Here is a 44,919-nt window from a genome sequence, read left to right on the forward strand (position 1 = left end):
GGTGCACGTCGGCGTGCTTCAGAAGGTGCTCCAGTTTCGCCCGCAGCCGCCGGTGCGCCTCCATGTTGTTTTCCGTCACGTCGAGCAGCACGCTGCCGTCGGGCCGCAGGCTGATCCGGTTCTCCGGGCGGGGCAGGTCCTCGCTCGACAGCCAGAAGTCCATCGCATGGTGCGCGAGCATGTCGAACGGCATGTCCGGCAGCCAGTCCAGCCAGCGCGGGAACTCCTCGCCGCGGATCTGCGCCGGATGGGTCTTGGCGCACATCTGGATCAGGCCCATCGGATAGTCCCAGTCGTTCGACGCGTAGTAGAAGTCGCTGACCGCGAGCGTCTTCTGGAAGACGGTATCGTTCGGTTCGCGCGCGACCGCCATCAGCACCGACTGGTTGTGGCGCATGTAATTGCGGCCGACCTGGTCCGAACCGTTGGCCAGGCCCGCGGGATGCCGGTCGTTGGCTGACCGCAGCAGCAGCAGGGCGGTGCTGAGCGCGCCGCAGGCCAGCACCACGATGTCGGCGGTGAGCCGCAGGGTCTCGCCGTCGTGCTCGGCGACCACGCCGGTCACGCTGCGGCCGGTGCCGTCGGTCTCCAGCCGCGTCACCAGGGCGCGGGTGAGCAGCGTGACGTTGGGCCACGCCGCGAGCGTGGGGTCCACGCAGACGACCTGTGCATCGGCCTTGCCGTTGAGCAGGCAGGGAAAGCCGTCGAACGCATCGCAGCGGATGCAGCGGCTGGTCGGCGTGGGGCGGCCGTCGCGCTCGTCGAGCAGGATGCCGAGCGGCAGGTGGAACGGGTGCGCACCCTGGCGCCGGAAACTCTCCGCCAGCGCGGTGATGCGCGGTTCGTGCGCCACGGCGGGGTGCGGATAGGCCGCGCTCGCCCAGGGTTCGAGCGGGTCTTCGCCGCGCTGCCCATGGACGTGGAACAGGCGTTCGGCCTCGGTGTAGTAGGGCTCGAAGTCGGCATACGCCAGCGGCCAGGCGGGCGACAGCCCGTCGACATGCCGCACCTCGCCGAAGTCGCGCTCGCGCATGCGCAGCAGGGCCGCACCGTAGACCTTGGAATTGCCGCCGACGTAGTAGTGCAGCCCTGGCTGGAAATGGCTGCCGTCGGCGCCGTGCCAGGTTTCGCGGGTCTGGTAGGCCCCGTCGACGAAGACCGTCTTCGCATCCCAGTTGGCCTGGCTGCGCGGCAGGTAGTCGCCGCGCTCGATCAGCAGGATGCGCTTGCCGGTCGGCGCCAGCCGGTGGACGAGCGAGGCGCCGCCGGGGCCGGAGCCGACGACGATCAGGTCATAGTGTTCGGACGACATGGGGCGGAAGCAGCAGGCGGCGAAGTTGCGGCAAATCATAGGTTTGCCGTTTCTGCGCCGCGCCCCGGCCGGGAGCAAAGCGGCGCCGTCCGACAGCCGCTTCGGAAAATCGCCCGTCTCCAGGATGTCAGGCGCAAAAAAAGCCGTTGCAGGCGCGGGGCACCTGCAACGGCTTAGGGGCCGGAAGCGTCAGGAACTCAGCCGGCGGCGTCCTGCGCAGCGGCCGCATGCGCGGCGGCCAGTGCGGTCATGTTGACCACGCGGCGCACGGTCGAGGACGGTGTCAGGATGTGCACCGGCGCGGCCGCGCCCAGCAGGATCGGGCCGATCGTCATGCCCTGGCCGCTGGTCGTCTTCAGCACGTTGAACAGGATGTTGGCGGCGTCTAGGTTGGGGCAGATCAGCACGTTGGCCGAGCCGGTCAGGGCGCTGTCGGTGAGGCCGGCATGCGCGCGCACGGCGGCCGACAGGGCCGCATCGCCGTGCAGTTCGCCATCGGACTCGATGTCGGGCGCCAGTGCACGGAAACGTTCGTGCGCCGCCCGCATCTTCAGCGCCGACGGTCGCGTCGAAGTGCCGTAATTCGAATGCGACAGGAACGCCACCTTCGGCGGCAGGCCGAAGCGCCGTACCTCTTCCGCCGCCGCCAGCGCGATGTGCGCGAGTTCTTCGGCGTCGGGCGATTCGTTGATGTACGTGTCGGCGATGAACAGGGTGTGCTCCGGCAGCATCAGCGCATTGAGCGCTGCGAAGCCATGGGCGCCGTCCTTCAGGCCGATCACCCCGCGGACATGCTCCAGGTGGTGGTCGTACCGACCGACCAGGCCGCACAGCAGCGCATCGGCATCGCCCAGCTTGACCATCAGCGAACCGATCAACGTGTTGGAGCGGCGCACCGCTGCCTTCGCCGCCTCGGGGCTGATGCCGTTGCGGCCCATGCCGGCGTGGTAGGCCTCCCAGTACTGGCGGAAGCGCGGATCGTCCTCGGGGTTCACGCATTCGGCGTTCTGGCCGAGCTTGATGCGCAGGCCGGCCTTCTGCACCCTCGCCTCGATCACCGCCGGCCGGCCGATCAGGATCGGCTTTGCCAGCTTCTCGTCGATCACCACCTGCACGGCGCGCAGCACCCGTTCGTCCTCGCCCTCGGCAAAGGCGACCCGCTGCAGCTTCGCCTTGGCGGCATTGAAGACCGGGCGCATGAACATGCCGGTCTGGTAGACGAAGCGGGTCAGGCTTTCGCGGTAGGCGTCGAAGTCGTCGATCGGCCGGGTCGCCACGCCCGAGGCCTGCGCGGCCTTGGCGACGGCGGGGGCGATCTTCAGGATCAGGCGGGAATCGAACGGCGTCGGGATCAGGTAGTCCGGGCCGAACACCAGTTCCACGCCGGGGTAGGCGGCGGCCACCTCGTCGCTGGTCTCGGCCTTGGCCAGGTCGGCGATCTCGCGCACGCAGGCGAGCTTTATGGCTTCGGTGATCTTGGTCGCTCCGCAGTCGAGCGCGCCGCGGAAGATGTACGGGAAGCACAGGACGTTGTTGACCTGATTCGGGTAGTCCGAGCGGCCGGTCGCGATGATGCAATCCGGACGGATCGCCTTGGCCAGTTCGGGGCGGATCTCCGGCTCGGGGTTGGCGAGCGCCAGGATGATCGGCTTGTCGGCCATCGTCTTGACCATCTCGGCGGTCAGCACGCCGGGGGCCGAGCATCCGAGGAAGACGTCGGCGCCGTCGACCACGTCCGCCAGGGTGCGGGCCTCGGTCGCCTGCGCATAGCGCTGCTTGGAGGCATCGAGGTTGCTGCGACCGTTGTGGATCACGCCCTTCGAGTCGACCACGAAGATGTTCTCGCGCTTCACGCCCAGCCCGACCATCACGTCCAGGCAGGCGATGGCGGCCGCGCCGGCGCCCGACACCGCCACCTTCACTGCGCCGATGTCCTTGCCGACCAGTTCCAGGCCGTTGAGCAGTGCGGCCGACGAGATGATCGCCGTGCCGTGCTGGTCGTCGTGGAACACGGGGATGTTCAGCCGGGCGCTCAGCTGCTGCTCGATATAGAAGCACTCGGGCGCCTTGATGTCCTCGAGGTTGATGCCGCCGAGCGTCGGCTCCATCGCCGCGATGATCTCGACCAGCTTGTCCGGATCGCGTTCGGCCAGCTCGATGTCGAACACGTCCACGCCGGCGAACTTCTTGAACAGGCAGCCCTTGCCTTCCATCACCGGCTTGCCGGCCAGCGGTCCGATGTCGCCCAGGCCCAGCACCGCGGTGCCGTTGGTGATCACGCCCACCAGATTGCCGCGCGAGGTGTAGTCGTAGGCGGCCAGCGGGTCGGCCTGGATGTCCAGGCACGGATAGGCGACGCCCGGCGAATACGCGAGCGACAAATCGCGCTGGTTCGACAGCGGCTTGGTCGGCTGGACGGCGATCTTGCCGCGAGTCGGCGTGCGATGGTATTCACGCGCGGCGTCGCGCAGGGCCTGTTCGGCGGCGGAGAGGTTGGAAGCCATGGGCAGGGCGGTCTTGCAGGACCGAGGACAGAGAGACGTAGAAAGGATCTTGAAAGGCAGATCGGCTATAGCATGCCGCGGGTCGCGGGGGCGACAGCTTACCCGCGCCGGCGCCCCGTGCAAGCTGCGGCGCAGCAGACGGGCGATGTGTGGCGGCGTAACCGCGCTAGCCGGCGCGGTCGGCGGCCCGCCCAATCGCGTGGTATTCGATGCCTTCGGCCTGCATGCGGTGGGGTGCGTACAGGTTCCGTCCGTCGAACACCAGTGGCTGGCGCAGGGCCGCGCGCAGCTTACCGAAATGCGGTGTGCGGAACACCTTCCATTCCGTCACGATCACCAGTGCGTCGGCCCAGGCGAGGGCTGCATCGGCGCTGTCGGCATAGCCGAGGCGGTCGAGCAGGGCGGGCCGGTCGGCCAGGTCGTGCGCGAACGCATGGCGCGCCTCGTCCATCGCTGCCGGGTCGTACGCCGTCACGGTCGCGCCGCGCTCCAGCAATGCCCGGACGATGTCGCGGCTGGGGGCGTCCCGCATGTCGTCGGTGTTCGGCTTGAACGCCAGACCCCAGAGCGCGAAGTGCCGCCCGTCCAGATCCTCCCCCAGGCGGGCGACGATCTTGCGGGTCAGCACCGTCTTCTGGCGGGCGTTGGCGTCTTCCACGGCCGCCACCACGTCGAGCGTCACGCCATATTGGCGGCCGGTATCGCGCAATGCACGGATGTCCTTTGGAAAGCAGGAGCCGCCGTAGCCGGTGCCGGCATACAGGAAGTCGTAGCCGATCCGGGAGTCGGACCCGATGCCCTGGCGGACCGCTTCGATATCCGCACCAACGGCGTCGGCGAGGTTGGCCAGCTCGTTCATGAAGCTGATGCGCGTCGCCAGCATCGCGTTGGCGGCGTACTTAGTGAGTTCGGCCGAGCGCACGTCCATGTAGAGCGTGCGGTGGTGGTTGCGGGTGAGGGGGGCGTACAGCTCGTCGAGCAGCGCGCGGGCGCGCTGGCCGTCCGGGCCGGCAGGCAGGCCAAGCACCACCCGATCGGGCCGCATGAAGTCGGCGATGGCGGCGCCTTCCTTCAGGAACTCCGGGTTGGACACCACCGCGAAGCCGGGATTGGCGCCACGTACCGCCAGTGCTGATCGGATGGCGTCGCCGACGTGGTCGGCCGTGCCGACCGGCACTGTGCTCTTATCGACCACCACCGTGAAGTCGTCCATCGCGGCGCCGATGCTGCGAGCAGCCGACAGCACATAGCCCAGGTCGGCCGATCCGTCTTCCGCCGGCGGCGTGCCGACCGCGATGAAGACGATGCTGCGGCCTGCGATCGCCTCTGCCGCGTCGTCGGTGAAGTGCAGCCGCTCGTTCGCGAGGGCCTGCTGTACCAGGAGATCGAGCCCGGGCTCGTAGATCGGAATTTGGCCCTTGCGCAGCCGTGCCACCTTCGCGGCGTCGGTGTCCACGCAGGCCACGTCCACACCGAGGTCCGCGAAGCAGGCCGCGGTCACCAGTCCGACGTAGCCCGCGCCCATGACGGCAATCTTCATCGCTTCATCCTTGTCCGGACCTGCCTGCGGCGGTCGAGTTGGTACACTGAAACCTCCGACTAGTTTAGTAACAACTGCGCCCCTTCCATGCCGAAACGTCGGGCCCTCACTCCTGCGCTGTCTGGACGATTCGCCGGGCGCACCTTCTTATTGGCGGCCTGGCTCGCGACGAGCCTGCTGGCTGTATCCGCACCGGTCTCCGCGCAAACGCCGACCGATCCCGGGCGTGCGAATACCCTGCTGCCGGCCGCACCTGGCGTGCTGGCGACCCAGGCGTTGCCGACCTCAACGATCACCAACACCCGTGTCGGTGCGGGCGACGTGCTGCGGGTCACGGTGTTCGGTCAGCCGGATCTGTCGGCGGAGGTGGGCGTCAACGAGAAAGGCACGATCGCCGTCGCGCTTGTCGGCAATGTGCCGGTGGCGGGCCTGACCGTCGGCGAAGTTGCGACGCGGATCGCCGATGCCTTGCGAAACGGGGGCTATCTGCTGCGCCCGGAGGTCTCGGTCGAGGCGATCCAGGTGCGCAGCCAGATGGTGTCGGTGCTCGGCGAGGTGCGCCAGCCCGGCCGTTACCCAATTCCCGGGCGGCTGACGGTCCTGGAACTGCTGGCGACTGCCGGCGGATTGACTGAGCAGGCCGACGCTTCGGTCACCCTGCTGCGACGGCCCGACCGGGCAGAGGGCGCTGCTGGTGGCGACGGCGAGCGCATCCCGGTGCGGTTGGGCGACAGCACGGGGCTGCCGGAGCGCACGCCGCTCGACGTCGAACTGCGGACCGGCGACGTCGTCTACGTGGATCGCAAGAAACTTTTCTACATCCACGGCGAAGTCAATCGTCCCGGCGCCTATCCGATGGAACCGGGCATGACCGTCATGCGGGCGATTGCCATCGGTGGCGGCATGAACCTGCGGGCGTCGGCCCGTCGGATCGACATCAACCGCACCGTCGACGGCGTGCCCCAGCCTCCGGTACGGTCGGGCCTCGCCGCGCCGGTGCAACCCGGCGATGTCGTGTTCGTCAACGAGAGCCTGTTCTGACGTGACGCCTGCTGTTCCCGTATCCGGCGGCGCTGGCCTGTCGTCCAGCCAATTGGGGGCCATGCTCGGCGCGCGCCGGCGCCTGATACTCGTCGTGACCGGCACCACGGTGGCGCTGACCGCCGCAGTGCTGATGGTGGTGCCGCGCACCTGGACCGCCTCGTCTGACATCTACATCGACTACAAGGCTTCCGATCCGATCGGCGGGCGCCAGTTCTCCGCAGTGCTCGACGAGAGCTATCTGCAGACACAACTCGACATCCTCACCAGCCAGGCGGTGACCGAGCGGGTGATCGACCGGTTGGGCCTGCGCCAGACGGCCGACTACCGTGCCAGCGTGGCCAGTCTGGGCGAGGAGCGCGCCCATGCCCAGCTGGTCCGCCGCATCGGCGAGAGCACCCAGGCGGCAAACAAGCGCTTCAGCCGGGTGATCGAAGTCTCGTATTCGGCCGAGCAGCCCGAGCAGGCCCGCGATTTCGTCAACGAAATCGTGCGTTCGTACATGGAACTGAGCGCACAGATCGCATCGAACGCTGCGCGCTCCCGGAGCGAACAGTACAACGCGCAGCTGGAAAAACTGCGCAAGGATGCGAACCGCATCCAGGACGAACAGACCCGCTACCAGCAGCAGGTCGGCATCGTGACGCTCAACGAACGGGATGAGGCCCTCACCAACGAACTGTCCGGCCTCACCAATACGCTCGCGACGGTCCAGAACCAGCGCCAGGAGGCGCAAAGCCGCCAGCAGGCGACCGACACACTGTTGCGCAGCAGCCGGCCCGAGCAGCTGCCCGACATCTCCAGTCAGCCGGCGATCACCGACCTGAAGTCCAAGCTGAGCGATGCGGAGCGCAGGCTATCGGAAGCCCGCACGGTGCTCGGGCCGAACCATCCGCGCACGGTGGCGCTGGTGTCCGAACGCGATGCGTTGCAGGCCCGCCTCGCGGGCGAAGCGCGGGCCGCCGTCGAAGCCCGGCGGCTCGACGCGAGCCGACTGGCGGGGCAGGAGCGCGAACTTCGGCAGCGGATCGCCGCGCTGCGCCAGACGATCCTCGACCAGAAGCAGCACCGCGACCGGCTGGTCGCTTACCAGCGCGAACTCGAAGGCGCGGAACGCGTCTACAACGCGGCCACGCAAAAATACGACGAACTGCTGATGGCTGGCAACATCAGCGCCGTGAACCTTGCTGTCCTCCGGCCTGCGGAGACGCCCACCACGCCCTCCAAGCCTAAACGTGCGGCAAGCCTCGCGGCCAGCGTGCCGGTCGGACTGGCGCTCGGACTGGCGCTGGCGCTGCTGCTGGAGTTCGGCACGCGCCGCCTGCGCAGCCGCGACGATCTCGACCGCCGTTTCGCGTTGCCGGTGCTCGGCCAGATCGGCACGCACGTCGTCCGACCATGAACACGCCCCAGGAATCCAGCGTCGCCGAGCCATCGCCGGACAAGATCGGCGACCGTTTCGTTCACGCGGGGCTGCTTACCCCGGACCAGGTCGCTCGCATCGTCGCCCATCAGCAATCGCACGGCGTCCGTTTCGGCGAAGCGGCGGTTCAGCTGCGGATGCTGACCGACGCCGATGTGCAGTCGGTCCTGTCGCAGCAGTTCCGCTATGCCACCGCGCTCCAGCCGCCCGCAGGCATCGATCCGTCGCTCGCGATCGCGCTGTCGCCGTTTTCCGGCGAGGCGGAGGCGGTGCGCCGTGTGCGGGCCGAGTTGTCGATCCGGCTCAGCGCCTTGCCGAAGCTGGCGGTGGCGGTCGTCAGTCCGGGTGCCGGAGAAGGCAAGAGCTACCTGGCGGCGAGTCTGGCTGTGGCCTACGCGCAGTCGGGCCAGCGCACCCTGCTCGTCAACGCCAACCTGCGGGCATCGGGCCAGCGCGATCTGTTCGGTACCGGCTTGGGCGAAGGGCTCTCGACCATGTTGGCCGGCAGAACCGCCGTCCTGCCCGGCTCGCCGGCACCGGGCTTCCCGCTGTTGCACGTGCTGGGCCCGGGCCCGCAGCCGCCGAACCCGCTGGAGATCCTCGCCGAGCCTGCGCTGGAGCGGCTGCTGGCGCGGTTTTCCGAGGATTTCGACGTGTTCATCGTCGATACGCCGGCTGCTGGCCAATCCTCCGACGCGCAGGTCATCGCGCGCCAGGTCGGCCAGTGCGTGCTGGTCGGCCGGCAGCATGTCACCCGTCTGCAGGATCTCGCCCGTGCCGAGGAGCAGATGGCGACGGCAGGTGCCCTGACGGTGGGAGTCGTCTACAACACGTTCGATGGCGGCGAGCCGGGGCCGCGCCGCGGCGGTCCGCTGCGGCGGCTGCGGTCATGGGTACGCCGGGGCTGACGCTGCCCCGGGGCCGGCGGCTGATCGCCGATTCGGTGGCGTCCCTGCTGGACCAGGGCATGCTGAGCCTGCTCAATCTGGCGGTCGGCTTGCTGCTCATCCGGCTGACCACCAAAGACAGCTACGGGCTCTACGCCCAGTTGTACGTCGGGGGCGTCTTTGCGGCGACCGTGCTCGACGCGGTCGTGACCGGTCCGCTTACGACCGTCGCATCGGGCCTGCCGCTGCAGGAGCGGCATGCCATGGTGTTGCGGCTCGCGCACTACCAGCGCCGGCTGGCGGCAGCACTCGCGCTCCTGTGCGGCACGGTCGCGGCAGCGGTCGTCGCCTGGGTCGGTGCCGATGTGCATCCTCTGCTGCTCGGCCTGACGTTCGCGGCCTATGTCTATGGCGCTGCGCTGAGGGAGTACGCGCGCAGCGTGTCGTTCATGGAAGGCCGGCCGCTCGCGGTGCTGCGGATGGACGGCTGGTACACGCTCGCGGTAGCTGCCGGCCTGGGCGCGCTCGCCAGGTTCCATGCGCTGACGCTCCCGGCCGTGATGCTGATGCTCGCGGTCGCCAACCTGGTGGCGCTCCGGCGCCAGGACCTGTGGCCGGCGGCGCCCCAAGACCGCGCAGCCTACCGCGCGGCGGTCTCCGAGGTCTGGCGGCGCGGCCGCTGGTCGCTGCCGGGCGCCATGGTCGCCTGGGCCACCAATTACAGCTACCTGTACCTGGCTGCCCTGTGGCTGGGCGCGGCGGCCTCGGCCGATCTCAATGCCTCGCGTCTGCTGCTGATGCCGATCTCCCTATGCGTGCTCGCCTGGTCGCGGGTGGCGCGTCCGCACGCGGTGCGGCTGCTCGCCGAGCAGCGGCATGCCGAACTCGGGCGCTACACGATCGCGTCGGTGATCGGGGTGGAGCTGCTGACTTTCGGTTATGTGGGTGTACTCTGGCTGGCGCTGCCCTGGCTGGAGGCCCATGTGCTGGGCGCCAAATACGCCGGTCTCGAGACGCTGGTACTGGCATGGGGCGGGTATTTCGCACTGAATGCCGCGCGCTGGATCGGTTCTGCGCTGCTCAGCAGCGGCAATCGATACCGCATGCTGCTAGTCAGCGGCGTCCTGTGCTTGGTGGCGATGCTCGCCGCGTCGGCCTATGCGATCCCGCGTTGGGGCGTGTGGGGCGCCGTGCTGGCCCTGGCGGTGGTGGAGGTTTTGGACCTGCTGCTGATCTGGTGCATCCTCCTGCCCCGCGCTCGCCGCGATCTGCGGCCGGAGGGCGCGTCGTGAACCGCGCAAACGCAGCGGATGCCGCTGTGCAGGTGAGCGTGTGCATCTGCACGTTCCGCCGGCCGGAATTGCTCGACGGGCTGCTCGCGTCGCTGGCCGCGCAATTGCCGCCCGGCGGCAGCGCCGAGGTCGTGGTGGTGGACAACGATCCCGACGCCTCCGCAGCGCCGGTGCTCGCCCGCTGGTCCGCGCGTCTGCCCCTGCACGCGCTGCATGTGCCGGTGCCCAACATCGCCGTGGCGCGGAATGCGGCGATTGCGGCGGCGCGGGGCGCATGGGTTGCCTTCATCGACGACGACGAAACGCCGGACTCCGGCTGGCTCGACACCTTGCGCGCGGCCCAGCAGGCCCACGGTGCCGACGCCGTCTTCGGCCCGGTGCTACCCCGACATGTCGCCACGACGCCGGCGTGGCTGCGCGATGGCGGATTCTTCGACCGGCCCCGCTTTCCAACCGGGACGCCGATCACGACCCGCGACGCCCGCACCGGGAATGTGCTGATCCGGCGGTCGCTGCTCGACCGGGTGCACGCCGCCGGCGAAGGTCCGTTCGACCCTGCCTTCGGCCGCACCGGTGCCGAGGACACGATGTTGTTCCATGGACTGCTGGCACTCGGCGCCCGCCTGGTCTGGTGCGACGAGGCGACGGTGCAGGAAGAGGTCCCGCCGGCGCGTGCCACCGTCGGCTGGCTGCTGCGCCGCTCCTACCGGCTGGGCCAGACCTACATGCGCTCCGAGATCGCCCGCCGGCACGGGCTGGCGCGCTGGGTGCGTGCCGGCTGGCTGGGCCTGCGCGCCCTGGTCCAGGCCGTGGTCGCTGCCGCGCTGGCGGCGGTACTGGGGCCGTTCTCGCGCATCCGTGGATTGCGCTGGCTGCGCGCCGCCGTCGCGCAGGTCGGCAAACTGAGTGCCCTGACGGGCCATCGTTACCATGAATACGGCGGTTGACGGCACGTTGCGCCTGCCGGCGCAGGGCGATACCCCTTCGTTCGACACCTGGGTGGTCCGGTTGCTGGTGGCCCTGAGCTTCTGCTTTTCGCTGCTGCCCCCGGGCCTGGATTTCAGCCGGTTCGAGGACGCCGGCGAGGTGAGCCTGGCGACCGGGTCGCTGGCGATGCAGGTGCAGTTCGGCAGCCTCTACCTGCTCGGTGCCTGGATGGTCTGGCGCCACCGCGGCTGGTCGCTGCCGCGGCTGCAGGGCATGAATCCGCTGCCGCTCGCCTTGCTCGCCTACTGCGCGGTGACGCTGCTCTGGTCGCCCTATCCGGTGGTCACGCTGAAGAAGGTCATCCAGTTCGCGGGCTTCATGATCGTCGGCATGGCGATCGCGCCGCCGGTCGGGGGTGCACACCAGTTGCTGCGGACGCTCGCCGGCACGCTGACGGCGCTGCTCGTGCTGTCGGCGGTGGTGGTGGTGGTCAATCCGACGCTGGGCATCGACCGCGAACTCGGCAACGCCTGGCGCGGCGCCATGTCGCAGAAGAACACGCTCGGCATGATCGCGGCGATCAGCCTGCTGCTCTGGTTGCGCGAAGCCCTGGTCGGCGGCTGGCTGCCCCGCGGCGCCTGCGTCGCGGCGGCGGTGCTGAGCCTCGGGATGCTGCTGATGGCCAAGAGCAGCACCTCCATCCTGGTAACCGTCCTGGGCGCCACGGTGTACCTGATGCTGCGCCGTCGATACCTGACGGTCCGGCGGCCGTGGTGGGTTCTGATTTTCGCGACGGCGGTCCTGCTCGGGCTGGGCGTGCACCTGTTCCACACGGTCACCGGCCGCCTGCCGACCTGGGACGACATCGCGGGATCGATCGGCCTCATCTTCAACAAGCAGTCGGACCTGACCGGGCGGACCGCGATCTGGGAACTGGTGATGCTCGAAGTCCAGCGGCATCCGTTCTTCGGCATCGGCTACGGATCGTTCTGGCTGGGCGAGGGCAGTCCGTCGCAGTACATCATCGACGCGCTCTACTGGATCCCGCTGCAGGCCCACAACGGCTACCTCGACCTGCTCAACGAACTGGGTGTCGTCGGGCTGCTGCTGGCGGTGGGCGTGTTCGGCTGGCATGCGGCCCAGCTGGGCCGGCTTCTGTCCTTCGACCGGGAGGACGGCGCGTTGTTCAGCGCCTTGTTCGCCATCCTGCTGGTCAGCAACATAACCGAGAGCGAAATGTTCCGCGGCACTTTGTTCCACACCATCCTGTTTCTGTATTCCTCGGTGATCGTCTCGTCGCGGCTGGTGGTCGCACGCAGCAGCGCAACCGCGGTGGAGGGCCGGCCGTGACGGGTCGCCTGGTTCTGGCCGCATGGGCGGCACTGGGCGCCGCGCTTGTCGCCGGCGCCGCGACCGCCCAGCCTGCCGCGTATGTGCAGGACGGAGCCGGTGTCCCTTTCTATCGGTTCGCGGTTTCCGAAGACACGCTCGGCGGCGCGCCCGACCGTTCCGCCATGAACCGGCCGCTCGATGCCGCGTCGCGCATGGTCGCGCGCGACGGGCATTTCTGGCGGGTGGGCGCCGACGGCCGGCCCGGCACGGCGGACGACGAACGGCTGCGGCTCTACGGTGTGAACCTGTCCTTCGCCGCCAATTTCCCGTCGGCGGCCGATGCGCCGCGGCTGGCACGGCGCCTGCGCAAGCTCGGCTTCAACGCGGTGCGCCTGCACCACCTCGATTCGGCGCCGGACACGCGGGTCGACCCGCCGCGCAGCGTGCTGACGCCCGGGCCGTTTCCCACCTTCCAGCCGGCCGCGGTCGAGCGGCTGCGCGGCTTCGTGGACGCGCTCGCGCGGGAAGGCATCTACGTCAACCTGAACCTGCGGGTCGGCTACCGCTTCCGTCCGGCGGTGGACGGCGTGCCGGCGCTCGACGGCGGTGCCGCGGCCGCGCCGCACACCTCGCCCCTGTACATCTACACGCCGCGCATGATCGCGCTGCAGGAGACGTACGCCCGCCAGCTGATCCGCGGCCTGGGCCTGAGCGGTCAGCCTTCGCTCGCGATGGTCGAGATCAGCAACGAAGCATCGCTGCTGGGCGCCTGGCAGCGCCGCGAATGGCAGGCCGCGGTGCCTGCGGCCTATGCGCCCGAACTGCAGCGGCAGTGGCAGCAGTGGGTGGTGCAGCGTTACGGCTCGGCCGGCGCGGCCTGCAGTGCCTGGGGCAGCTGTGCCGGCCCTTCGGGCCCGATCGACCTGCTGTCGCCGCATGATGCGCAGGGCCCGGGGTCTGCGTCTTTCACGCAGGTGCTCCAGAAACTGGAGAGCCGGGTCAAGACGCTGTCGCGCGACCTGCTCGGCTCGGCGGCGGCCGACGAGCCGGCCCCGACCGGACGGGCGCTGCGCACCGCCGACTTCCTGCGCTTCCTGGCCGACACGGATCGCCGCTATTTCGACCGCATGCGGCGGGTGGTCCACGAAGAGACCGACGCCCTGGTGCCGGTCACCGGCACGCAGATGGGCTACGGCGGGGTCCTCAACTTCGATTCCAACGAAGGCCAGGACTACATCGACGAGCACTACTACGCCGACCACCCGGACTTCCCTGGGACCGACTGGGATCCGTACAACTGGCGCATCCGCGATGTGTCGCTCGGCGCGGCGAAGGAGCAGGACATGCTGCTCGCACTCGCGTTCCGCCGGGACCGGCGCAAGCCCTTCGTCGTCAGCGAGTACAGCCAGCCCTTTCCGAACCGGCAGGGTTCCGAGGCCGCGCCGCTGATCGCCGCGGTGGCGGCGCTGCAGGATTGGGACGGCCTGTTCCTCTTCGACTATATGGACGGCGACCTCTGGAACGAGGCACCGGTCGGTTTCACGTTAGCCGGAGAGTGGGGCAAATACGCCCTCGTCGGCACGGCCGCCCAGCTGTTTCGCACGCCCTTGGTGGCACCGCTGCGCGACCGGCTGGAGGTACCGCTGCCGGCCGCCGCGCGGCTCGCCATCGGGGCGTCCGGCGAATATGCCGCGTTCGAGCGCTGGCTCGCCAGCCGCTACGGCATCACCCCATCGCTGGCCTTGCAGCGGCGGATCGCGATGGTCGTACCCGAAGGCGCCGCGCCGCTGACGCAGCGGCTCGACACGCTGCCGCTGTTGCGCGATGCCGCGCTGGAGGCGGACCGCACGCGCGGCACGCTGCTGCTCCGTGCGCCGCAGATCCGTGGCTTCTTCGGGATGGCCGGCACGCAGGGCCGCCTCGGCGATTCCACAGCGTCAGTCGAGCTGGCACGCGAGGCGCGGGGCTTCGCGGCCGTGACGCTGGCGAGCCTGGACGGCCAGACGGTCGGGGCGTCGCGCCGGCTGCTGGTCGCGATCGGCTCGGCGGTGCGCGGCACCCAGCCCGGATCTTCGCCGCCGCGGCCGACCGATCTGGTGCGCTACCGGGGCGAGGCGCAGCGCTGGACGTTCGAGCCCGATCCGAATGCCCGCGGCAAGAACGGCGGCTCGCGCGACACGGTGGGACCGGTCTGGATCGAGCGGGTGCCGATGCAGCTGCGTTTCGCCACGCAGCTGCGCCAGGTCGCGGTCTATCCGCTCGACGGTGCAGGGCGGCGGTTACCGGCGCTCGCAGCGGACAAGGTGCGTGTGGCCGACGGCGTGCTGACGCTGCAGCTGCAGGCCGAACCGTCCCAGACCAGCCCCTGGTACGAGGTGGTCGCGCCGTGACGGTGCGCCCGGCCGTGTCCGCCCGGCTTCGCCGACGCCAGCGGTCGGCCGCGCTCGGCTGCCTGCTCGCGTTCGTGCCCTTTGCGGGCGGTGCCACGACCGAGTATGCGGTCGAGGTCGGCAAGGGTGTCGAGGGTGTGGACAACCCGTTCCTGTTCCCGCGGGGCAGTCCCGACCCATTCAACCGCAGCGACACGATCCACACCACCAACGTCGGTGCGGCGATCCGGATGCCGCTGCCGTCCGACCGCAGCTTCCTCGCGATCAGCGGAGCGGCGTCGCGCCAGGACTACCAGGCGATCGACTCGCTCGACCACACCCAGAAGCAGTTCGACGCGCTCTACCAGTGGGAATTCGGCCAGTGGCTGCGCGGCCGGCTGCGCCACCGGTTCGACCAGCGGCTCTACAACTACTACGCCGGCCGCTTCACCCAGCTGGAGACGCCGCGCAACCAGGAGGATCTGGTCGAAGTGGCGCTGCGCATCACGCCGCAGCTGGACCTGCCGGTTACCTACAGCGAAAAGTCGCTGCGCTACGACGATGCGGGGCTTGCGCAGCGCTACGACAGCCAGGACCGTGGTCTGCGACTGGCCCTGACCTATACCTCGGGCACCAAATCGGTGTTGTCGGTCGGGGTGCGGCAGACGGAGGTGAATTTTCCCCAGCGGTCGGCCGAGCAGATCGCGGCCATCGACTCCGGCTTTACCGACCGGGAAGCCTTTGCCGAGGTGGCATGGCGCTACACCGAGAACACCATCGTCATCGGCCGCATCGGGCGGCTCGACCGGCGTTTCGCGAGCTTGGCGAACCGCAACACCCAGCTGATTGCGACCGAACTCGGCGCGGACTGGCGCTACTCCGCGAAGACGCAGTTCAGCTTGCGCGGCTTCAATCGCCCGCAGTCCAACGACCAGGCCGACCTGCGGCTCTACGTGGTGTCGTCCGGCATTTCAGCACGCGGCATCTGGGACGCGACGGCGAAGACGCGGTTTTCCCTGACCGGCTCCTACGAGCTGCAGAAGTACCAGTCGTTCGAGGACGTCAACGGCATCGGCGCCACCGGGCGCGACCGGGTGTCGCGGCTGACGGCGCTGATGGAGTACGCTGCCACGCCCCAGCTGCTGCTGCGGCTCGAAGGGTCGCGCGAGTATTTCCGTCCGGACCCGGCTTTCTCGAACGGCACCGGTTTCGCGCGCAATGCCGTGCGGCTCGGCATGAACTACACCTTCGAGAACATGACCGGTAGAAACCGTGCCCGCCAGCAGCTCGACCAGCTGCGCTACGAGAGGATCCGGTGAGGGCCTCCACCACCATCATCAGGAGTCGTTCGCATGGGTGACGCACTGTCGCTGCGCGCGGGCCGCTGGCTGTCGCGCCACTGGGTCCGCCGGCCGTTGCGGCTGCAGGGGCACGGTCCGATGGTGAGCTTCACGTTCGACGATGCGCCGCTGTCGGCCTGTGAGGCGGGCGCAGAGGTGCTGGAGCAGCTCGGCGTGCGCGGCACGTACTACGTGGCCGGCGGGCTGACCGACCGGCCGGAACTGGGGCGCCCGTGCCATAGCGTCGCGGCACTCCGGCAACTGCTCGCGTCCGGCCACCAACTCGGCTGTCACGGTTTCTCGCATGTACGGTGCGACACGCTGGGTGCAGCCGCCTTGCGGGAGGAACTGGACCGGAACGCGGCTTTCCTGGCGGATCTGGGTGTCGACACGACGCAGCTCGACTTCGCCTATCCCTTCGGCGCCTACGGCTGGGGCGCCCGGGACATCTGCGCGCAGCGTTTCCGCTCGATGCGCATCACGGGGGGCGGAGCGCAGTGCGGTACGGCCGACCGCGATGCGCTCCGGTCGCATCGCCTCTACCGCAGCGCACCCGACGGTGTCTCCTATGCCGATCGGCTCGCTGCGACCGTGCGAGGCCACGGCTGGCTCGTCGTCAACACGCACGAGGTGGAGTCCGATCCGGGGCCGTACGGCTGTACGCCGAAGATGCTCCACGGGGCGGTTGCGGCGGCAATCGATGCCGGTTGCCAGGTGCTGCCGGTCGGTGCGGCACTCGACGTCTGGCTCAGCGGCGGCGACTCCGCCAGCCCTTGATCCACTGCACGCCCTTGCGCAGGGCCGGCACGTCGCGGGCGCGGGCGCGCAGCCGGGTCAGCTGCACGGCCATGCGGCCGGGTAGGCTGCGGGCCTGCAGCAGATCGACCATCGGCATGTGCGTGTCAGCCCACTGCAGCTTGTAGGGCTCGTCGCCGACCGTCAGATCGAACACGGCCAGCCCTGCGTCGATGCAATGGCCGATGACCGCTTCCATCAACAGCCGGCCCGGCGAATAACGGGACCAGTCCGCATCGTAGGCCGGCATCAGCCAGTAGAAACGGTTGCCGCACCGCAGGCCCCAGTGGGTGGCGATCGGCAGGTTGTCCAAGTACAGGGCCGACAGCACGGCCTGCATGTCCTGCAGCGGCCCGTCGGTTAGCCCCTGGTAGAAGGCCACCAGCTCCGGATGGGCGAAGCCGTCGGGTGCGCCGGTATCGCGCCACCGGCGGGACTTCTGCGCCACCAGCGCCTGCCAGACGCGGGCCTGATCACCCGCCCGCACCACCGGTTCGATCCGCAGGGTGCCGCGCTCGGACAGGCGCCGCATCTGGCGCCGCGTATCGGCGAAAAGCGCTGCGGCCCGGGCGGCGCGGAAGGCGCCGATATCGGCCGGGAGCAGGGCCGCGTGGGCGCTTTCGTGCGACGCGGCACCGGGCAACCGAGCGAAAGGGTTGATGCTGCCGTCTGCGAACTGCATCGGCATCCGGCGCACCCGGACGATATCGATGCGCGGGCATTGCCGCAGCACGTCGTTCCAGACGTATGGCGCGTCAGCGGGCGACAGGGCGGCGGCGTAAGCAGGGTGCAGCAGCGGTGCGTGGTAGTCCGTCACGTCGCCCCCGAGGAACGACAGGACCTGCAGCGGACCTTCCCGGCGGCGTCCGAGGGGCCAGAGCGCGAGGGTGCGGCCGTCGGGATCGCGCCACTCCACGATGCACGGGGCCCAGCCCAGCGGTTCGCCCAGCGTGCGCTGCCAGATATACAGCCAGTCGAACGACTGGAACGCGTATCCCCGGCAGTCCGTCCAGAGGCTGCGCCAACGCGCTTCGACGGCCGCGAGCGTGCCGTGGAGGTGCCACGCGCCTGCGCGATTTTCGCGAACCGGAACGGTGTTGGCGGCTGCGTACGAAGGCATCCGGCTATCGTAGCCCAGCGCTGGCGTGGCACTGCTAGCATGCGCGCAGCGCCGGCTGCGCCACCGTTCATCCCGTCACGATGCTCCATCCCATGCACCGCCCGATCCCGTCTTCCGAACTCGAACCTGTGGAGTCGCCGCCCGCGGTCGCGCCCCGCGTGGTGCCGCTGGTCATCATTTCCCCCGTGCGCGACGAGGCGGGCTACTTGCGGCTGACACTGGATTCGGTCGTGGCGCAGACGGTGCGGCCGGTGGAATGGATCCTGGTGGACGACGGCTCGCGCGACGCCACGCCCGACATCGTACGGGAATACGCCGACCGCCATCCCTGGATCCGGCTGGTGCCCCGCCAGGACCGCGGATTCCGCAAGCTGGGCGGCGGCGTGATCGCCGCCTTCGACTTCGGCCGCGAGCGCATCCGGCATACCGACTGGCGCTGGATCGCCAAGCTCGACGGCGACATGTCGTTCGGGCCGCGCTACATCGAACACATGCTGCGCATGCTCGACGAGAACCCGCGTCTGGCGGCCGTGTCCGGCAAGGTATACCGCTCCGAGGGCGGCCGCTTCATCGAGGAAACCCATGTGCGCGAGCAGGTCGCCGGCCAGTTCAAGCTCTACCGCCGCGAAGCGTTCGAGGATATCGGCGGCTTCGTGCAGCACCTGGCCTGGGACGGCATCGACGTGCACACCGCGGCGATGAAGGGCTGGGAAACGCTCAGCTACTACGACCGGCAGGCTTGGCTGTGGCACCACCGGATCATGGGATCGTCCGACCGCGACATCTACACCGGCCGGCTGCGCTGGGGCCGCGGCAACTGGTACCTCGGCTATCACCCGTTGTACGCGATCGCGGCCGGCGTCAACCGCATGCGCGAAAAGCCGTTCGTCATCGGCGGCTTCCTGATGATCGTGGGCTACTTCTGGGCCGCGATCCGCCGGCTGCCGCGCTACGACCATCCGGAATTCCGGCGCTATCTGCGCGGCTGGCAGAACCGACGCCTGAAGAACGCGCTGCTCGGCCGGCGCAACGACGGGCCGTCGTCGTGATCCAGCAGGCGGCGCAACTGCCGTCCGGCGAGGCGCTGGAGGCGGATGTGTGCATCGTCGGGGCCGGTGCCGCGGGCATCTCGATGGCGTTGGCGCTCGCCGACGGCGGGCGCACGGTCCTGCTGCTGGAGGCCGGCGGCGAACACGAGGATGCGGCGGTACAGGATCACTACGCCGGCACGGTGGCCGACGAACGCCTGCACAGTCCGCCGCACCGTTACCGGCAGCGCCGGCTGGGCGGCACTACCACCATCTGGGGCGGCCGCTGCATGCCGTTCGACCCGGTGGACTTCGAGCGCCGCGACTGGATTCCGGACAGCGGCTGGCCGATCCGCTACGACGACATTGCCCCCTGGTACCCCGAAGCGAACCGTCTGTGCGAGGCCGGTGCGTTCGCCTACACCGTCCGGGACGCCTTCGATGCGGACCCGCCCCGGCGGCCGCTGGTACAAGGCTTCGCCAGCGCCGCCTTCCGTACCGACACGCTGGAGCGGTTCAGCCTGCCGACCGATTTCGCCCGCCGCTGGCGCCGCCGGCTGGAGCGCGCGCCGGGCCTGCGGGTGCTGCTGGGGGCGTCGGTATCGGCGCTGCCGCTGGCAGCCGATGGCGACCGGCTGGCAAGGGTCGAGGTGCGCACGGCCGGCGGTGGCATGCTGGACGTGCGGGCCCGTCGCTACGTGCTGGCGGCCGGGGGGCTGGAAATTCCGCGCCTGCTGCTCGCGAGCCCCGGCGCCAGCGGCCGCGGCGTCGGCAATCGACACGACGTGGTCGGCCGCTACTACATGTGCCACCTGGCCGGCACGATCGGCACGATCGCGCTGGCACCGGGCCACGCGGCCTGGCACGGCTACGACGTGGCCGACGACGGCGTCTACTGCCGGCGCCGCTTCGCGCTGACGGCCGAGGCGCAGCACGCGCTCCGGGTGGGCAATTTCGTGGCCCGGCTGCACCATCCGCGCATCACCGATCCGGCCCACCGCACCGGCGTGCTGTCGATGCTGTATCTGGCCAAGGCACTCATCCCCTACGAGTACGGCAAGCGTTTGCACGGGGGACACGCGGGCGGCCTGGGCGGCACGCTGGCCCACCTGCGCAACGTGGTGGCCGACATGCCGCGTACCGCTCGGTTCTTCGCGCACTGGCTGCGCTACCGCACGCTGGCCGAACGCAAGTTCCCGTCGGTCATCGTGCATCCGCGCAGTCCGCGCTACAGCCTCGACTTCCATGCCGAGCAGATCCCGCGCCGCGAGAGCCGCGTCATCCTCGGCAGCGGGGTGGATGCGCACGGCGTGCCGCGCCTGCACGTGGACTGGCGCTACGGTGCCGACGACGTCGACACGCTGCAGCGGGCGCTGGCGCAGCTCGCGGCCGATTTCGCCGCCAGCGGCACCGGCCGCTTCGACTACGACCCGGCCACGGTGGAAGAGGAGATGACCCGCTACGGTGCCTACGGCGGCCACCATATCGGCACGGCCCGGATGGGCGACGACCCGCAGACCAGCGTGGTCGATGCGGACTGCCGGGTGCACGAAGTCGCCAATCTCTACCTCGCGGGGTCGGCCGTATTTCCGACCTCGAGCCAGGCCAACCCGACCTTGACGGCCGTGGCGCTGTCGCTGCGGCTGGCCGACCATCTGCGGCGCGACCTCGCGCAAGGATCGCCATGACCCGAACACCGATTCTTGTGCTGGGGGCAGGCGGCTTCGTCGGCCGCCATGTGCTGGCGGGCTTGCACGCGGCCGACTGGGCAGCGCCGGTGGCCGCCACACGGTCAGGCGATCTGCCGCGGGGGGCACCACCGGTTCCGTCCGTGCGGCTCGACCTGCGCGACAGCGGTGCGCTGCGGGCGTCGCTGGACCGGGTGCAGGGCGTCGTGGACTGCACCGCCGGCGGTCCAGCCGCGATGCGGGCCTGTGCCGCGTCACTCCGGACCGCGATGCAGGCCATGGAGCATCCGCCACGCCTGGTCTATCTCAGTTCCATGGCGGTGTACGGCGATGCAGAGGGCCTCGTCGGTGAGGACACGCCGCTCGACACCGCTGCCGGTGCCGACAGTTACGGCGGCGCCAAGGTCCTGGCCGAGGGCCTGCTGCGCGATCTGCCGCAGACCGTGATCCTGCGGCCGGGCTGCATCTACGGACCCGACAGTCCGCAGTGGAGCCTGCGGATCGCGCGCCTGCTGCGCAGCCGCCGCATCGGCGACCTGGGGGAGGGCGGCGACGGCTGCTGCAACGCCGTGTTGGTCGGCGACGTCGTGCAGGCCGTGCTGGCGGCGCTGCGCACGCCGGGTGCTGCCGGCCAGGCCTTCAATCTGTCGCTGCCGGAGCCGCCGACCTGGAACGGCTATCTACTGGATTTCGCCCGGGCCCTGGGCGCGGTGCCGGTACACAGGATCGGCGCCCGCCGGCTGAAGATCGAGACCCGCCTGCTGGCGCCGGCGCTCAAGATCGCCGAAATCGCGGCCAGCAAGGCCGGTTTGCGCCACATCGCCGTGCCGCCGCCGATCCCGCCGTCGCTGGCACGGCTCTGGCGGCAGGAGATCCGCCTCGATGTGACGCGCGCCGAACGGCATCTGGGCATCGTCTGGACGCCGCTCATCGAAGGCCTGCAGACCACCGTGCAACGCATGGTCATCTGAGATGGCGGGTCTGCTGATCTGCGCGTCTGTCGGATTCCCGGCGCCGCCACCGATCAGCCTCTAGCGGAACGACGGCTATGGACGATCCTCATCACCTCGGGCGATTCCTGGAAGCCCAGTACGGCACCATCGACACGGCCTTGGCCGAACTGCGTGCCGGCCGCAAGCGCAGCCATTGGATGTGGTTCGTGTTTCCGCAGATCGCCGGCTTGGGGCGGAGCGCGATGGCGCAGCGTTACGCCCTCGCGTCGTTCGACGAGGCGCGGGCGTACGCGGCGCACCCGGTCCTGGGGCCACGGCTACGCGCATGCTGCGAGGCCCTCCTGGCGGTGCCGGGCCGCTCCGCGCACGCCATCGTCGGATCGCCGGATGACCTGAAACTGCACTCCTGCCTGACGCTGTTCGCGCAGGCGGTGCCGAAGGAGCCGCTGTTCGCCGAGGCCTTGGCGCGCTTCTACGGCGGCCGGCTCGACACCGCCACGCTCGAACGGCTGGGCGCTTGAGCAGCGCAGCCGCTCAGGCCGCGAGCAGGTCGCGCAGCGTGCGGGCGATCACCTTGGTCGCGCGCCGGAGGTCTTCGAGCTGCAGGCGTTCGTCGGCGCGCTTGGCATGCGATTCCAGCACGGTGCGCGGACCGGCCCCGTAGATCACACCAGGAATGCCCGCTGCGGCATAGAGCCGCACGTCGGTGTAGAGCGGCGTGCCCATCGCCGGGATCGGCTGGCCGAACAGCGCTCTGCCGTGTCGCTGGATCGCTTCGACCAGCGGCGCGTTGCCGGGGAGCGGCTGCATCGCATGGGCCAGCAGGAGCCGCCGGATGTCGACGGTGATGCCCGGCAGGCCGGCTGCGGCGTCGGCGATGGTCTGCCGGATGGCGGCTTCGACCGCGGCCGGGTTCTCCTCGGGAATCATGCGCCGGTCGAGTTTGAACACCACCTTGCCCGGCACGACGTTGGTGTTGGTGCCGCCGTCGATCCGCCCGACGTTGAGGTAGGGATGGTCAATGCCCGGCACCTGCGACCGGATCCACCGGTAGCCGTCGTTGAGCGCGTACAGGCGGCCGAGGATCGCGACCGCACCCTGCAGCGCATCCACCCCGGTGTGCGGGATGGCGGCATGGGCCATCTTGCCGTGAACCGTCACCTCCATCTGCAGGCAGCCGTTATGAGCGGTGACCACCTCGTAGGAAAAGCCGGCCGCAATCATCAGATCAGGCTTCGTGAGGCCCTGGCGCAGCAGCCAGCCCGGGCCGAGTTCCCCGCCGAATTCCTCGTCGTAGGTGAAATGCAGCTCCAGCGCGCCCTGCAGCGGCGCGCCCAGCGCCTCGAGTGCCCGCGCGGCGAAGGTGAAGCTCGCGAAATCGCTCTTGCTGACCGCCGCGGCGCGTCCGTAGAGCGCACCATCGTCGATCTCGCCGCCGTAGGGGTCGCGCGTCCAGCCTTCGCCGGGGGGCACCACGTCGCCGTGCGCATTCAGCGCCACCGTGCGACCGCCGGCACCGTAGCGCCGCCGCACGATGAGGTTGGTGATCGACTCCATGCCGTAGTCGTGCACCTCCGTCGGGGGCACCGGATGACGTTCGGCGTCGAAGCCGAAGGCCTGCAGCAGCTCCGCCGTCCGTTCGGCGTGCGGGGCGTTGTTGCCCGGCGGCGTATCGGTGGGCACCTGCACCAGCGCCTGCAGGAAACGCACTTCCTCGTCGAAATGCGCGTCGATCCAGGCGTCGAGGCGGGCGTAGTCAGCGGAGCGGTCGGCAATCGGATCGGTCATCGGTTCAGGCCTCGGACGCGGCGGCGAGTTGGTCGAGAAGGTGGCGGAAAGCCTGCACGGCGAGGTCCATGTCGTCGGACGTGGTGCTTTCCAGCGGGTTGTGGCTGATGCCGGAGTTCTCGCCCCGCACGAACAGCATCGCCTGCGGCAGGCGCTTGTGCAGTTTCATCGCATCGTGGCCGGCGCCGCTCGGCATGCGGTGCAGCGGCACGCCGAGCGCAGCGACGGCGGCTTCCCAGCGGGCCTGCCAGGCGGGATCGCTGGGCGCGGCGGCGGCGCGTTCGGTTTCCTCCAGCGTGAAAGCGACGCCGCGCCGTGCGCAGATCTCCTGGAGGGTGGCACGCACGTCGTCCACCAGGGCGTCGCGCTGGGCATCGACCGGCGCGCGCATGTCGAGGGTGAAGCGGCAACGGCCCGGCACCACGTTGATTGAGCCGTTGGGCACTTCCAGGATGCCGATGGTGCCGACCGAATCGCCGTCGGCCGCGGCGCGCCGTTCCAGGAACAGGGCGAGTTCCGCGACCGCTGCGGCCGCGTCGCGCCGGCGGGCCATCGGCGTGGTGCCGGCATGGCTTGCCGTGCCGATCACTTCGCCGACACAGCGCACGCTGCCGTTGATTGAGGTGACGATGCCGAGCGGCAGGTCGAGTTCGTTCAGCACCGGACCCTGCTCGATGTGCACCTCGACGAAGCCGCGGTAGCGCGACGGGTCGCGTTCGAGCTGCGCGATCGCCTCCAGCGTGCCGGGCAGGCCGGCGTGCTGCATCGCTTCGCGCATCGTGATGCCGTCGGCGTCCTGCTGGTCCAGCCACGCCGGCTTGAAGTCGCCGATCAGGGCGCCGGAGCCCAGGAAGGTGGCCTTGTAGCGCTGGCCTTCCTCTTCCGCGAACGCCACCAGTTCGATGCCGAAGGGCAGGCGGCGTCCGGCGCGGTGCAGTTCGCGCACGCAGGCCAGCGGCACGTAGATGCCGAGGCGGCCGTCGTACCTGCCGCCGTTGCGCACCGTGTCGTAGTGCGAGCCGGTCATGAGCCGCGGCTCCGCCAGGTCCGTGCCGTGGTAGATGCCGACGACGTTGCCGACGGCGTCGGTTTGCACCTCGTCGAAGCCCGCGTCGCGCATCTGTTCGGCGATGCGGGCTGCTGCCGCACGGTGGGCGTCGGTGAGGTAGGTGACGGTGAGCTGGCCCTTCTCGGCGAAGCCCGGATCGCTGAACCGGGCGAGGTCCTCCTGGTCGTCCCAGACCGCGTTGCCGAGCGTCGGCTCCACGCCGAATTTGTCGTTGAGCCGGATCTCGGCGATGCGGTGGATGTTGCGCAGCGCCTCGGCCTGCTCGAAGGCGGGCGGATTCTGGAGCCGGCGCGCGAACGTCTCGATGATCTGCCGCTTGCCGAGTCCGGTGCCGCGAGGGCCCCGCACCGCCAGGATGAAGGGGAAGCCGAAGCGCTCGTTGTAGTCGGCATTCAGCTGCTGGATGCGGGCGAACTCTTCCGGGGTGCAGGCGGTGAGGCCTGCCTTGTTCTGCTCGTTCGTCGATTCGGCGGTCAGGGTGTTGGCGACCATCGCCTTGCCCGCGAGCTCCGGGTGGGCGCGGATCAGCGCGAGCTGGGCTTCCGCCGGCGCCTGCGCGACCGTGCGGGCGAGCGCGTGCTTGAACCCGGCCAGCGAGCGGAACGGCCCGCGGGCGGCATGGACCGTCTGCTCGACGATCCAGGGCGAATGTTCGTACAGGCCGTCGAGCAGGGCCGCGGCGTCGGCGGGCGTGGCGGCATTGAGCTGGGCGAGGGTGAGGTACGGCATGTCAGGCGGCTTCGGGACAGGGGTGGACGTGCTGCCAGTGGCGGGCGATGTCGAGCCGCCGGCAGACCCAGACGCGGTCGTGCCGCGCGATGTGGTCGAGGAACTTCTGCAGCGCCACGATGCGGCCCGGGCGGCCGAGCAGGCGGCAGTGCATGCCTACGCTCATCATCTTGGGCGCGTCGTCGCCCTCGGCATAGAGCGCGTCGAAGCTGTCGCGCAGGTAGACGAAGAAATCCTCGGCCTGCGCGAAACCCTGCGGCAAGGCGAAGCGCATGTCGTTGGTGTCGAGCGTGTACGGCACCACGAGCCGCGGCACGGTGCTGCCGTCGGTCTTGCGGACCTTCATCCAGAACGGCAGATCGTCGCCGTAGTAGTCGCTGTCGTAGAGCGTGCTGCCTTCGTCGGCGACCAGCCGGCGGGTGCGCGGGCTGTCGCGGCCGGTGTACCAGCCGAGCGGCCGCACGCCGGTCAGCCGCTCGATGGTGTCGAGCCCGAGCCGGACGTGTTCGCGCTCGGTCGACTCGTCGATGGTCTGGTAGTGGATCCAGCGCCAGCCGTGGCAGGCGATCTCGTGGCCGGCGGCGGCCAGCGCCTGCGTCAGTTCGGGGTGGCGGGCGAGCGCCATGCCGACACCGAACACCGTCAGCGGCAGACCGCGCTGCTCGAACTCCCGCAGCAGCCGCCAGACACCGACCCGCGAGCCGTATTCGTAAATGCCTTCCATGCTCAGGTGCCGGTCGGGGAAGGCCGGCGGGTTGAACATCTCCGACAGGAACTGCTCGGAGCCGGCATCGCCGTGCAACGTGGCGTTCTCGCCGCCTTCCTCGTAGTTGAGGACGAACTGCACCGCGATGCGGGCGCCGCCCGGCCAGTTGGCATGCGGCGGGTTGCGGCCGTAGCCGACGAGGTCGCGCGGGTAGGGGAGCGTCGAGTCGTACAGGGTCATGGACGTATCGGCAGCGGGGAAGGGGAAAGGGTGGGGCGGCGGCATCAGGCCAGGGCCGCGGCGATGTCGCTGGTGGGCGGGCGGCGGTCGAGGGACAGGCTCTGCTCGACGTGCAGCAGGTGCTCCTGCATCAGCCGGACCGCCCGTTCCTCGTCGCGCGCCGCCAGCGCCTTCACGATGTCGGCATGCTCCTCGTAGGAATGGGCGGCTGCGCTGGAGGACTGGTACATCAGCGTGATCAGGGCACAGCGCGACAGCAGGTCCTGCAGCAGCTGCGCAAGCACCTCGTTGCCCATCAGCTCGGCCATGCGGACGTGGAAGTCGCCGAGCAGGGCGGTGCGTTCGGGCACGTCGCCGCGCTCGACGGCGGCCTTTTCGAGCGCCACGTGCGACCGTAGCGCCTTGATCTGCGTGGGGCTGGCGGACTGGACGAATGCGCGGGTCATGCCGGCCTCGACCATGCGGCGCACCGCGAACACCTGGCGCGCCTCGTCGGCCGACGGGGCAGAGACGAAGGCGCCGCGCGCCGGCTCGAGCGTCACCAGCCGGTTCTGCGCGAGCTGGAACAGCGCCTGGCGGACCAGCGTGCGCGAGACACCGAAGTGATCGGCGAGCTTCTGCTCCGCGAGCTTGGCGCCGGGCTGGAGCCGGTGTTCGACGATCGCGCGGGTCAGGGATTCGACGATCGCCGCGGTCGAGGAGCCGGCGGGTGTGGTGTCCATTGAGGAAGAATGAGCGAGGGAGTTTCAGTCCAAAAGTGTATACACTTTGGTCGACCGCCGCGAGCCCTGCCGTGCTTCGGCAGGTAGGTCGCATTCCTCACGCTTGCAAGGAGAGTGCCCATGGGCCTCAGCACCCACGTCCTCGACACGATGCACGGCTGCCCGGCCGCCGGCATGTCCGCTGCGCTCTACACCACCGACGGCGAGGCCGCCACGCTGGTCCGCCGTTTCGTACTCAACGCCGACGGCCGCGCGGATGCGCCGCTGTACGACGCCGACAGCCTGCGCACCGGCACCTATCGGCTGGTGTTCGATGTCGAGGGCTACTTCGCGGCGCGGGGCATCGCGCTGCCGCAGCCGACCTTCCTGGGCCGGGTGGCGATCGATTTCGGCATCGCCGATGCGACGCAGCACTACCATGTGCCGCTGCTGGTGAGCCCGTGGAGCTATTCCACCTACCGGGGCAGCTGAGGACGGCGTTTCAGTTCTGGCCCTCGGTCAGGGTGTCGAGCTGGAAGCGGCCGCTCTTGTCCCAGAGCCAAGTGTCGGTATAGGTCATCTTGCCGATGCGGGCCGGTGCCGGGAACGGCGAGGCACGGCGCACCGTGCGTTCGATCTCGGCCACCACCTCCGGCGCATGGCGCGGCGCCCGCATCCAGGTGAGGCCGGTGACCTTGCCGGTGGCGTCGAGGTGGATCTGCAGCGTGCCGACGGCGTAGAGGAGCGGCGGCAGCCGGCCCTTGTAGATGCGGTCGGCGTTCAGGCCGTACAGGTGCGTGGCGCCGTCCTGCCGGTAGGCGCGGTTGTTGGTCGCCGCCGAGATGCGTGCGGAGCCTTTTTCCGCCGGCACCGGCCCGATCACCGCGGGCGGCGCGGCCGGCGGTGCAGGCGGTGGCGGCTCCGGCGGCGGGGCGTTCCGGCAGGCCGACAGCAGGGCGCCGACGGCGGTCGTGGCGGCCGCAGCCGTGGCGACCCAGAGACGGCGCAGGGAACAGATCGGCATGGTGCGTGCGGGTGGCGACAAGGTGCGGCGGCGAGGCCGCGAGTGTGGCAGAGCGCCGGCTGCGGTGCAGGAGGAACGATGCCGATGGACAGGCTGTGGCAACGGTGCGAACGGCGGCTGCACGAAGGTGCACCGGCGGTGCTGGTGCGGGTGGTGCAGGCACAGGGCTCGGTGCCGCGCGGGCCGGGGGCGTGGATGTTGGTCTTCGCCGACGCCGCCGAGGGCACGATCGGAGGTGGCCGGCTGGAATTCGACGCCATCGCCGAGGCCCGCCGGCGCCTCGCGCAGGCCCCGGCACCGGAGGGCGGCACGGTGCGCTACGCATTGGGCCCATCGCTGGGGCAGTGCTGCGGCGGCGTGGTGCACCTGGCCTACGACCGGCTCGGGTCGGCCGACGGCGCACGGTGGCGGGAGACGCTGGCGCCGTTGCGCGCCCCGGTCGCCCTGTTCGGCGGCGGCCACGTCGGGGCCGCGATCGCGCGGGTGCTGGCGCCGCTGCCGTTCGCCCTGACCTGGATCGACAGCCGCGACGGCATCTTTCCGCCGGACACGCCGGCCGGCGTGGTCTGCGAGCATTCCGAACCGGTGCAGGCCGCGGTCGCGCCACTCGCCGACGGCAGCCGGGTGCTGATCATGAGCTTCAGCCACGCCGAGGACCTCGACATCGTCGCGGCCTGCCTGCGGCGCCAGCGGGCGCAGGCCGACCTGCCGTTCGTCGGGCTGATCGGCAGCCGCACCAAATGGGCCACCTTCCGGCAACGGCTGGAGGCCCGCGGTTTCACCGAGGCGGAACTGCGCCACGTCACCTGCCCGATCGGCGTGCCGGGCATCGCCGGCAAGGAGCCGGAAGTCATCGCCGTCGCGGTGGCGGCACAGTTATTGCAAAACCTCGGGCAGGAACGGCAGGCCGTTCCCGAGGGTTAGTCCGGCGCCGCTGGACCGGCCCAGATTGCATACACTCCTGTCACCCATTTCAGCCGCAGCGGAGCGGGCGCCCGAAGCGCCAGGTTCGCGGCCCATGCTGCTCAGAGCGCCCGCGGTGGTGAGCAGGTTTCGTCGAACGACCGTCACGGCGGGCCCCCCGTCCGCCCCTCCGCCATGGAAAGCTACCTGCTCGACTGGGCCAACCTGCTGCTGCGCTGGATCCATGTGATCACCGCGATCGCCTGGGTCGGCTCCTCCTTCTATTTCGTCTTTCTCGACAGCAGCCTCACACCGCCGGAGGACCCGGAGCTGAAGCGACAGGGCGTGACCGGCGAACTCTGGGCGGTGCACGGCGGCGGTTTCTACCACCCGGTGAAGTTCGCCGTGTCGCCGCCCGCGCTGCCGAAGCACCTGCACTGGTTCTACTGGGAGAGCTACAGCACCTGGCTGTCGGGCTTCTCGCTCTTCACCGTGTCGTACCTGTGGAGCGCGGGCACCTACCTGATCGACAAGTCGCTGGTGGACTGGCAGCCGGGCGCCGCGATCGCGGTGGCGCTGTCGTTCCTGGTGGTGTTCTGGATGCTGTACGACGGCATCTGCCAGCTGTTCGGCCACCGCAGGAACGGTGACCGCATCGTCGGTGCGCTGGTGGCAGTGCTGGTCTGTGCGGCGTCGTGGCTGGCCTGCCACTGGTTCGCCGGGCGGGCGGCCTTCCTGCTGGTCGGCGCGATGATCGCTACGGCGATGAGCGCCAACGTGTTCTTCTGGATCATTCCCGGCCAGAAGAAGGTGATCGCCGCGATCAAGGCTAGCGAGCCGGTCGATCCGGTGCATGGCAAGCGCGGCAAGCAGCGCAGCGTGCACAACACGTATTTCACGCTGCCGGTGCTGTTCGCGATGCTCAGCAACCACTACAGCTTCACCTACAGCCATCCGCACAACTGGGCGGTGCTGATCGCGATGATGTTCGCCGGAGCGGCGATCCGGCAGTTCTTCGTGCTGCGCCACGGCTGGAAGCTCGGCCGCAACCGCCATCCGCTGCCGTACGCGCTGGTCGGGGTGGCGGTGATCGCTGCCGTCGTATGGGCGCTGCGGCCGGCACCAGTTGCTATGAATTCAGTAGCTGCTGGCGCAGGAGGGACGGGCGCAAAGGCCGTTTCTTATGCCGAAGTGCAGCCCATCCTCGCCCAGCGCTGCACCCAGTGCCACGGTGCCGCGATGCAGATGAAGAACGTGCGGCTCGACACGCCCGAACAGGTCAAGCTCCACGCGCAGGCGGTCTACCAGCAGGCAGTGGTCGCGAAGACGATGCCGCTCAACAACGCCACCCAGATCACCGATGCGGAGCGGGCGACGCTCGGCCGCTGGTTCCAGGGCGGCGCGCCCGTCCAGTAGGCACCGCCGACCGGGGTGGCCGGATGCCGCGCCGGCCGCGCGGCTGCACGGTCGGTCAGCCGGCGAAGCTGCGCAGCTGGAAGATCCAGGTTTCCGACAGCGTCTGGTCGCCGAGCTTCAGGTATAGGCGCAGATCGACCGGGTCGCTGCCGTCCGGCGTGTAGTCGAATTGGGCGCGCCAGTGGCCGGCCACGCCGTTGGGCACCGCCTCGGTGAAGACATAGGAGAAGGTGCCCTTCGTTGCGCTCAGGACGGCCTCGGGCTTGGTGCCAAACGGCAGCGACGACAGCGGGCCGCCGAGAAATTCCACCATGAACTTGCGGATGCCCGGCGGCCGCGGCTGGCCCGGCTGTCCGCCGCGGCCGAGCCGGGTCGCCACGCACTGCGCAAGCGGCGAGGGGTAGGGCTCCCGGTCGGTCCAGTGCAGCCGGTAGCGGACGGTGTAGCGATCGCCGGCTTTGGCCTGCGCCTTGGGCACCCAGAAGGCGACGGTGTTGTCGTGGATCTCGTCGTCGGTCGGGATCTCCAGCAGCTGCACCTCGCCCTCGCCCCAGTCGCCGACCGGCTCGACCCAGAGGCTCGGCCGGCGGTCGTAGTACACGCCGTCGAGGTAATGGTCGAAATTCCGGTCGCGCTGCAGCAGCCCGAAGCCCTTCGGCTGCCGGTCGGCAAAGGCCGAGGTGGTGGTCGCCGCCGGGTTGTTCAGCGGGCGCCACACCCGTTCGCCGCTGCCGGTCCAGAGCGCCAGGCCGTCGGAGTCGTGCACTTCCGGCCGCCAGTCGATCGCGGTCGGCTTGGCAGTCTCGGAATACCAGTACATCGAGGTGAGCGGGGCGATCCCGAGCCGCGCCACGTCCTTCCGCAGAAACAGCCGCTTCTCGATGTCCATCACCACCGCCTTGCCGCGCTGCATCACGAACTTGTAGGCGCCGGTGATGCTCGGCCCGTCGAGCAGCGCATGCACCACGACGGTGTCGCCGCCGTCGGCCGGCGGGTCGAAATAGAAGCGGGTGAAGTTGGGGAACTCCTCGTCGCGGCCGGGCACGGCGGCGTCGATGGCGATGCCGCGTGCCGACAGGCCGTACTGGTAGAGCTCGCCGATCGCACGGAAGTACGAGGCGCCCAGGAAGGCGACCCAGTCGTTGTTGCGCCAGTCCAGCTTCTTCTGATCGCCCAGCCGGCTTTCCTGGAACCGGAAACCCGCGAAGCCGGCGCCCTGCGGCAGCGCGCGGGCCGGGCTGTCGGCCGGCATGTCGAAGATCGCCGGGTCGTAGACGATCTCGCGCGAAAAGATGTCGCCGCCGTTGCGTTCCAGCACATGCATCTGCACCGGGAACTGGAAGAAGCGGCCGAGGTGGAAAAACGTCACCGGAAAGGCGCCGGGGCCTTTGGCGAACAGTGCGGCGTCGGTCGCGAACTTGATCTTGCCGTGTTGTTCGTAGTCGATGCGCTCCAGCACGTCGCGGGGTAGGCTGCCGCTGCCCGCATAGGGGGCGGCGGCGAGGGCCTGTGCTTCCTCGGTCAGCAGGTCGAAGGTGAACGGCCGGGGGGCGGACAGGGCGAGCTGCGAAGCAGGGCGGGTCTGGGCGTGGGCGGCGGAGCCCAGCGAGGCCCACGCGGCGGATGCGGCGGCGGCGCGGACGAAGGATCGACGGTCGAGCATGGGGGGAGGATGCTTTCGGCAGGTCGGTCGGCAGACCGGGGACGCGGCGCACACGTCGGGACCGGCATCGCCGTGCCGGCGACGCGGAGGCGATGGCGCAAGGGTCGTCGGGAAGGCGGCCGCAGCGACCGGCCATCCTAACGCCGTAGCGCCGAGGGGACGTAAGAGCGGGTAGCGGGTGTCCGCACCCGCTGCGTGGGCGGCTCCGCCGGTCAGGCCCGCGCCGGCCGGCACCCCTGCGGTTCGTGGATGTGCACGCCCACCCGCAGCCGCTTCGCGTCGTGCTTGGCGAGGGCGGCGGCGCTGCCGACCGCATCGGCATGGCGGAACACGCCGCGGCGCACCCGCACCGCCCCGATCGACAGCGTGGTGCAGGGGAAGAAGCGCGGCAGTCCCTGGCGGTCCTCGGCGTGGATGCCGCCCGCCGCACGCGCCGCTGGGTCGAACAGCGGCAGCGCCTGCTGCGCGAACTCGTCCACGATGCGTTCGCAGCGCGCCTGCCAGTCGCTGCTCTGGAAGAGCAGCATGAAATCGTCGCCGCCCACATGGCCGACGAAGTCGTGGCGCGCGTCGCAGTGCTGCACCACCAGCCGCGCCGCCAGGCGGATCATCTCGTCGCCGCGCCAGTAGCCGTAGCAGTCGTTGAAGGGCTTGAAGTCGTTCAGGTCGGCATGGCAGGCGACGAACTCCGCCCCGCGGTCCAGCAGCCGCTCGATCTGCAGGTTGATCGGGATGTTGCCGGGCAGGAAGGTCAGCGGATTGGCATGGCGTGCCGCCTCGATGCGCGCCTCCGACACCGTGCGCACCAGCTGGTCGCCGGTGCCGAGGCCGATGTAGCGTCCGCCTTCGGTGACGATGAAGCCGTCGCTCAGGTAGCGCTGGTCCTGCGAGGTCAGGATGCCGATCAGGTCGTCCACGTCGTAGTCGCGCTCCACCACCCGGGGCGCGTGGTTGGCATAGGCGATGCAGGGCTTGCGGCCGTGCACCTCGCGAAAGTACAGGGTGGCGTAATGGTTCATGAACTGCTGGCGGTTGATCACCGCCACCGGCCGGTCTTCGCTCACCACCGCCACCGCGTGCAGATCGGTCCGCTCGTGAAAGATGTCCGCCAGCGCATTGTTGGTGGTGGTCAGGCCGACCACCGGCGCCGCGATCACATTCAGGTGGCGCAGCACGCCCGGGCGCGTGCCGGCGGCAGGCGGCATGTCGGCGGGCTCGCGCGCCTCCAGCAACTGCCGCGCCGGAGCCTCGACCTGCAGCGCCGGCCGCGGCGCCGGGCGACCCAGCCAGTAGCCTTGACCATAGGGAATGCGCAGCGTGCGCAGCACCTGCAGGTCCTCGGCGGTCTCGATGCCCTCGGCCACCAGCGTGGTGCCGAACACGTCGGCGATGCTCTTGATCGCCTGCAGGATCTGCAGGTGCTCCAGATGGCCGCTGCCGCCGTCGGCGCTGCCGGGCGACCGCACGAAGAACTTGTCGATCTTCACGATGTCCGGCCGCAGCTCCGACCACATCCGCAGGTTGGAGTGGTCGCTGCCGAAGTCGTCGAGCGCCAGCGCGATGCCGGAGCTACGCAACTGCTGCGCCGCCTCGCGCAGCGCGGCGATGTCGGTGGCGCGGGTGTGCTCGGTGATCTCCACCACCAGCGTGCGCGGGTCGCACCGGTGGGCCTGCAGCCGGGCCACTAGGGCATCGCGTCCGTGGTGCTGCAGCGCATGCACCAGCGCATCCGCCGCCAGATTGACGAACAGCCGGCCGGTGGTGCCGCTGCGGCGCCAGTCGGCCAGCGCAGTCTCGACGCAGAAAAGCTCGAATTCCGGCAGCCGACCGCAGCGGGCGGCAAGCCCCAGCAGGGCGTCGGGCGACTGCAGCGGCGTGCCGGCCGGGCCGCGGATCAGGGCCTCGTAGCCGAAGATGCCGCCGGTGCGAAGGTCCGCGATCGGCTGGAACACGGCGTGCAGTTGCCGTGCACGCATCAGGCGGGTGAGCACCCCTTGTTCGTCCATCGGCGGCGGAGAGAGCGGCGCCGAGCGCAGCGGCAGGACGGAAGCGGTGGAAGCGGGCATGGCACGGCCGATGCTCGGTGCCCGGCATGACCGCGGGATGACACGGTTTGTAACCTTGAGGGACAAACCGACGCTTTTCAGCATGAGTGTCGTGCATCGGATAGCCGCTCGAGGCAGATCAACAATCTGCCGTGAACAGGCCGGAAATCGGAATTTCGTGCGGCGTTGTCAAGATGACTCCGCACATATCCGCATTTTCTAGGGCCCGCAGAGGTCTACAGTGGCATGCATGAACGCCGCCACGCCACCCCGCCTGCTCGACATTCCTGCCGCTGCCGAAGACACCGATCCCGCCGAGACCGCCGAATGGCGCGACGCCTTCGCCGGCCTCGTCGCCGCCGCCGGACCGGCACGGGCCCGCTGGATGCTCGACGAACTGGCTCGCCTCGCGCGGGCAGAGCGCATCGGCTGGCAGCCCGCCCTGGAGACGCCGTACGTCAACACCATCGGCGTGGACGAGCAGCCGGTCTTCCCCGGCGACCTCGCGATCGAGGAGCGGCTCGCCTCCCTGATGCGCTGGAACGCGCTCGCGATGGTGGTGCGCGCCAACCAGGCCTACGGCGAACTGGGCGGCCACATCGCCAGCTATGCCAGCGCGGCCGATCTGTTCGAGGCCGGCTTCAACCACTTCTTCCACGGGCGCACCGATGCGCACCGTGGCGACCTGGTGTTCTTCCAGCCGCACAGCGCGCCGGGCGTCTATGCCCGCGCCTACCTCGAAGGCCGGCTGACCGAGGACGACCTGCTGCACTACCGCCAGGAACTGCGCGCGCCGGCCTTCGCCACCGGCAGCGGCGCCCGCGGCCTGTGCAGCTACCCGCATCCCTACCTGATGCCGGATTTCTGGCAGTTCCCCACCGGCTCGATGGGGATCGGCCCGATCAGCTCGATCTACCACGCGCGCTTCATGCGCTACCTCACCGACCGGCGGCTGCAGGACTGCGCCGGCCGCAAGGTCTGGGGCGTGTTCGGCGACGGCGAGATGGACGAGCCCGAATCCATGAGCGCGCTCACGCTCGCCGCGCGCGAGAAGCTCGACAACCTGGTGTGGGTGGTCAACTGCAACCTGCAGCGGCTCGATGTCCCGGTGCGCGGCAACGGCCGGATCATCGACGAGCTGGAAAAACTCTTCGCCGGCGCCGGCTGGAACGTGATCAAGCTGGTCTGGGGCAGCGATTGGGACGGCCTGTTCGCCCGCGACACCGGCGGCGCGCTGGCGCGCGCGTTCGCGCACACGGTCGACGGCCAGATGCAGACCTTCGCCGCCAAGGACGGCCGCTTCAACCGCGACACCTTCTTCGGCCAGAACGAGGAACTGCAGCGCCTCGCGCAGGGCATGACCGACGAGCAGATCGACCGGCTCAAGCGCGGCGGCCACGACCTGGTGAAGATCCATGCCGCCTACGCCGCGGCCGCCGCTCACCGCGGCCAGCCGACGGTGATTCTGGCCCACACCAAGAAGGGCTACGGCATGGGCACGGCCGGCCAGGGCCGGATGACGACCCATTCCCACAAGAAGTTCGAGGGCGCCGACCTGATCGAATTCCGCAACCGGTTCAACCTGCCGCTGACCGACGCGCAGGCCACCGCGCTCGAATTCCTGAAACCCGCCGACGACAGCCCCGAGATGCGCTACCTGCGGGAACGCCGCGCCGCGCTCGGCGGCCCGTTGCCCAAGCGCGACACCGACTGCGCGGTCGTCGCCAAGCCCGACCTCGCCGGCTACGCGCCGTTCGCCATCGCGGCCGCCGGCAAGGAGATGAGCACCACGATGGCCTTCGTGCGCATGCTCGGCAACCTGCTGAAGGACCCGGCGCTGGGCCCGCGCATCGTGCCGATCGTCGCCGACGAGGCCCGCACCTTCGGCATGGCCAACCTGTTCAAGCAGGTCGGTATCTACAGCAGCGTCGGCCAGCGCTACGCGCCGGAGGACATCGGCTCGGTGCTGTCCTACCGCGAGGCGACCGACGGCCAGATCCTGGAAGAAGGCATCAGCGAGGCCGGCGCCATCGCCAGCTGGACGGCCGCGGCCACCAGCTACAGCGTGCACGGCTTGGCGATGCTGCCGTTCTACATCTATTACTCGATGTTCGGCTTCCAGCGGGTGGGCGACCAGATCTGGGCCGCCGCCGACCAGCGGCCGCGCGGTTTCCTGCTGGGTGCCACCTCGGGCCGCACCACGCTCGGCGGCGAGGGGCTGCAGCACCAGGACGGCAGCAGCCACCTGATCGCCGCCACCATCCCGAACTGCAAGGCCTACGACCCGGCGTTCGCGGGCGAGATGGCGGTGATCGTCGATGCCGGCATCCGCGAGATGATGGTCGAGCAGCAGGACGTCTTCTATTACGTGACGCTGATGAACGAGAACTACGCCCAGCCGGACCTGCCGGCGGGGGTGGAGGGGGACATCCTGCGCGGATGCTATCGTTTCGATAGCTGGAAGCGTAAGCAGGACGGGCGCAAGAACACGAAAAGCATCCAAAACCGCCCCGTCGTGCTGCTTGGCTCCGGCGCCATCCTGACCGAGGTGGTCAAGGCCGCCGAGGCGCTGGCCGCCGACGGCATCGCGGCCGAGGTGTTCAGCGTGACCAGCTGGAGCGAGCTCGCCCGCGACGGCCAGGCGCAGGAAGCGGCGCGGCTGCGCGGCGATGCGGCCGAGGTGCCCTTCATCGCCCGCCGGCTGGCGGACACGGCCGGGCCGATCGTCGCCGCCACCGACTACGTGCGGGCAGTGCCGGAAAGCGTGCGGGCTTTCCTGCCCGCCGGCCGGCGCTACTGCACCCTGGGCACCGACGGCTTCGGCCGCAGCGACACCCGGGCTGCGCTGCGCGCATTCTTCGGGGTGGACGCGACGAGCATCGTGCGCGCTGCGAAACAGGCGCTGGCCGACGAGGCCGCCGGCACCTGACCGCCGCCGTGCCGGTGCGAGCGTTCAGCGCGGCGTGACGCGCAGCACCCGGCCCTGTTCGGCGTCGGTCAGCAGGTAGAGCGCACCGTCCGGGCCGGCCCGCACGTCGCGCAGGCGCTCGCCGAGCTCGCGGAACAGGATTTCCTGCGGCCCCGGCACGCCGCCGGCCACCGGGACCCGGCGCACCGACCGCTCCTTCAGCGCAGCGACGAACAGGCTGCCGCGCCAGGCGGGGAAGAGGGGGCCATCGTAGTACGCCATGCCGGCCGGGGCGATCGACGGCGTCCATTCCGCCAGCGGCGCCTCGGTGCCGGGCAGGCGGGTGTACGGGGTGATGCGGGCGCCGGTGTAATCCACGCCGCCGGTGGCGACGGGCCAGCCGTAGTTGGCGCCGGCCACGATCCGGTTGAGCTCGTCGCCCCCTTTGGAGCCGTGCTCGTGGGCGTAGAGCGCACGGTCGGCAGCCACATACACGAGGCCCTGCGGATTGCGGTGGCCCAGGCTGTAGATCTCCGGCCGCGCGTCGCGCCGGCCGGCGAACGGGTTGTCGGCCGGCACCCGGCCATCGCGGCCGATGCGCACCGTCTTACCCCAGTGCGTATCCAGCCGCTGCGCATCGGTGCGCTCGACATTACCGTCGCCCAGGCCGACGGCCAGCGTGCCGTCCGGCAGCAGCGCCATGCGGGCGCCGAAGTGCTGGTCGTGTGCCTTGGCCGGCTCGGCAGTGAAGATCGGTTCCACCTCGCGCAGGCGCGTGCCGTCGAGGCGGGCGCGCACCACCCGCAGGTGGTTGGCCGACCGGCTGCCGTGCGCGAACGACAGGTAGATCCGACCGTTGGCGGCGAAGTCCGGGTCGACCAGCACGTCGAACAGGCCCGCCTGTCCGCGCACCAGTACCGGTGGCAGGCCCTCGACCGGCGCGGGCCGCAGGCGCAGCGTGCCGTCGGCTGCCGGCTCGATCAGCCGCAGCCGGCCCGCGCGCTCGGTGACCAGCATCCGGCCGTCGGGCAGGAAGGCGAGCGACCACGGGAAGGCGAGGCCGCTGGCGACGGGTGTGACACGGTAGTCGGCTGTCTGCGCGGCATGCACGGCCGCCGCCGCGCAGGCGAGCAGCACCGCCATGGTCCGGCGCCGCAGGCCAGTGCGCAGGCCGCGCGGTGCAGGGGCATCGGTCCGGGGCAGGTTCGTCGTGGGCATCATCGGGGCAGTATCGACCATCCCCGGACCGTTGCCGCCATGTCCCTTGTCGTCCCTTCGCCCGACGTTTCTGCTGCACCCCCATCCCGGCGGCGCTGGCTGCTCGCTTTCGGCGCCGGCCTGCTGCTGGCCGCGGCATGGGGGTCGGTGGTGCAGACCCAGTTCAACCTCTCGGCCGTCACCGGCCTCGGCGTGGCGGTGGATGCCGCTACGCGGCTGCGCACCACGCTGCAGGACCTGGTGTTCTTCGGCCCCATCTACGCCGGGCTGGTGCTGGCGGCCTGGCTGCCCGCCTTCGCGCTGGCGGGCTGGGTGGCACGTCGCTACCCGGCCGGACGCATCGGCCTGTTCGCCTGGGCCGCGGGCATCGGGCTGGTGGTGGCGGTGCGGATAGCCGATGCGGTAGCGCCGATGCCGGTGCTGATCTATGCGACCCGGACCTGGGACGGGCTGCTTTGGATGCAGCTCGGCAGCATGGTGGGCGGCGGACTGTTCGCCGCGCTCACCCGGTCCGCCTCACGCGCAGCCGCTGCCGGCCGAGGCTGACGGCCCGCCCGCGGCCGGCGTGGCCCGGGCGCGGGCCACCGCCTCGTCGCGGAAGGCTTCCACCAGCCGCAGCCGCTGCGCCGCACGCGACCAGACCAGCCCCATGCGCCGCGGCTCGCAGGGCAGCGGCAGCGGCAGGTGCGCCACCCGCAGGCCCTCGGGCCACGGCCGCACCCAGCGCGGCACCAGCGACACGCCCAGGCCCCGGTCCACCATCACCGCGATCGCGCCGAGCGCGTTGATCTCGAACCGCTCGCGCGGCACGATGCCGGCGCGGCGCAGGTAGCCGTCCGCGAGCTGGCCGCCCCATTGGCTGCGGTCGTAGCGGATCAGCGGCTCGCTGCGCAGCAAGGCATGCGGATCTGCGCCGGCCCAGCGCTCCGGCACCAGCAGGCCGAGCGGCTCCTCGTGCAGCAGCTGCCAGCACAGCGTCTTGGGCAGCGGCACCGGCGACTGCATGACGATCGCCACGTCCAGCTCGCCGCGCAGCACCGCGGGGTACATGTCCATCGAGAAGCCGGGCTGCACGAACACGGTGATGCCCGGATAGCGCTGCACCATCGCCGCGAGCAGGTCCGGCACCATGCCCTGCAACGCGTTGGTGCCGGCGCCCAGCCGCATCTCGCCGGCCAGCAGGTCGTCGTGGGCGGCGGCACGCAGTCCGGTCACCTGCGCGAGCAGGTCGCGTGCGTGCGGGGCGATGCGTGCGCCGGCCTCGGTCGGCACCACGGTCCGGCCGGCCCGCACCAAGAGCGGCGTGCCCAGCTCGCGTTCCAGCGCCCGCAGCTGCTGGCCGACCGCCGCCGGGGTGAGCTGCAGCCGGCGTGCCGCCTCGGCCATCGAGCCGTGGTCCAGCACCGCGACGAAGCTCTGCAGGAAGTCGGTGTTCATCGGTCGGGACGCAAGGAAATCTTCATTCTAAAAATAGATCGCCCCCATTCTTCTTGGCGAAGAAGCGGCGCAGACTCGCGGCTCCAGCGACTTCGTCCTTCCCAGGAGCCCCGTCCCGTGCGCAGCAAGCTCTTCGTCCCCGGCTCCCGTCCGGAACTCTTTTCCAAGGCGCTGGCCGGTCCGGCCGACGCGCTGTCCTTCGACCTGGAGGATGCCGTCGCCGAGGAACGCAAGGCCGAGGCCCGCGGCACGGTTGCGGACCTGCTGCAGTCGGCCGAGGCGCATGCCGCCGGCAAGACGCTGATCGTGCGGGTCAACGCGCTCGCCACGCCGCATTTCGCGGCCGACGTGGAGGCGGTGGTCCGCGACGGCCTGCACCTGCTTAACCTGCCGAAGGCCGAAACGCCCGATGAGGTGCGCACCGCCGCCGATGCACTGGAAGCCGCCGAGCGGCGCAACGGTGTGACGGCGCCAGTCGGCCTGCTGCTCAACATCGAATCGCCGCGCGGCCTGCGGCGGGCCGCCGAACTGGCGTCCGCGCATCCGCGGGTGGCGGGGCTGCAGCTCGGCTTCGGCGACCTGTTCGAGCCGCTCGGCATCGCCCGGCGCGACGTGGCGAACGTCCATGCGGCCATGTTCGCCGTGCGGCTGGCCGCCGGGGAAGCAGGCGTCTATGCGGTCGATTCCGCCTTCGCCGATGTGCAGGACACCGAAGGCTACATGGCCGAGGCCGACATGGCGCGGCGCCTGGGCTTCGTCGGCAAGAGCTGCATCCATCCGTCGCAGGTGGCGCTGGCGCACCGGGTGTTCCGGCCGGCCGACGCCGAGATCGCGCATGCGCTGCGGGTGCTGGACGCTGCCCGCGACGCGGAGGCGCGCGGCGTCGGCGCCTATGTGGTCGACGGCCGCATGGTCGACGGCCCGTTCGTCCGCCGCGCGCAGCGCATCGTGGACGATGCCCGCGCGCTCGGCCTGATACCCCCGGCCTGAGCCGGCCTGCCGGCGCCGTTCCCGCATCCATAACGACAGGAGACCCACCCCATGCCCCTCCACCCTTCGTCCAGCCGCCGGGCTGCTGCCGGCCTGTTGGCCGTGCTCGCCGTCTCGGCCCTCGCCGGCGCCGCGCAGCCCGCGCTCGCGCAGGACAGCTGGCCGTCCCGCGCGCTGACCATCGTCGTGCCGTACCCGCCGGGCGGCTCCAACGACGTGTTCGCCCGCGCGGTAGGCAAACGCCTCGGCGACGCGCTCGGCCAGCCGGTGGTGATCGACAACAAGCCGGGTGCCGGCGGCAGCCTCGGGACCGCCCTGGTCGCGAAGGCGCCGGCCGACGGCTACACGCTGGTCGCGGTGTCGTCGAGCTACGTGACCAACGCCGCGGTGCAGCCGAAGCTGCCGTTCGACCCGGTGAAGTCGCTGGTGCCGGTGGCGCCGATGGCCCGGGGTGCCTTCCTCGTCGCGGTGCGCCAGGACCTGCCGGTGAAGACGCCGGCGGAGCTGGTCGCGCTGGCCAAGGCGCAGCCCGGCAAGTTGAATTACGCCTCGTCCGGGCCGGGCAGCACCAACCAGTTCGCCACCGAGCTGCTGAAGGCCAGCACCGGCACGTTCATCACGCACATCCCCTACCGGGGCATGGCTCCGGCCACCAACGACCTGATGGGCGGCGCGGTGGATATCCTGATCGCGAGCAGCCCGTCGCTGCAGGCGGCGCTGAAGTCCGGCAAGGCCCGGGCGATCGCCGTCACCAGCCCGCAGCAGAGCCCGATCGCGCCCGACCTGCCGCCGATGGCCAGCGCCGCGCCGGGCTTCAACTTCGAGATCTGGTGGGGGCTGCTGGCACCGGCCGGCGTGCCCGACCCGGTGCTGCAGCGGATCAATGCCGAGGTCGCGCGCATTGTGAATTCCGCCGACATGAAGGCCTTCTTCCTGCGCGAGGGCGCCGAGCCGTTCTCGGCCTCGGTCGCGCAGTTCGGCCAGCAGGTGCGCAGCGAAATCCCGTACTGGCAGAAGATCGCCCGCCAAGCCGGCATCAGCCAGGAATAGCGCTGCGCAGCGCCTGCCCATGACCGCCTATTCCAATTCCGCCGGCACCGCGCCGCCGCACACGTCGGGCTTTCCGGATGCCTGCGACGCGCACATCCATGTCTACGACGCGCGTTTTCCCGAGACGGACGGACCCGCGCTGACCGCCACGCCGCGGCAGGCAACCGCCGAGGACTATGTCCGCATCCAGCGCCGGCTCGGCACCCGCCGCGCGGTGGTGGTGCAGCCGCGGGTCTACGGCACCGACAACCGGTGCACGCTGGACGCGATCGCGCAGCTCGGCCGCGACCGCACCCGCGGTATCGCGGTCGTCACGCCCGACGTGGCCGATACGGAACTCGCGGCCCTGCATGCCGGCGGCATCCGCGGCGTGCGCATGACGCTGCATGCCGCGACCGGTGCGCCGACCCGCATCGACATGCTGGAGGCGCTCGCGGCGCGCATCGCACCGCTCGGCTGGCACCTGCAGCTGCACCTGCAGGCCGACCAGATCGCGGCGCACGCCGCCACGATCGCACGGCTGCCCTGCACGGTGGTGTTCGACCACCTGGCCCGCTTGCCGCACGGTGCGGCGGGTCTGACCCATCCAGCCTTCGACACGGTGCGCGGCCTGCTGCAGGATGGCCGCGCCTGGCTCAAGCTGAGCGGCGCCTACCTGAACACCTCGTATGGGCCACCCGGATATGCCGACACCCATGCGGTCGCCCGTGCATGGGTCGCGGCGGCGCCCGACCGGCTGGTGTGGGGCAGCGACTGGCCCCACGCGACCGAGGAAACCCACAAGCCGGACGACGCCCGGCTGTTCGACCTGCTGGCCGAATGGCTGCCCGACGATGCCGTGCGCCGGCGGGTGCTGGTGGACAACCCGGCCCGGCTCTACGGCTTCTGAACCGCGCCTTCCGCAAGACCAACCCGACAGGAGACTTCCATGCAACTGAACCGCCGCGCGTTCTGCGCCTCGTCCGCCGCTGCCATCGCCACCGCGGCGCTTCCCGCAGCCTGGGCGCAGTCCGACTATCCGAACCGGCCGATCCGGCTGGTCGTCCCGATCGTCGCCGGCCAGGCGACCGACATCCTGGCACGCGTGGTCGCCGACCAGCTCGGCCGCGCGCTGGGCCAGCCGATCGTGATCGACAACAAGCCCGGCGCCGGCACCACCATCGGCACCGACTTCGTCGCCAAGGCCGCGCCCGACGGCTACACGCTGGTGATGGCGACCAGCGGCGGCTTCGCGGTCGCGCCGGCGCTCTATGCCAAGCTGCCGTACGACCCGATCCGCGACTTCGCGCCGATCACCAACCTCGGCACGGTCACGCAGACCCTGGTCACGGCCGCCAATGCGCCGTGGAAGGACCTGCCGCAGTTCCTCGCTGCGGCGAAGGCGAAGTCGATGAGCTATGCCTCCGCCGGCATTGGCACCACCTCGCACCTGGCGACCGAGGCATTCATCGGCCAGACCGGCATCCAGATGGTGCATGTGCCGTTCAAGGGCGTGTCCGAGGCGCAGCCGCAGGTGATCAGCGGCCAGATCGAGGTGATGTTCGACGCGCTGCCGGCGGTGCTGCCGCAGATCAAGGCCGGCCGCCTGCGGGTGCTGGGCGTCGGGTCGGCGCAGCGGTCGCCCTTCCTGCCGGATGCGCCCACCATCGCGGAGCAGGGCGTGCCGGGCTTCGAGGCGATCGGCTGGATCGGCGTGGCCGCGCCGGCGAAGACGCCGGCGCCGATCCTCGACCGGCTCAACACCGAGCTGCGCCGCATCATGGCGCTGCCCGAGACGCGCGAGAAGCTGCGCACGCTGTACTTCACCCCGGCCGAAAGCACCCGCGAGGCGTTCGCGCAGTTCATCGCGGCCGACCTCGCCAAGTCCGCCCGCGTCGCCAAGGCCGCCCGCATCACCGCCGAATGAACACGACGACCGCATCCGCCGACAGCCCGGCCCCCGGCCCGCTCGCCGGCATCCGGGTCCTGGACCTGAGCGCCTACATCGCCGGCCCCTACGGCTGCACGCTGCTCGCCGACATGGGTGCCGAGGTCGTCAAGATCGAGCCGCCGACCGGCGACAACCTGCGCAAGTACCCATCCACGCTGGCCGCGGAAAGCCGCGCCTTCATGGGCGTGAACCGGGGCAAGCGTGGCCTGGCGCTCGACCTGAAGAAGCCCGAGGCGCTGGAGGTGCTGCACCGCCTGCTGCAGGACGCCGACGTGCTGGTGCACAACTTCCGGCCGTCGGTGCCGGCGCGGCTGGGCATCGGCTACGAGCAGCTGCGCGAGCGCTATCCGCGGCTGGTGTACTGCGCCATGACCGGCTACGGCGATACCGGCCCGCTAAAGGACAAGGCCGGCTACGACCAGGTGCTGCAGACGCTGTCAGGCATGTGCATGCTGCAGGGCAAGGCGGGCGGGCCGCCCGAGATCCTGTACGGATCGGTGGTCGACTATTACGCGGCGGCGATGCTCGCGATGGGCGTGAGCGCAGCGCTGTTCGAGCGCACCCGCTCCGGCTGCGGCCAGTACGTCGGCGTGTCGCTGCTGCGCAGCGCGCTGGCGATGCAGTCGGCCCGCATGGTCTGGGCCGAAGGGGAGGGCCGCGACGTAGGGCGCGACATGCGTTCCGGCGGCATCACCGGGCTGCATCCGGCGCGGGAGGGTCATGTGTACCTGTCCGCCAACACGCCGCATTTCTGGCGCGAATTGTGCCGCCGCACCGGCCTCGACGCGCTCGCCGACGATCCGCGCTACGACACGGTGCGCAAGCGCGCCCAGCATGCCGACGAAATCGTGCCGCGCCTGCGCGCCGCGCTGCAGCAGCACACCGCGCTGGAATGGGAAGCGATCTTCGGCGAGGCCGTCCCGTGCGCCGCCGCACGGTCGGTGGAGGACATGTTCGACCATCCCCAGGTGTTGGCCGAGGGGCTGGTCGAAGACATGGAGCATCCGGTGGTGGGCCGCTACCGGGGTTTCGGCAAGCCGGTGCGCTTCGGCGACACGCCCGGCGGCAAGCCCCTGCCGTCGCCGACCTTCGGCCAGCATGCGGCGGAGATCCTCGCCGCGCACGGTTACAGCGACGCGCAGGTGGCGCAGCTGCGGTCCCTGGGGGTGCTGCCCGACACGATGGCCTGAAAACGGAAAAGCCCGCCGGGGAACCGGGCGGGCTTCGCAGAATTGGTCGTAGGCTCTTACGCGGCCCACGTTACGGCATTTTCACTTGCGGGAGTCACCTGTTGTTTTTCTCGTCGTGGCAACCCTGGTCCGACGCGCCGCCGTGAGATTCGACTTTGCCTGCGCAGGCAACCAAAAGATCTTGCGATACCTTGGGCAGCGCGGATTATAGGTCGCGAGCGAACAACCTCCCCGCCGCAAGGGCATCCAGCGCCTCCTGCAGGTTGCGGCGCGCCGCGGCATCGCAGCGCACGTGGAAGGCATCGGTGAGGTAGATGCGCGGCCGCTCCAGGAACCCGCGCAGCACCGCGCTGCGACCGGC

The 44,919-nt window shown here is 70.2% G+C and carries 36 protein-coding genes; 23 read left to right on the forward strand and 13 right to left on the reverse strand.

What is annotated here, in order from left to right:
• The 3 genes from QZ500_RS17500 to QZ500_RS17510 form a co-directional block, all read right to left on the reverse strand.
• Positions 1-1,312: GMC family oxidoreductase (locus tag QZ500_RS17500; protein ID WP_295857025.1), on the reverse strand; the 1,312-nt coding region annotated here is incomplete at its 3' end.
• A 197-nt stretch (positions 1,313-1,509) separates the two neighbouring features.
• Entirely contained in the window at positions 1,510-3,816 is a 2,307-nt protein-coding gene (locus QZ500_RS17505; RefSeq protein ID WP_295857027.1) for an NADP-dependent malic enzyme, read from the reverse strand.
• A gap of 166 nt (positions 3,817-3,982) precedes the next feature.
• Positions 3,983-5,356, reverse strand: a complete 1,374-nt coding sequence (locus tag QZ500_RS17510) for a UDP-glucose/GDP-mannose dehydrogenase family protein (RefSeq protein WP_295857029.1) — start codon at positions 5,354-5,356, stop codon at positions 3,983-3,985.
• 87 nt (positions 5,357-5,443) lie between these two features.
• Here QZ500_RS17510 and QZ500_RS17515 point away from each other — a divergent pair, with 87 nt between their 5' ends.
• From QZ500_RS17515 to QZ500_RS17555, 9 genes are all read left to right on the forward strand, one after another.
• Positions 5,444-6,397 carry an SLBB domain-containing protein gene (locus QZ500_RS17515; protein ID WP_295857031.1) on the forward strand — a complete coding sequence of 318 codons (954 nt, stop codon included), beginning with the start codon at positions 5,444-5,446 and terminating at the stop codon, positions 6,395-6,397.
• A gap of 61 nt (positions 6,398-6,458) precedes the next feature.
• A complete protein-coding gene (locus QZ500_RS17520; protein WP_295857033.1) occupies positions 6,459-7,799 on the forward strand; it encodes a GumC family protein in 1,341 nt (446 codons plus the stop codon).
• Positions 7,796-8,728 carry a polysaccharide biosynthesis tyrosine autokinase gene (locus QZ500_RS17525; protein ID WP_295857035.1) on the forward strand — a complete coding sequence of 311 codons (933 nt, stop codon included), beginning with the start codon at positions 7,796-7,798 and terminating at the stop codon, positions 8,726-8,728. The genes QZ500_RS17520 and QZ500_RS17525 overlap by 4 nt, the downstream gene beginning before the upstream one ends.
• The gene (locus tag QZ500_RS17530; protein ID WP_295857037.1) at positions 8,710-9,999 is read left to right on the forward strand and encodes a hypothetical protein; all 1,290 of its coding nucleotides are present in this window, start codon (positions 8,710-8,712) and stop codon (positions 9,997-9,999) included. The genes QZ500_RS17525 and QZ500_RS17530 overlap by 19 nt, the downstream gene beginning before the upstream one ends.
• The gene (locus tag QZ500_RS17535; protein WP_295857038.1) at positions 9,996-10,946 is read left to right on the forward strand and encodes a glycosyltransferase; all 951 of its coding nucleotides are present in this window, start codon (positions 9,996-9,998) and stop codon (positions 10,944-10,946) included. Before QZ500_RS17530 ends, QZ500_RS17535 begins: the two co-directional genes overlap by 4 nt.
• The gene (locus tag QZ500_RS17540; RefSeq protein WP_295857040.1) at positions 10,930-12,276 is read left to right on the forward strand and encodes an O-antigen ligase family protein; all 1,347 of its coding nucleotides are present in this window, start codon (positions 10,930-10,932) and stop codon (positions 12,274-12,276) included. Before QZ500_RS17535 ends, QZ500_RS17540 begins: the two co-directional genes overlap by 17 nt.
• The gene (locus tag QZ500_RS17545) at positions 12,273-14,648 is read left to right on the forward strand and encodes a capsular biosynthesis protein (RefSeq protein WP_295857042.1); all 2,376 of its coding nucleotides are present in this window, start codon (positions 12,273-12,275) and stop codon (positions 14,646-14,648) included. The genes QZ500_RS17540 and QZ500_RS17545 overlap by 4 nt, the downstream gene beginning before the upstream one ends.
• A 14-nt stretch (positions 14,649-14,662) precedes the next feature.
• Positions 14,663-15,946, forward strand: a complete 1,284-nt coding sequence (locus QZ500_RS17550) for a hypothetical protein (protein WP_295857044.1) — start codon at positions 14,663-14,665, stop codon at positions 15,944-15,946.
• A gap of 33 nt (positions 15,947-15,979) precedes the next feature.
• Positions 15,980-16,744, forward strand: a complete 765-nt coding sequence (locus QZ500_RS17555; protein WP_295857045.1) for a polysaccharide deacetylase family protein — start codon at positions 15,980-15,982, stop codon at positions 16,742-16,744.
• On the opposite strand, the gene QZ500_RS17560 is transcribed toward QZ500_RS17555, so the two are convergent.
• Complete coding sequence (locus QZ500_RS17560; protein WP_295857047.1) at positions 16,716-17,882, reverse strand: GNAT family N-acetyltransferase; 1,167 nt, start codon at positions 17,880-17,882, stop codon at positions 16,716-16,718. The genes QZ500_RS17555 and QZ500_RS17560 overlap by 29 nt on opposite strands.
• Positions 17,883-17,974: 92 nt before the next feature.
• On the opposite strand from QZ500_RS17560, the gene QZ500_RS17565 reads away from it, so the two are divergent.
• The 4 genes from QZ500_RS17565 to QZ500_RS17580 all read left to right on the forward strand — a co-directional run bounded on the left by QZ500_RS17565 (position 17,975) and on the right by QZ500_RS17580 (position 22,072).
• Positions 17,975-18,931 carry a glycosyltransferase family A protein gene (locus QZ500_RS17565; RefSeq protein ID WP_295857049.1) on the forward strand — a complete coding sequence of 319 codons (957 nt, stop codon included), beginning with the start codon at positions 17,975-17,977 and terminating at the stop codon, positions 18,929-18,931.
• On the forward strand, positions 18,928-20,598 hold the full coding sequence (locus QZ500_RS17570; RefSeq protein WP_295857051.1) for a GMC family oxidoreductase: 1,671 nt from the start codon (positions 18,928-18,930) through the stop codon (positions 20,596-20,598). The genes QZ500_RS17565 and QZ500_RS17570 overlap by 4 nt, the downstream gene beginning before the upstream one ends.
• Positions 20,595-21,569, forward strand: a complete 975-nt coding sequence (locus tag QZ500_RS17575) for an NAD(P)-dependent oxidoreductase (RefSeq protein WP_295857053.1) — start codon at positions 20,595-20,597, stop codon at positions 21,567-21,569. Before QZ500_RS17570 ends, QZ500_RS17575 begins: the two co-directional genes overlap by 4 nt.
• Positions 21,570-21,646: 77 nt before the next feature.
• The gene (locus tag QZ500_RS17580) at positions 21,647-22,072 is read left to right on the forward strand and encodes a DUF1810 domain-containing protein (RefSeq protein ID WP_295857055.1); all 426 of its coding nucleotides are present in this window, start codon (positions 21,647-21,649) and stop codon (positions 22,070-22,072) included.
• A 13-nt stretch (positions 22,073-22,085) separates the two neighbouring features.
• Here the strand turns inward: QZ500_RS17580 and QZ500_RS17585 are convergent, their stop codons facing one another.
• The 4 genes from QZ500_RS17585 to QZ500_RS17600 are packed head-to-tail and all read right to left on the reverse strand — an operon-like array spanning position 22,086 to position 26,805.
• On the reverse strand, positions 22,086-23,339 hold the full coding sequence (locus QZ500_RS17585) for a M20/M25/M40 family metallo-hydrolase (RefSeq protein ID WP_295857057.1): 1,254 nt from the start codon (positions 23,337-23,339) through the stop codon (positions 22,086-22,088).
• A gap of 4 nt (positions 23,340-23,343) precedes the next feature.
• Positions 23,344-25,137, reverse strand: a complete 1,794-nt coding sequence (uraD, locus tag QZ500_RS17590) for a 2-oxo-4-hydroxy-4-carboxy-5-ureidoimidazoline decarboxylase (RefSeq protein ID WP_295857058.1) — start codon at positions 25,135-25,137, stop codon at positions 23,344-23,346.
• 1 nt (position 25,138) lies between these two features.
• On the reverse strand, positions 25,139-26,083 hold the full coding sequence (gene puuE / locus QZ500_RS17595; RefSeq protein ID WP_295857061.1) for an allantoinase PuuE: 945 nt from the start codon (positions 26,081-26,083) through the stop codon (positions 25,139-25,141).
• 44 nt (positions 26,084-26,127) lie between these two features.
• Positions 26,128-26,805: a GntR family transcriptional regulator gene (locus QZ500_RS17600; protein ID WP_295857063.1), complete on the reverse strand. Its 678-nt coding sequence runs from the start codon at positions 26,803-26,805 to the stop codon at positions 26,128-26,130.
• Positions 26,806-26,925: 120 nt separating this feature from the next.
• On the opposite strand from QZ500_RS17600, the gene uraH reads away from it, so the two are divergent.
• On the forward strand, positions 26,926-27,276 hold the full coding sequence (gene uraH / locus QZ500_RS17605) for a hydroxyisourate hydrolase (RefSeq protein ID WP_295857064.1): 351 nt from the start codon (positions 26,926-26,928) through the stop codon (positions 27,274-27,276).
• A 10-nt stretch (positions 27,277-27,286) separates the two neighbouring features.
• On the opposite strand, the gene QZ500_RS17610 is transcribed toward uraH, so the two are convergent.
• Complete coding sequence (locus tag QZ500_RS17610; RefSeq protein ID WP_295857066.1) at positions 27,287-27,808, reverse strand: hypothetical protein; 522 nt, start codon at positions 27,806-27,808, stop codon at positions 27,287-27,289.
• Between the two features lie 84 nt (positions 27,809-27,892).
• Between QZ500_RS17610 and xdhC the strand changes: the two genes are divergently transcribed.
• On the forward strand, positions 27,893-28,732 hold the full coding sequence (gene xdhC, locus QZ500_RS17615) for a xanthine dehydrogenase accessory protein XdhC (protein ID WP_295857069.1): 840 nt from the start codon (positions 27,893-27,895) through the stop codon (positions 28,730-28,732).
• A 174-nt stretch (positions 28,733-28,906) separates the two neighbouring features.
• The gene (locus QZ500_RS17620) at positions 28,907-30,127 is read left to right on the forward strand and encodes a urate hydroxylase PuuD (protein WP_295857071.1); all 1,221 of its coding nucleotides are present in this window, start codon (positions 28,907-28,909) and stop codon (positions 30,125-30,127) included.
• A gap of 55 nt (positions 30,128-30,182) precedes the next feature.
• Here the strand turns inward: QZ500_RS17620 and QZ500_RS17625 are convergent, their stop codons facing one another.
• Both QZ500_RS17625 and QZ500_RS17630 read right to left on the reverse strand, forming a co-directional pair.
• Entirely contained in the window at positions 30,183-31,790 is a 1,608-nt protein-coding gene (locus QZ500_RS17625; RefSeq protein ID WP_295857073.1) for a glucan biosynthesis protein, read from the reverse strand.
• A gap of 212 nt (positions 31,791-32,002) precedes the next feature.
• The gene (locus QZ500_RS17630) at positions 32,003-33,796 is read right to left on the reverse strand and encodes an EAL domain-containing protein (RefSeq protein ID WP_295857092.1); all 1,794 of its coding nucleotides are present in this window, start codon (positions 33,794-33,796) and stop codon (positions 32,003-32,005) included.
• A gap of 289 nt (positions 33,797-34,085) precedes the next feature.
• On the opposite strand from QZ500_RS17630, the gene mdeB reads away from it, so the two are divergent.
• Positions 34,086-36,764 (forward strand): alpha-ketoglutarate dehydrogenase, encoded by a 2,679-nt coding sequence (gene mdeB, locus QZ500_RS17635; RefSeq protein ID WP_295857075.1) that lies wholly within the window; start codon positions 34,086-34,088, stop codon positions 36,762-36,764.
• Between the two features lie 24 nt (positions 36,765-36,788).
• Here the strand turns inward: mdeB and QZ500_RS17640 are convergent, their stop codons facing one another.
• The gene (locus QZ500_RS17640; RefSeq protein WP_295857077.1) at positions 36,789-37,964 is read right to left on the reverse strand and encodes a PQQ-dependent sugar dehydrogenase; all 1,176 of its coding nucleotides are present in this window, start codon (positions 37,962-37,964) and stop codon (positions 36,789-36,791) included.
• Positions 37,965-38,000: 36 nt separating this feature from the next.
• On the opposite strand from QZ500_RS17640, the gene QZ500_RS17645 reads away from it, so the two are divergent.
• A complete protein-coding gene (locus tag QZ500_RS17645) occupies positions 38,001-38,507 on the forward strand; it encodes a hypothetical protein (protein WP_295857079.1) in 507 nt (168 codons plus the stop codon).
• On the opposite strand, the gene QZ500_RS17650 is transcribed toward QZ500_RS17645, so the two are convergent.
• Positions 38,478-39,398, reverse strand: a complete 921-nt coding sequence (locus QZ500_RS17650) for a LysR family transcriptional regulator (RefSeq protein WP_295857081.1) — start codon at positions 39,396-39,398, stop codon at positions 38,478-38,480. The genes QZ500_RS17645 and QZ500_RS17650 overlap by 30 nt on opposite strands.
• 117 nt (positions 39,399-39,515) lie before the next feature.
• Between QZ500_RS17650 and QZ500_RS17655 the strand changes: the two genes are divergently transcribed.
• From QZ500_RS17655 to QZ500_RS17675, 5 genes are read left to right on the forward strand one after another with little or no spacing between them, the layout of a single operon-like run.
• Complete coding sequence (locus QZ500_RS17655; RefSeq protein WP_295857083.1) at positions 39,516-40,388, forward strand: CoA ester lyase; 873 nt, start codon at positions 39,516-39,518, stop codon at positions 40,386-40,388.
• 51 nt (positions 40,389-40,439) lie between these two features.
• Positions 40,440-41,438, forward strand: coding sequence for a tripartite tricarboxylate transporter substrate binding protein (locus tag QZ500_RS17660; protein ID WP_295857085.1), 999 nt, complete (start codon positions 40,440-40,442; stop codon positions 41,436-41,438).
• 19 nt (positions 41,439-41,457) lie between these two features.
• Complete coding sequence (locus QZ500_RS17665; RefSeq protein ID WP_295857087.1) at positions 41,458-42,327, forward strand: amidohydrolase family protein; 870 nt, start codon at positions 41,458-41,460, stop codon at positions 42,325-42,327.
• Between the two features lie 39 nt (positions 42,328-42,366).
• Entirely contained in the window at positions 42,367-43,344 is a 978-nt protein-coding gene (locus QZ500_RS17670) for a tripartite tricarboxylate transporter substrate binding protein (protein ID WP_295857088.1), read from the forward strand.
• Positions 43,341-44,558: a CoA transferase gene (locus tag QZ500_RS17675; RefSeq protein ID WP_295857090.1), complete on the forward strand. Its 1,218-nt coding sequence runs from the start codon at positions 43,341-43,343 to the stop codon at positions 44,556-44,558. Before QZ500_RS17670 ends, QZ500_RS17675 begins: the two co-directional genes overlap by 4 nt.
• Positions 44,559-44,919: the final 361 nt, after the last annotated feature.

Source organism: uncultured Xylophilus sp. (assembly GCA_913776965.1).
Lineage (GTDB): Bacteria > Pseudomonadota > Gammaproteobacteria > Burkholderiales > Burkholderiaceae_C > Xylophilus.

What these genes read in the sequence shown, in the direction of transcription:
- QZ500_RS17670 (WP_295857088.1), top strand. Translation starts at nt 42,367, where the DNA reads ATGCAACTGAACCGCCGCGCGTTCTGCGCCTCGTCCGCCGCTGCCATC.
- QZ500_RS17525 (WP_295857035.1), top strand. Translation starts at nt 7,796, where the DNA reads ATGAACACGCCCCAGGAATCCAGCGTCGCCGAGCCATCGCCGGACAAG.
- QZ500_RS17575 (WP_295857053.1), top strand. Translation starts at nt 20,595, where the DNA reads ATGACCCGAACACCGATTCTTGTGCTGGGGGCAGGCGGCTTCGTCGGC.
- QZ500_RS17555 (WP_295857045.1), top strand. Translation starts at nt 15,980, where the DNA reads ATGGGTGACGCACTGTCGCTGCGCGCGGGCCGCTGGCTGTCGCGCCAC.
- QZ500_RS17580 (WP_295857055.1), top strand. Translation starts at nt 21,647, where the DNA reads ATGGACGATCCTCATCACCTCGGGCGATTCCTGGAAGCCCAGTACGGC.
- uraD (WP_295857058.1), bottom strand. Translation starts at nt 25,137, where the DNA reads ATGCCGTACCTCACCCTCGCCCAGCTCAATGCCGCCACGCCCGCCGAC.
- puuE (WP_295857061.1), bottom strand. Translation starts at nt 26,083, where the DNA reads ATGACCCTGTACGACTCGACGCTCCCCTACCCGCGCGACCTCGTCGGC.
- QZ500_RS17660 (WP_295857085.1), top strand. Translation starts at nt 40,440, where the DNA reads ATGCCCCTCCACCCTTCGTCCAGCCGCCGGGCTGCTGCCGGCCTGTTG.
- QZ500_RS17640 (WP_295857077.1), bottom strand. Translation starts at nt 37,964, where the DNA reads ATGATGCCCACGACGAACCTGCCCCGGACCGATGCCCCTGCACCGCGC.
- uraH (WP_295857064.1), top strand. Translation starts at nt 26,926, where the DNA reads ATGGGCCTCAGCACCCACGTCCTCGACACGATGCACGGCTGCCCGGCC.
- QZ500_RS17650 (WP_295857081.1), bottom strand. Translation starts at nt 39,398, where the DNA reads ATGAACACCGACTTCCTGCAGAGCTTCGTCGCGGTGCTGGACCACGGC.
- QZ500_RS17530 (WP_295857037.1), top strand. Translation starts at nt 8,710, where the DNA reads ATGGGTACGCCGGGGCTGACGCTGCCCCGGGGCCGGCGGCTGATCGCC.
- QZ500_RS17630 (WP_295857092.1), bottom strand. Translation starts at nt 33,796, where the DNA reads ATGGACGAACAAGGGGTGCTCACCCGCCTGATGCGTGCACGGCAACTG.
- QZ500_RS17610 (WP_295857066.1), bottom strand. Translation starts at nt 27,808, where the DNA reads ATGCCGATCTGTTCCCTGCGCCGTCTCTGGGTCGCCACGGCTGCGGCC.
- QZ500_RS17560 (WP_295857047.1), bottom strand. Translation starts at nt 17,882, where the DNA reads ATGCCTTCGTACGCAGCCGCCAACACCGTTCCGGTTCGCGAAAATCGC.
- QZ500_RS17505 (WP_295857027.1), bottom strand. Translation starts at nt 3,816, where the DNA reads ATGGCTTCCAACCTCTCCGCCGCCGAACAGGCCCTGCGCGACGCCGCG.
- QZ500_RS17515 (WP_295857031.1), top strand. Translation starts at nt 5,444, where the DNA reads ATGCCGAAACGTCGGGCCCTCACTCCTGCGCTGTCTGGACGATTCGCC.
- QZ500_RS17620 (WP_295857071.1), top strand. Translation starts at nt 28,907, where the DNA reads ATGGAAAGCTACCTGCTCGACTGGGCCAACCTGCTGCTGCGCTGGATC.
- QZ500_RS17585 (WP_295857057.1), bottom strand. Translation starts at nt 23,339, where the DNA reads ATGACCGATCCGATTGCCGACCGCTCCGCTGACTACGCCCGCCTCGAC.
- xdhC (WP_295857069.1), top strand. Translation starts at nt 27,893, where the DNA reads ATGGACAGGCTGTGGCAACGGTGCGAACGGCGGCTGCACGAAGGTGCA.
- QZ500_RS17600 (WP_295857063.1), bottom strand. Translation starts at nt 26,805, where the DNA reads ATGGACACCACACCCGCCGGCTCCTCGACCGCGGCGATCGTCGAATCC.
- QZ500_RS17625 (WP_295857073.1), bottom strand. Translation starts at nt 31,790, where the DNA reads ATGCTCGACCGTCGATCCTTCGTCCGCGCCGCCGCCGCATCCGCCGCG.
- QZ500_RS17675 (WP_295857090.1), top strand. Translation starts at nt 43,341, where the DNA reads ATGAACACGACGACCGCATCCGCCGACAGCCCGGCCCCCGGCCCGCTC.
- mdeB (WP_295857075.1), top strand. Translation starts at nt 34,086, where the DNA reads ATGAACGCCGCCACGCCACCCCGCCTGCTCGACATTCCTGCCGCTGCC.
- QZ500_RS17540 (WP_295857040.1), top strand. Translation starts at nt 10,930, where the DNA reads ATGAATACGGCGGTTGACGGCACGTTGCGCCTGCCGGCGCAGGGCGAT.
- QZ500_RS17520 (WP_295857033.1), top strand. Translation starts at nt 6,459, where the DNA reads ATGCTCGGCGCGCGCCGGCGCCTGATACTCGTCGTGACCGGCACCACG.
- QZ500_RS17510 (WP_295857029.1), bottom strand. Translation starts at nt 5,356, where the DNA reads ATGAAGATTGCCGTCATGGGCGCGGGCTACGTCGGACTGGTGACCGCG.
- QZ500_RS17565 (WP_295857049.1), top strand. Translation starts at nt 17,975, where the DNA reads ATGCACCGCCCGATCCCGTCTTCCGAACTCGAACCTGTGGAGTCGCCG.
- QZ500_RS17645 (WP_295857079.1), top strand. Translation starts at nt 38,001, where the DNA reads ATGTCCCTTGTCGTCCCTTCGCCCGACGTTTCTGCTGCACCCCCATCC.
- QZ500_RS17665 (WP_295857087.1), top strand. Translation starts at nt 41,458, where the DNA reads ATGACCGCCTATTCCAATTCCGCCGGCACCGCGCCGCCGCACACGTCG.